58 protein-coding genes, 1 other RNA gene and 1 riboswitch (2 of these 60 cut by a window edge) are annotated in these 55,213 nt (G+C 64.3%); of the genes, 38 read left to right on the top strand and 21 right to left on the bottom strand.

Annotated features, from left to right (window positions below; translation table 11 throughout):
• Positions 1-713: the 5' portion of a molybdate ABC transporter substrate-binding protein gene (modA, locus tag BMX92_RS06860; protein WP_093013841.1), read on the bottom strand. Its footprint begins 58 nt before the window's first position; 713 of the gene's 771 nt are visible here — the first part of the coding sequence; its start codon is at positions 711-713; its stop codon lies beyond the left edge, outside the window.
• A 121-nt stretch (positions 714-834) separates the two neighbouring features.
• On the opposite strand from modA, the gene BMX92_RS06855 reads away from it, so the two are divergent.
• Positions 835-2,472, top strand: coding sequence for a molybdopterin-dependent oxidoreductase (locus BMX92_RS06855; RefSeq protein WP_093013838.1), 1,638 nt, complete (start codon positions 835-837; stop codon positions 2,470-2,472).
• On the opposite strand, the gene BMX92_RS06850 is transcribed toward BMX92_RS06855, so the two are convergent.
• The 3 genes from BMX92_RS06850 to BMX92_RS06840 form a co-directional block, all read right to left on the bottom strand.
• Positions 2,467-3,639 carry a glycosyltransferase gene (locus tag BMX92_RS06850; protein ID WP_093013835.1) on the bottom strand — a complete coding sequence of 391 codons (1,173 nt, stop codon included), beginning with the start codon at positions 3,637-3,639 and terminating at the stop codon, positions 2,467-2,469. The genes BMX92_RS06855 and BMX92_RS06850 overlap by 6 nt on opposite strands.
• Before the next feature lie 546 nt (positions 3,640-4,185).
• Entirely contained in the window at positions 4,186-5,304 is a 1,119-nt protein-coding gene (locus BMX92_RS06845) for an IS110 family transposase (RefSeq protein WP_043979582.1), read from the bottom strand.
• Between the two features lie 106 nt (positions 5,305-5,410).
• Entirely contained in the window at positions 5,411-5,974 is a 564-nt protein-coding gene (locus BMX92_RS06840) for a helix-turn-helix domain-containing protein (RefSeq protein ID WP_093013832.1), read from the bottom strand.
• Positions 5,975-6,071: 97 nt separating this feature from the next.
• On the opposite strand from BMX92_RS06840, the gene BMX92_RS06835 reads away from it, so the two are divergent.
• Positions 6,072-6,527: a DUF6456 domain-containing protein gene (locus BMX92_RS06835; RefSeq protein WP_093013829.1), complete on the top strand. Its 456-nt coding sequence runs from the start codon at positions 6,072-6,074 to the stop codon at positions 6,525-6,527.
• A 157-nt stretch (positions 6,528-6,684) separates the two neighbouring features.
• Here BMX92_RS06835 and BMX92_RS06830 read toward each other — a convergent pair whose 3' ends face one another.
• From BMX92_RS06830 to BMX92_RS06810, 5 genes are read right to left on the bottom strand one after another with little or no spacing between them, the layout of a single operon-like run.
• On the bottom strand, positions 6,685-7,227 hold the full coding sequence (locus tag BMX92_RS06830) for an NUDIX hydrolase (RefSeq protein WP_093013826.1): 543 nt from the start codon (positions 7,225-7,227) through the stop codon (positions 6,685-6,687).
• Positions 7,224-7,901 carry a TPM domain-containing protein gene (locus tag BMX92_RS06825; RefSeq protein ID WP_093013823.1) on the bottom strand — a complete coding sequence of 226 codons (678 nt, stop codon included), beginning with the start codon at positions 7,899-7,901 and terminating at the stop codon, positions 7,224-7,226. Before BMX92_RS06825 ends, BMX92_RS06830 begins: the two co-directional genes overlap by 4 nt.
• Positions 7,901-8,713, bottom strand: coding sequence for a TPM domain-containing protein (locus BMX92_RS06820; protein WP_093013820.1), 813 nt, complete (start codon positions 8,711-8,713; stop codon positions 7,901-7,903). Before BMX92_RS06820 ends, BMX92_RS06825 begins: the two co-directional genes overlap by 1 nt.
• 2 nt (positions 8,714-8,715) lie before the next feature.
• Complete coding sequence (locus tag BMX92_RS06815; RefSeq protein WP_093013817.1) at positions 8,716-9,222, bottom strand: TPM domain-containing protein; 507 nt, start codon at positions 9,220-9,222, stop codon at positions 8,716-8,718.
• A gap of 14 nt (positions 9,223-9,236) precedes the next feature.
• Entirely contained in the window at positions 9,237-9,839 is a 603-nt protein-coding gene (locus tag BMX92_RS06810; protein ID WP_093013814.1) for a LemA family protein, read from the bottom strand.
• Between the two features lie 103 nt (positions 9,840-9,942).
• Here BMX92_RS06810 and mscL point away from each other — a divergent pair, with 103 nt between their 5' ends.
• The 13 genes from mscL to BMX92_RS06745 all read left to right on the top strand — a co-directional run bounded on the left by mscL (position 9,943) and on the right by BMX92_RS06745 (position 20,310).
• Positions 9,943-10,380 carry a large conductance mechanosensitive channel protein MscL gene (gene mscL, locus BMX92_RS06805; RefSeq protein ID WP_093013812.1) on the top strand — a complete coding sequence of 146 codons (438 nt, stop codon included), beginning with the start codon at positions 9,943-9,945 and terminating at the stop codon, positions 10,378-10,380.
• Between the two features lie 145 nt (positions 10,381-10,525).
• Positions 10,526-10,795 carry a hypothetical protein gene (locus BMX92_RS06800; RefSeq protein ID WP_093013809.1) on the top strand — a complete coding sequence of 90 codons (270 nt, stop codon included), beginning with the start codon at positions 10,526-10,528 and terminating at the stop codon, positions 10,793-10,795.
• 139 nt (positions 10,796-10,934) lie between these two features.
• Entirely contained in the window at positions 10,935-13,304 is a 2,370-nt protein-coding gene (locus tag BMX92_RS06795; protein ID WP_093014037.1) for a chemotaxis protein CheA, read from the top strand.
• A gap of 12 nt (positions 13,305-13,316) precedes the next feature.
• Positions 13,317-13,754: a chemotaxis protein CheW gene (locus BMX92_RS06790; RefSeq protein ID WP_093013806.1), complete on the top strand. Its 438-nt coding sequence runs from the start codon at positions 13,317-13,319 to the stop codon at positions 13,752-13,754.
• 85 nt (positions 13,755-13,839) lie between these two features.
• Positions 13,840-14,205 (top strand): response regulator, encoded by a 366-nt coding sequence (locus tag BMX92_RS06785; protein WP_093013803.1) that lies wholly within the window; start codon positions 13,840-13,842, stop codon positions 14,203-14,205.
• A 70-nt stretch (positions 14,206-14,275) separates the two neighbouring features.
• Positions 14,276-15,352, top strand: a complete 1,077-nt coding sequence (locus tag BMX92_RS06780) for a chemotaxis protein CheB (RefSeq protein WP_093014033.1) — start codon at positions 14,276-14,278, stop codon at positions 15,350-15,352.
• On the top strand, positions 15,352-16,227 hold the full coding sequence (locus tag BMX92_RS06775; RefSeq protein ID WP_093013800.1) for a CheR family methyltransferase: 876 nt from the start codon (positions 15,352-15,354) through the stop codon (positions 16,225-16,227). Before BMX92_RS06780 ends, BMX92_RS06775 begins: the two co-directional genes overlap by 1 nt.
• Before the next feature lie 153 nt (positions 16,228-16,380).
• Positions 16,381-17,079, top strand: a complete 699-nt coding sequence (locus BMX92_RS06770) for an N-acetylmuramoyl-L-alanine amidase (protein ID WP_093013797.1) — start codon at positions 16,381-16,383, stop codon at positions 17,077-17,079.
• A 30-nt stretch (positions 17,080-17,109) separates the two neighbouring features.
• An RNA gene (gene rnpB, locus BMX92_RS06765) (RNase P RNA component class A) lies at positions 17,110-17,512 on the top strand.
• A 63-nt stretch (positions 17,513-17,575) separates the two neighbouring features.
• Positions 17,576-18,124, top strand: a complete 549-nt coding sequence (locus tag BMX92_RS06760) for a J domain-containing protein (RefSeq protein WP_093013794.1) — start codon at positions 17,576-17,578, stop codon at positions 18,122-18,124.
• The gene (locus tag BMX92_RS06755; RefSeq protein ID WP_093013791.1) at positions 18,097-18,432 is read left to right on the top strand and encodes a hypothetical protein; all 336 of its coding nucleotides are present in this window, start codon (positions 18,097-18,099) and stop codon (positions 18,430-18,432) included. The genes BMX92_RS06760 and BMX92_RS06755 overlap by 28 nt, the downstream gene beginning before the upstream one ends.
• 34 nt (positions 18,433-18,466) lie before the next feature.
• Positions 18,467-18,778: a hypothetical protein gene (locus BMX92_RS06750; protein ID WP_093013788.1), complete on the top strand. Its 312-nt coding sequence runs from the start codon at positions 18,467-18,469 to the stop codon at positions 18,776-18,778.
• A complete protein-coding gene (locus BMX92_RS06745) occupies positions 18,775-20,310 on the top strand; it encodes a methyl-accepting chemotaxis protein (protein WP_305728177.1) in 1,536 nt (511 codons plus the stop codon). The genes BMX92_RS06750 and BMX92_RS06745 overlap by 4 nt, the downstream gene beginning before the upstream one ends.
• 3 nt (positions 20,311-20,313) lie before the next feature.
• Here BMX92_RS06745 and BMX92_RS06740 read toward each other — a convergent pair whose 3' ends face one another.
• Both BMX92_RS06740 and BMX92_RS06735 read right to left on the bottom strand, forming a co-directional pair.
• Entirely contained in the window at positions 20,314-20,748 is a 435-nt protein-coding gene (locus BMX92_RS06740) for a hemerythrin domain-containing protein (RefSeq protein ID WP_093013782.1), read from the bottom strand.
• Positions 20,749-20,854: 106 nt separating this feature from the next.
• Positions 20,855-21,469: a superoxide dismutase gene (locus tag BMX92_RS06735; RefSeq protein WP_093013779.1), complete on the bottom strand. Its 615-nt coding sequence runs from the start codon at positions 21,467-21,469 to the stop codon at positions 20,855-20,857.
• A gap of 409 nt (positions 21,470-21,878) precedes the next feature.
• Between BMX92_RS06735 and rnk the strand changes: the two genes are divergently transcribed.
• On the top strand, positions 21,879-22,292 hold the full coding sequence (gene rnk / locus BMX92_RS06730) for a nucleoside diphosphate kinase regulator (RefSeq protein ID WP_093013776.1): 414 nt from the start codon (positions 21,879-21,881) through the stop codon (positions 22,290-22,292).
• Positions 22,293-22,298: 6 nt separating this feature from the next.
• Here the strand turns inward: rnk and ispZ are convergent, their stop codons facing one another.
• The 4 genes from ispZ to dapF all read right to left on the bottom strand — a co-directional run bounded on the left by ispZ (position 22,299) and on the right by dapF (position 26,036).
• The gene (gene ispZ / locus BMX92_RS06725) at positions 22,299-22,946 is read right to left on the bottom strand and encodes a septation protein IspZ (protein WP_093013773.1); all 648 of its coding nucleotides are present in this window, start codon (positions 22,944-22,946) and stop codon (positions 22,299-22,301) included.
• A gap of 105 nt (positions 22,947-23,051) precedes the next feature.
• On the bottom strand, positions 23,052-23,990 hold the full coding sequence (gene ftsY, locus BMX92_RS06720; RefSeq protein WP_093013770.1) for a signal recognition particle-docking protein FtsY: 939 nt from the start codon (positions 23,988-23,990) through the stop codon (positions 23,052-23,054).
• Positions 23,987-25,231 (bottom strand): tRNA (N(6)-L-threonylcarbamoyladenosine(37)-C(2))-methylthiotransferase MtaB, encoded by a 1,245-nt coding sequence (gene mtaB / locus BMX92_RS06715; RefSeq protein ID WP_093013767.1) that lies wholly within the window; start codon positions 25,229-25,231, stop codon positions 23,987-23,989. The genes ftsY and mtaB overlap by 4 nt, the downstream gene beginning before the upstream one ends.
• A gap of 4 nt (positions 25,232-25,235) precedes the next feature.
• Entirely contained in the window at positions 25,236-26,036 is an 801-nt protein-coding gene (dapF, locus tag BMX92_RS06710; protein WP_093013764.1) for a diaminopimelate epimerase, read from the bottom strand.
• A gap of 209 nt (positions 26,037-26,245) precedes the next feature.
• On the opposite strand from dapF, the gene BMX92_RS06705 reads away from it, so the two are divergent.
• Positions 26,246-26,542, top strand: coding sequence for a HigA family addiction module antitoxin (locus BMX92_RS06705; RefSeq protein ID WP_093013761.1), 297 nt, complete (start codon positions 26,246-26,248; stop codon positions 26,540-26,542).
• 171 nt (positions 26,543-26,713) lie between these two features.
• Here BMX92_RS06705 and BMX92_RS06700 read toward each other — a convergent pair whose 3' ends face one another.
• Entirely contained in the window at positions 26,714-27,334 is a 621-nt protein-coding gene (locus BMX92_RS06700) for a TonB family protein (RefSeq protein WP_177184953.1), read from the bottom strand.
• A gap of 10 nt (positions 27,335-27,344) precedes the next feature.
• Positions 27,345-28,739, bottom strand: coding sequence for an amino acid permease (locus BMX92_RS06695; RefSeq protein ID WP_093013755.1), 1,395 nt, complete (start codon positions 28,737-28,739; stop codon positions 27,345-27,347).
• 519 nt (positions 28,740-29,258) lie between these two features.
• Between BMX92_RS06695 and ffh the strand changes: the two genes are divergently transcribed.
• From ffh to BMX92_RS06640, 11 genes are all read left to right on the top strand, one after another.
• Positions 29,259-30,743, top strand: coding sequence for a signal recognition particle protein (gene ffh, locus BMX92_RS06690; RefSeq protein WP_177184952.1), 1,485 nt, complete (start codon positions 29,259-29,261; stop codon positions 30,741-30,743).
• A gap of 119 nt (positions 30,744-30,862) precedes the next feature.
• On the top strand, positions 30,863-31,300 hold the full coding sequence (gene rpsP / locus BMX92_RS06685) for a 30S ribosomal protein S16 (RefSeq protein WP_093013752.1): 438 nt from the start codon (positions 30,863-30,865) through the stop codon (positions 31,298-31,300).
• A gap of 5 nt (positions 31,301-31,305) precedes the next feature.
• On the top strand, positions 31,306-31,800 hold the full coding sequence (gene rimM, locus BMX92_RS06680) for a ribosome maturation factor RimM (RefSeq protein WP_093013749.1): 495 nt from the start codon (positions 31,306-31,308) through the stop codon (positions 31,798-31,800).
• A gap of 32 nt (positions 31,801-31,832) precedes the next feature.
• Complete coding sequence (locus BMX92_RS06675) at positions 31,833-32,105, top strand: AbrB/MazE/SpoVT family DNA-binding domain-containing protein (RefSeq protein WP_093013746.1); 273 nt, start codon at positions 31,833-31,835, stop codon at positions 32,103-32,105.
• Positions 32,102-32,500, top strand: coding sequence for a type II toxin-antitoxin system VapC family toxin (locus tag BMX92_RS06670; RefSeq protein ID WP_093013743.1), 399 nt, complete (start codon positions 32,102-32,104; stop codon positions 32,498-32,500). The genes BMX92_RS06675 and BMX92_RS06670 overlap by 4 nt, the downstream gene beginning before the upstream one ends.
• A complete protein-coding gene (locus tag BMX92_RS06665) occupies positions 32,497-33,999 on the top strand; it encodes a serine hydrolase domain-containing protein (RefSeq protein WP_093013740.1) in 1,503 nt (500 codons plus the stop codon). The genes BMX92_RS06670 and BMX92_RS06665 overlap by 4 nt, the downstream gene beginning before the upstream one ends.
• Before the next feature lie 95 nt (positions 34,000-34,094).
• Entirely contained in the window at positions 34,095-34,379 is a 285-nt protein-coding gene (locus BMX92_RS06660) for a hypothetical protein (RefSeq protein ID WP_093013737.1), read from the top strand.
• Positions 34,376-35,113, top strand: coding sequence for a tRNA (guanosine(37)-N1)-methyltransferase TrmD (trmD, locus tag BMX92_RS06655; RefSeq protein WP_093013734.1), 738 nt, complete (start codon positions 34,376-34,378; stop codon positions 35,111-35,113). The genes BMX92_RS06660 and trmD overlap by 4 nt, the downstream gene beginning before the upstream one ends.
• A gap of 6 nt (positions 35,114-35,119) precedes the next feature.
• Entirely contained in the window at positions 35,120-35,485 is a 366-nt protein-coding gene (gene rplS, locus BMX92_RS06650) for a 50S ribosomal protein L19 (protein ID WP_093013731.1), read from the top strand.
• A 358-nt stretch (positions 35,486-35,843) separates the two neighbouring features.
• Positions 35,844-38,519: a TonB-dependent receptor plug domain-containing protein gene (locus tag BMX92_RS06645; protein ID WP_093013728.1), complete on the top strand. Its 2,676-nt coding sequence runs from the start codon at positions 35,844-35,846 to the stop codon at positions 38,517-38,519.
• Positions 38,520-38,590: 71 nt separating this feature from the next.
• Positions 38,591-39,109 (top strand): GNAT family N-acetyltransferase, encoded by a 519-nt coding sequence (locus BMX92_RS06640; RefSeq protein ID WP_093013725.1) that lies wholly within the window; start codon positions 38,591-38,593, stop codon positions 39,107-39,109.
• A 93-nt stretch (positions 39,110-39,202) separates the two neighbouring features.
• On the opposite strand, the gene BMX92_RS06635 is transcribed toward BMX92_RS06640, so the two are convergent.
• Both BMX92_RS06635 and BMX92_RS06630 read right to left on the bottom strand, forming a co-directional pair.
• Positions 39,203-40,477: an MFS transporter gene (locus BMX92_RS06635; protein ID WP_093013722.1), complete on the bottom strand. Its 1,275-nt coding sequence runs from the start codon at positions 40,475-40,477 to the stop codon at positions 39,203-39,205.
• 115 nt (positions 40,478-40,592) lie between these two features.
• The gene (locus BMX92_RS06630) at positions 40,593-41,393 is read right to left on the bottom strand and encodes a TrmH family RNA methyltransferase (protein WP_093013719.1); all 801 of its coding nucleotides are present in this window, start codon (positions 41,391-41,393) and stop codon (positions 40,593-40,595) included.
• A gap of 130 nt (positions 41,394-41,523) precedes the next feature.
• Between BMX92_RS06630 and BMX92_RS06625 the strand changes: the two genes are divergently transcribed.
• Entirely contained in the window at positions 41,524-42,636 is a 1,113-nt protein-coding gene (locus tag BMX92_RS06625) for an AI-2E family transporter (protein ID WP_093014027.1), read from the top strand.
• On the opposite strand, the gene BMX92_RS06620 is transcribed toward BMX92_RS06625, so the two are convergent.
• The gene (locus BMX92_RS06620; protein WP_093013716.1) at positions 42,605-43,123 is read right to left on the bottom strand and encodes a molybdenum cofactor guanylyltransferase; all 519 of its coding nucleotides are present in this window, start codon (positions 43,121-43,123) and stop codon (positions 42,605-42,607) included. The genes BMX92_RS06625 and BMX92_RS06620 overlap by 32 nt on opposite strands.
• Positions 43,124-43,184: 61 nt before the next feature.
• On the opposite strand from BMX92_RS06620, the gene BMX92_RS06615 reads away from it, so the two are divergent.
• From BMX92_RS06615 to BMX92_RS06585, 7 genes are all read left to right on the top strand, one after another.
• Positions 43,185-44,087 carry a LysR family transcriptional regulator gene (locus BMX92_RS06615; protein WP_093013713.1) on the top strand — a complete coding sequence of 301 codons (903 nt, stop codon included), beginning with the start codon at positions 43,185-43,187 and terminating at the stop codon, positions 44,085-44,087.
• A gap of 110 nt (positions 44,088-44,197) precedes the next feature.
• Positions 44,198-44,650 (top strand): NAD(P)H-dependent oxidoreductase subunit E, encoded by a 453-nt coding sequence (locus tag BMX92_RS06610; protein WP_093013708.1) that lies wholly within the window; start codon positions 44,198-44,200, stop codon positions 44,648-44,650.
• On the top strand, positions 44,647-46,266 hold the full coding sequence (locus tag BMX92_RS06605) for a formate dehydrogenase beta subunit (protein ID WP_093013705.1): 1,620 nt from the start codon (positions 44,647-44,649) through the stop codon (positions 46,264-46,266). The genes BMX92_RS06610 and BMX92_RS06605 overlap by 4 nt, the downstream gene beginning before the upstream one ends.
• Positions 46,263-49,109 carry a formate dehydrogenase subunit alpha gene (fdhF, locus tag BMX92_RS06600; protein ID WP_093013702.1) on the top strand — a complete coding sequence of 949 codons (2,847 nt, stop codon included), beginning with the start codon at positions 46,263-46,265 and terminating at the stop codon, positions 49,107-49,109. Before BMX92_RS06605 ends, fdhF begins: the two co-directional genes overlap by 4 nt.
• A gap of 10 nt (positions 49,110-49,119) precedes the next feature.
• Positions 49,120-49,425, top strand: a complete 306-nt coding sequence (locus BMX92_RS06595; RefSeq protein WP_177184951.1) for a formate dehydrogenase subunit delta — start codon at positions 49,120-49,122, stop codon at positions 49,423-49,425.
• Between the two features lie 13 nt (positions 49,426-49,438).
• On the top strand, positions 49,439-50,236 hold the full coding sequence (gene fdhD / locus BMX92_RS06590) for a formate dehydrogenase accessory sulfurtransferase FdhD (RefSeq protein WP_093013699.1): 798 nt from the start codon (positions 49,439-49,441) through the stop codon (positions 50,234-50,236).
• A gap of 69 nt (positions 50,237-50,305) precedes the next feature.
• Positions 50,306-50,517, top strand: a riboswitch (cobalamin riboswitch).
• Positions 50,518-50,684: 167 nt separating this feature from the next.
• The gene (locus BMX92_RS06585; RefSeq protein ID WP_093013696.1) at positions 50,685-52,523 is read left to right on the top strand and encodes a TonB-dependent receptor plug domain-containing protein; all 1,839 of its coding nucleotides are present in this window, start codon (positions 50,685-50,687) and stop codon (positions 52,521-52,523) included.
• Positions 52,524-52,559: 36 nt separating this feature from the next.
• Here BMX92_RS06585 and BMX92_RS06580 read toward each other — a convergent pair whose 3' ends face one another.
• On the bottom strand, positions 52,560-53,369 hold the full coding sequence (locus BMX92_RS06580; protein WP_093013693.1) for an ABC transporter substrate-binding protein: 810 nt from the start codon (positions 53,367-53,369) through the stop codon (positions 52,560-52,562).
• 149 nt (positions 53,370-53,518) lie between these two features.
• Here BMX92_RS06580 and BMX92_RS06575 point away from each other — a divergent pair, with 149 nt between their 5' ends.
• Positions 53,519-54,517, top strand: coding sequence for a FecCD family ABC transporter permease (locus BMX92_RS06575; RefSeq protein ID WP_093013690.1), 999 nt, complete (start codon positions 53,519-53,521; stop codon positions 54,515-54,517).
• A protein-coding gene (locus BMX92_RS06570; RefSeq protein WP_093013687.1) for an ABC transporter ATP-binding protein crosses the window boundary here: on the top strand, positions 54,511-55,213 show its 5' portion. The gene runs 77 nt beyond the window's last position; the window shows 703 of its 780 coding nt (coding positions 1-703); the start codon lies at positions 54,511-54,513; the stop codon falls past the right edge of the window. The genes BMX92_RS06575 and BMX92_RS06570 overlap by 7 nt, the downstream gene beginning before the upstream one ends.

Genomic DNA, 55,213 nt, shown 5'->3' with positions numbered 1-55,213 from the left:
AAGCGGCGGAAGCCTTCGGCATCGGGGTTGCGGCTGGCCTTCAGTCGGGCGAGCGGATAGCGGATCGGCGCATGGCTGCCCGCTGGAAAGGCACCGACCACCTGCACGGCGTTCGATGCGCGCGCATCGGTGGCGTAGACGATGCCGAGCGGGGCCTCGCCCCGTTCCACCAGCGCAAGGGCCGCGCGGACATTGTCACCGCGCGCGATCTTGCCCGCGACCGATGGCCAGACGCCGAGCGCGGTCAGCGCTGCCTTCCCATATTTTCCTGCCGGTACGCTGTCCGGATCGGCCATGGCGAGGCGACCGTCGCCAAGCGTGCGGCCGATCGGCATGCCCCGTGCGATTTTCAGGCGGACCGGTCGCTTGGCCGGAGCAATCAGCACCAGCCGGTTGCCCGCGACATTGACCCGCGTGCCGGGCGCGACGAAACCTGCGCGTTCGACATCGGTCATCCATTCTTCGTCGGCGGACAGGAACAGGTCAGCGGGCGCGCCAGCCTTTATCTGGCGGGCGAGCGCAGAGGAGCCGGCGAAGGACAGGGTCGGGCGGGGATGGCCGCGCGCGGCCCAGCTATCGGCGGCGGCGGTCATCGCCTCCTGAAGACTGGCTGCCGCCAGCACCAGCGGGCCGCGATCATTGGAGGCAGCCTGCGTCATGGGGGAGGCGAGCAGGGCGAAGAGGGCGGCGAAGCGCAGGAGCAGGCGGGTCATGTCGCCTGCATGCGCCCTGTGTCACGGTCGCGCAACCATGGGCTTTTGTCCGTTCGTGCAATAGGCTAGGCAGCAGCGATGATGGCGCGTTTCGCCTTGTCGGCCCGGATTCCCTGTTGAGATGGCGATCGTTCGAAGCCTGTGCGGCCAGTGTGGCGCCGGGTGCGGCATTCGCGCGATCACGGAAGATGATCGCTTCCTGCGCGTCGAAGGCGATAGGATGCATCCCGCCAATGGCGGTCGGCTGTGTCCGCGCGGGCATGGATTGTCCGCGTCGGCGGCGCTGGACGGGCGCCTGCTTCATCCGATGGTTGGCGGTCGACGGGCGGGCTGGGACAAGGCGATTGCGCATGTCGCGCGTCGGCTGTCGGCGATTCTGACCCGCCATGGCCCCGGCAGCATTGCCCTGCACGTGTCCGGCGGGCTGGTGACGGAGGATTATTATGTCGCCAACAAGCTGATGAAGGGCTTTCTGGGATCGGCGCATATCCATGGCGCCTGGGGAGAGAGCGTCATAGCGGCGGTGCAAAGCCGCGCCTTTGGCGAGGATGTGATGCCCGCTGCGGTCGAGGATATCGAGCAGGCTGAAACGCTGCTGATGCTGGGCGAGGGCCTGGCGCAAACCCATCCCGTGCTGATCGATCGGGTGCAGGCGGCGCGCAGCGAACTGGGGCTGCGCCTGATCATATTGACGGAAGGGGAGGGGAGTGATGCGGTCGATGCCGACTTGCACCTGACCATCGCGCCGGGCAGCGCGGGCCGGCTGCTGACCGGCCTGTTGCTGCACTGTCATGATGTCGGCCTTGTCGATCAGGGCTTTCTGGACCGGCATGTCGCCGTGCCGTCGGATTTCTGGACTGCGGTGCGGCAGGGGCATGACATCTGGTCGGTCGCGCGGGCCTGCGGCCTGTCGCCGGTTGCCATTCGGGCTTTTTATGAAGAGATGGCGGCTGCCAATCGGCTGGTGAGCTTGTTCAGCGAGACGGCGGGGGCGGCCGCTGCCACGGCGATACTCAATCTGCATCTGGCGACCGGGCGGATCGCCCGGCCCGGTGCAGCGCCATTTGCGCTGGCCGCTGCGGCCAATGGCATGGGCGGGCGCGAGGTGGGCTGTGTCGCGGGCGATCTGGCGGCGCATCGGGATTTTTCGGCGGATGCGCGGGCGGACGTCGCGCGCTTCTGGGGGGCGCGTCTTTTGGCAGAGGCGCCCGGTCTGACAGGTGAGGCGCTGCTGGAGGCGATGTATGATGGCCGCATTCAGGCGCTATGGAGTATCGGCTCCGATGCGGAGGCGGCCCCTTGGTTGCGACAGGCGCGGTCATCGGTGCCGTTCCTGATCGCCAGCCGCGATCGGGCGGACGGTATGGAGGATGGCGATGTTCTGTTGCCTTCGCCAGGCTGGATCGAGAAGGATGGCACATTGACGGGCCCCGATCGGCTGGTCAGCCGACAGCGCCGCATCTTCTCCCTGCCGGGCGAGGCGAAGCCGGACTGGTGGGCGGTGACGAAGGTGGCGCAGGCGATGGGCTGGGGCGATGCCTTTCATTATGAACGGCCGGCCGACCTGTATCGCGAACATGTGCGCCTGACCGCCTATCGCAATGAGGGCGCGCGATTGCTCAACCTCAAGCGCCATGCCCCCATTTCCAACCCCGCCTATGACGAACTGACGCCCTGGCGCTGGGGCGAAGTGCCGTTCGACGGCGGGCATTTCCCCACCGCCGATGGTCGGGCGCGGCTGATCCCGCCGTCCTTATGAACCAGCGGCGATGCTCTGAAGATGGGCGAGCAAGGTGTCGCCATTGGCCTGCCAGGTGAAGCGCAGGGCTGATCCACGCACGGTCGCCTGAGAGGGCGGATTGTCCAATATCGCGCGAATGGCGTCGGCAATCGCTTCGGGATCGCGATCCACGATCCGCCCCGCTTCCGGCCGGTCGAGCAGTTCGCGAGCGCCGCCTACGTCGCTGATCACGATCGGCGTGCCGCAGGCCAGCGCCTCCACCCAGGCATTGGCCAGCCCTTCCGACTCGGATGGCAGGGCCATCACATCGGCGGCGGCAAAGATGCGGGGCAGCTTGTGATGGGGGACGGAGCCCAGAAAGCCGATGCGGCGTTCCACGCCCAGATCCTGCGCCAGGCTTTCCAGCACGCGCCGATATTGCCCTTGCCCCGCCAGCAGCAGGGTGACGTCGGGCAAAAGAGGCAGCGCGCGGACCAGCAGATCCTGCCCCTTGCGCGGGATCAGCGCGCCCACGCTGAGTATCACGGGGCCGTTGAAATCCAGTGCCGCCTTGGCCGTAGCGCGATCGGTCAGTTCGAATGTGTCGAGATCCACGCCGGTATAGTGGACCCGGATCTTGTCGGCATCGATGCCCATGCGCGCCATGGAGCGGCGCATCGCGTCCGACACGGCGAGCAGGCCCGCCGCGCCGTCTGCGGCCTGCCGCACCATCTTGCGCGTGCCGCTTTGGCTGCCCCAATAATGGATATCCGCGCCGCGCGCCTTGACCGAATAGGGAATGCCGAGCGCCTTCGACAGGCGCTGGGCCACCGGGCCGTCGGGGAAGAAGAAGCTGGCGTCGATGACGTCGAACGGATTTTCCGCATGCAGTCGCCTGACCAGCGGCAGGATGGCGCGGGTCATGGCGGAAACGTTGGTGCGCCCGCCGAATTTGGGAATGATGGGGAAGGTGGGGCGATAGACGGTCAGTTCGCGCCACCGTTCCTTGCGCGGCAATGCCCGCAGCGGGGCATAGCGCCCGGCGAGCGACAGCGGCCATGGCGGCAGGCCCACCGGCGCGATGACGGTGACGTCCGCCTCCGGGCGGCTGGCCAGTTCGCGCGCCTGCCGTTCCACGAACACGCCGAAATTGGGTCGGCTGATATCGGGAAACAGGGTCGACAGCATGAGGACGTTGAGTGTCATGGTCCCACTTTGGATGCACAGCTTTGACGCTTGGTTAAGCGCTGAGCGATGGAATGGCTAGTGGTCCGATTCTGACATTCGATACCGCTTGAAGTCATGTGGCGCACGAATGTCCGAATCTGTTCGGACCACTAGCAATATTTGCTCCTAGTGGATTTTATGATTTTGACATTTGCAGGCCCATCCCAGCCGCCAGGGGATGCAAATGTCAAAATCAATCCACTCTTATGTTCGTTTTCAAGAGCCTTCGGCATGATGATATCCTTTCCGCCCGAGATGACGAAATCCAATTTGTGAAGCTCATGTGCAGAGTAGGGAGCAGGGCTTTCGACGACGGTTGGCATACTCTTATGCGCGGGTTGGCTACCGCATATCCGTATGTTCGTCTGGGGCTGCCTCTGTCTAGAATCGGGCATAGACTTTTAGTCCGCCACATAGTGGGTACGAGGATTCCCCACCGGGGCCCTGCTCCCAACTTTGCACATCAAGCAGATGATGACGCTGGTTCTTGCTCCTTTCTCGTGACCGTTTACCGATGATGAGCCTTCATGCCTCAGCGGTGGGAGCCACCTCTTGCCCGATTGCCCAGAGGAAGGCGGCCATCTCCCGCGCGATTGCTGTGACCGCGACGGTCTTAAGCTTCCCGGCCTGGATCAGCTTTCGATAACGTGCGCAGAGCCTGATTTGCCCTTTCCATGCGATCTCGCGAACGGAGCGTGGTAGCCCTTCCAACCGTGCCTGGATCGTCTGGCTCACCCGGGCGGGAAAGCGGTAGGTCCATGCGCCTTCGATCAGCACGCGGCGAGCCCGCTTGTTGCCGGCCTTGGTGATGCCCCCGCGCTTCACCCGCTCGCCCGTTGAACTCTCGGATGGTACAAGCCCGAGATACGCCATCAACTGCGGCGCTGTTTCGAAGCGTCGTATATCGCCGATTTCCACGACAAAGGTGACGGCGTTGATGAACGCGATACCGCGCATCGCCTGGTAGGCTTCAACCACAGGTGCCATGGACCAGGACGCGGCTATCTCAGCGACCTGCTTGGTCAGCCTATCTTCTCGGACACCCGCATCCTCGATAGCCTGGATATATTCGACGAGCACGATGTGATGGGCGGGATGGGTGAAGCTCTGCGCTGCCAGCCAACGAAAATGCGCCCGTGTCCACGATGTGCGTCCCGGGAAAATCCGGCCATGGCGCAAGAGGAAGGACTGCAACTGCTGGCGAGCCTTCTTCAGCGCGTCATGGGCGCACTCACGAGCGCGGACAAGGTCGCGTACAGCCTCATGTGCTTCGTCCGGAACCCAGACGGCAGTCAACTCGCCGGCGCGATGAAGCCGTGCCAGGCTGACGGCATCGCGCCTATTGGTCTTCACCCGATCACCGGGGCGTTTGGGAATTAGAGAGGGCGCCACGACCTGGCACTCATGCCCCAGCGCGATGATCTGGCGATACAGATCGTACCCCGTCGGGCCAGCCTCATAGCAGAAGTGAAGCTTCGCCCCACGCTTCGCCAACTTGCCCACCATCGATGCGACCGATGTCGGCTCGGCGGAGATGTCGCCGAAAAAGCGGACTTCGCCGTTCCGTTCCTTTTCCGCGACTGCAACCGAGATCTTCGCTTTCGATGTATCGAGTCCGATGAAAAGTTCGCTATACTCGTCCATGGTTCGCCCTCGCTTAAGCTTGGGGATAGGCGCCGGTCCGTCCGGCGTAACCCCCGTTTCGTGCTTACTCCGAGGGCGGGCCAACTTCACCGCACGAACATACGGCCTAGAGACGTCGGACGAGTTGTTCGGCGACCGCTGCCCAGGGCGGGTCGGTCAGCACCAGTTGGCGCGTGCCCGCGCCCAGCGGCAGGAGTTGCAACCGGTCGCCTTCGCGCCCGATCAGCCGGCCGAAGAGGAAGCGGCCGGCCGGGCGGGGCAGCAATATGTCGCGGTTGAGCGCGCTGCCATAATCTTCCGGCAGGATGCGGCGGCACCAGATGGCGTCGCCCGCGCGATAATCGCCGATGCTGGCGCCGACATGGACGCCGACCATGCCGTCCGATGCGATCGGTGGCGGGAAGGTGAGGGCGCGGGTCGGCGCCCGTGCGCCATCCGGGCCAAGCAGCGCGGCTACGGCGATCTCGCTTTGTCCGGGCAGCGCGACCAGTTCGGCGCTGGTCACGCCCAGCGCCAGCGCGATGCGGTTCAGCCATTTGACCGATACGGTGCGCGTGCCGGTTTCCAGCCGGCCGATCGTCTGGGCCGTGGTCGGCGGATCGCACAGGGCGCCGACCTGTTCCAGCGTCAGTGCCTTCGCCTTGCGGACTTCTCTGATGCGGGTGATCATCCGGACCTCGATCGATAACCTATTTGGTTTTATCTTTCCTACAGAATATCCGCGATGGCAAGCCCTATGCGCCTGATTCCCAGATGAAGGAGGTGCAATGGCGAACCATGTCGAACAGATTATCGAGGATATGGACGGGCGGCCGCAGGCGGTGCTGGTCCATTTGGGCGAATCGCCGCTGGCCTGGTTGCGGGCGCGCGGGCATCTGAGCGAGCGTCATTATGCCGCTGGGGACATGCTGCGCGCCGATTGGGAGCGGGCGGGGCTGGGCGCGCGGGTGACGATGCGCTGGGACGCGGCGCCGCGCGAAGGCGGTCGGCGCGGACCGGGCGGGCGGCCCGATCCCACGCTGGCGCAGATGGCGGCGCGGGCGCGATTCGATGGCGCCATCGCGGCGGCGGGGCCGGGCTTGGCCGATATCCTCTGGCGCGTGGCCTGTGCCGGTGAAGGGGTGGTTGCCGCGGAAAAGGCGCTGGGCTGGCCCAGCCGGGCGGGCAAGCTGGTGCTGACGCTGGCGCTCGACCGGGTGGCGGGCTGGTATCGGGTGCCCTGAACCGGTGCTTGGAATGAGATGAGATTGGTTTGACCCACGCCGTCATTGCGAGCCGAGCGAAGCAATCCATGGTTGCGCCAGTGGATTGCTTCGCTCCGCTCGCAATGACGATTCAATATGAATTCATCCCACTTTAGAACCAGCGGGGCCGATCGCGTCAGGCTATCATCCCGGCGCCGAGCAGGAGCAGCAGTTTCACGTCCATGGCATAGCCTTGTTCGCGCCAGAGGGTGATCTGGTCGGCGATGCCCGCGATTGGCACGCGATGGACGTGGATATCCTCATCCTCCACGCCGCCGCCATCGCCGGTCTTCGCCAGACCATGGGCGCGGAACAGGGTGAAGCTTTCCGACACCATGCCGGGCGAGCTGTAGAATTGACCGAGTGATTCGAGTCGGGCGGGAAAATAGCCCGTTTCTTCCTCCAACTCGCGGGCGGCGGCCAGTGTGGCTTCCTCGCCTTCCTCCTGATCGCCAACCAGCCCGGCGGGCAGTTCGATGCAGCGGCGGCCGAGCGGCACGCGATATTGATCGACCAGCAGGACGTGCGGGCCATCCGCGTCTTCATCGATCGCCAGGATGACGGCAGCGTTGATGCCGCGCGCGCGGCCGACATATTCCCATTTGCCGCGCGTCTTGGCGGTGATGAAGCGGCCTTCCCACATGATCTGTTCGGGGGCGTGCCAGTCGGGGTCGCTCATAATTCGATCAGCCTGTCCGGGAGTTCGTTGATATCATCGTCGGCACGCGGGAAATGCGCGGCCAGCACGATGCCGACCTGCTCTATCGCCGCTGCAAGGCCTTCGCCAGCGCGGCCGGCGCGGATTGCATCGATCAGCGTGGCCATGGCGTCGCCCCATGCCTCTGGCGCGACCTTGTCGTTGATCGCGCGGTCGGCGACGATTTCGGCGCGATGTTCGTCGAGCGAGAGATAGAGGAGGACGCCGGTGCGCCCGCGCGTGCGCGCTTCGGCCGCGGTGCGGAACAGCAGGATGGCCCGCCGCCGCACTCGCCGCGCCTTGGTCGCGCGCGGGGTCATCAGCATGCGCAGCGGCATGATCGCTAGCAGATAGCGCACGACCAGAAATTTGAGGATGAGGAGGCCGAGCAGCCCCATCAGCAGCTTCCAGTCGGCCAGTTCATGCTCCCAGTCGAGCAGCAGCATGGACAGGAAGGCGCGCAGATGCGCCGGGAAGGCGGCCATCAGCGCCAGCGCGATGAACACCACTGCCGCCGCCCAGCTGAGGCCGACATCATGATAGCTGTCGGACCGGCGCGCGACGATCGTCACGATTTCACCGGAGGTGTGCGCTTCCGCCGCCGTGACGGCAGCGGATACGCGCTCATGGTCCGCCTGTGTCAGATGAAGCTGCATCACCAATCCCCCGATGCGCCGCCGCCGCCGAAGCTGCCGCCGCCCGAAAAGCCGCCGCCTCCGCTGTCGCCGCCGCCCCAACTCGATCCGCCCCAGCCACCGCCGCCGCTGCCCGATCCCCAGCCTGATCCGCCGCTACCCGGCCCCCAGATGATGACCGGCGGCACGCCGCCGCCACGCCGATAGCGCGTGCCGCCGCGCGCACGCGACATCAGCGGCAGGACCACGAAGAAGATAATGAACAGGATGATCCAGAAGGCGATGATGCCGCCGCCGCCATCATCCTTCTGGCTGCGTGTCTGCTCTTCGGCTTGGAGCGCACGCTGTTTTGCCTGATCGGGCGGTAGGGCAAGGAGGCTGGTGATTTCATCGACACCGGCGTTGATGCCGCCGACCATGTCGCCTGCCTTGAAGTGCGGGGTGATGACATTGCGGACGATCTGGGAGGAAAGAGCATCGGTAAGGATGCCCTCCAGGCCATAGCCGACCTCGATCCGCATCTTGTGCTCGGCAGGGGCGACGATCAGCAGGGCGCCATTGCTGTTCTTGTCACCGACCCCCCAGGCGCGGCCCAGCCGATAGCCATAGTCGGCGATGTCATAGCCCTGAAGATCGGGGATGGTGGCGACCATCAGGGATCGCCCGCTGGCCTTCTTCTGCGCGATCAACTTGGTGATCAGCGCCTGTTTCTGGGCAGGATCAAGCAGATTGGCGGCATCGACCACGCCGCTGTCGTCAAATTTGGGGAAAGTCTGTGCCCAGGCGGTCGGTGCGCACAGGAGCAGCGCCAGCAGCAGGAAAGCGCGTATCATCGTCATGCGGCGTCTCGCAGCGCGGGTTTTGCCTTCAGGACCGGAAGGATGGCGTCGATCCCGGCCATGATGCCGCCCGCCATGTCGCCCTTGCGAAAGCGGGGGATGATAGAGCGCTGGATGACGTCGGCGCAAAGATCGTCGGTCATCACGGACTCAAGGCCTTTCCCCACTTCGATGCGCATTTTGCGTTCGTTCGGTGCCACCAGCAGGACCAGCCCGTCATTGCGCTCCCGGCTGCCGACGCCCCAGCTATTGGCCAGTCTCAGGCTGTAGTTGTCGATGCTCTGGCCATCGAGCGAGGGGGTGGTGGCGACAACCATCTGGACGCGGGTTTCGCGTTGCAATCGCGCGAGCCGGGCGGTCAACTGGCTTTCCAGCCTGTCGTCGATCAGGTTGGCGCGATCCACCACCCGGCCGGTCAGTTCCATCGCTGGCTTTGGCGCCTCTAAGGCGCCTTCGCTATTGCCGAACATGGCAAGGCCCATCAGGACGACGGAACGGATCATGGCCGATCCGTCGCTTATTTGCCGAAATCGACCTTGGGCGCTTCTTCCGCGCTGGGCGTGGTCGCCTGGAACGGGGTCATGGGCTTGGCGCCGTGGATCAGCTTGGCGCCGATCGCGTCGGGGAAGGTTCGGATACGGACATTATAGTCCTGCACCGCTGCATTATAATCGCGAATGGCGATGGCGATACGGTTTTCCGTACCTTCCAGTTGCGACTGGAGTTGCAGGAAATTCTCGTTGCTCTTGAGGTCGGGATAGGCCTCGGTCGACGCGATCAGGCGGCCCAGACCCTGGCTCAACTGCGCCTGCGCGGCCTGGAACTGCGCGAGCTTGGCAGGGTCGGACAGGTCTTCGGCATTGAGTTGTACCGATGTCGCCTTAGCACGCGCCTCTGTCACCTTGACCAGCGTGTCCTGCTCCAACTTGCCCGCTGCCTTCACCGTTGCGACGATGTTATCGATCAGATTGGCGCGGCGCTGATATTGGGCCTGCACGTCGCCCCATTTGTTCTTGGCCGCCTCCTCCGCAGTGGGCACGCTGTTGATGCCGCACGCGGACAAAGCGAGCGCGCCGAAGACCGGCAGGAGGGAAGCGGAAAAGCGGCGCAGGCGCGTCATGGAACATCCTCGGCTATGTATCGCTCGTGGAAATAGGACGTTGCCCCGCGCGGCGCAACGGGCCATGCAGTCATTATCACAGATGGTATAAGGGGCCTGAACCATGGGGCTGATTTCGGAATTCAAGACGTTCATCAACCGCGGCAATGTGATGGACCTGGCGGTCGGTGTGATCATCGGCGGCGCCTTCGCCACGATCACCAAGTCGCTGACCGACGATCTGATCATGCCGGTGGTCGGCTTCATCTTTGGTGGCGCGGATTTCTCCGGTTATTTCGTGCGCCTCGGTGAGTTGCCGGCCGGGTTCAAGGGCAATCCGGAAAGCTATGCCGATCTGAAGGCGGCGGGCGTCGCCATGTTCGGCTGGGGCCAGTTCCTGACGGTGCTGGTCAATTTCATCATCCTGGCCTTCATCATCTTCCTGCTGGTCAAGGTGATGAACAAGCTGACCACCAAGCCCGAACCCGCGCCTGCCGCGCCCGCGCCGACGCCGGAAGACGTGCTGCTGCTGCGTGAAATCCGGGATTCGCTCAAAAAATAAGCGTTTATGCGACGAGGCGAGCCGGTTGCGGGAACCATAGGGAGCGCGACCGGTTGATGGCCGTCAGGGTCGGCTGGCTGCCTGCGGGTGGTCGGCGCCTTGTCCAAAGACGGTAGCCCATGGGGGCGCAACAGGAGAAAACGCCGTGAAAACTTTCGTCTCTATCCTTGGCCTTGCCGCTATGGTTTCGCTCGCTGCATGCGATTCCAAGCAGGAAAACAAGGTCGAGAATGCGTACGAGAATCAGGCGGACGCGCTCGATAACCAGGCCGACAATATGGAGGCGCTGGCTGACAATCTGAGCGGCAACGCCGAGAACGCGGCCGAAAATGCTGCTGACGCCCTGGAAAACAAGGCCGATGCGACGCGCGAAGCAGGCGAAAAGGCCGGCGACGCCGTTGAGAAGAAGCAATAATCAGGCAGTTTCCTGACTGAGCAAAAGGGGCGTCGCGACAGGATCGCGGCGCCCCTTTTTGCGTCTCCTCGCGCCTTTAACGGCCCTTTAACCACGCCCCGCCATGGTGCGGATGCGCGCATCGGTGGGGCCTATCGGCATGGACGAACTATTACAGGAATTCATCTCCGAAACGCAGGAGACGCTGGAGGCGCTCGCCGGTGAGGTCGTCGCCTGGGAAGCCGATCCGCTGGATCGGGACCGGCTGGACGCGATCTTCCGCTTTTTCCACACGGTGAAGGGCAGTTGCGGCTTCCTGAACCTGCCGCGTTTCGAACGGCTGAGCCATGCCGCCGAAGATGTGCTGTCCGACATTCGCATGGGCAAGCGCATGGCCGATCCGGCAACGGTCAGCGCGGTGCTGGGCATCATGGACCGTATCGGTGAACTGGCCGAGGCAGTGGCTGTTGGTGCGGCGCTGCCCAGCGAGAATGATGATTTCCTGATCGGCGCGCTGAGCGCGCTGCCCGATGACGAGGTGGTCGCCGAGCCTGAGATCAAGGCGCAGGCCCCGGCGCCGCGTCAGGGCGGCATGCAGACCGGGCCGCGCACGATCCGCCTGCCTTTGAGCCTGATCGACCAGTTGATGAACGGCGTGTCGGACATGGTGCTGGCGCGCAACGAATTGTCGCGCAAGCTGCGGGAGCGGACCGCCGACCCCGAATTGGACAATGTGTTCGAGCGTCTGTCGACCTGTGTCGCGGACATGCGCGACGTGATTTCCAAGACGCGGATGCAGCGCGTCGACCGGCTGTTCGCGGCCATCCCGCGCATGGTGCGCGATCTGGGCCGCGAACTGGGCAAGCGTATCGACCTGACGCTGGAAGGCGGCGACGTCGAAATGGACCGCGAGATGGTGGAGATGGTCGTCGACCCGCTTACCCATATCGTGCGCAACAGCATCGATCATGGTATCGAGATACCCGAGCAGAGGCGCGCCGTCGGCAAGGCGGAAGCGGGCAGCCTGCGGGTGGAGGCGCGCCAATCCGGCAACCAGATCGTCATCGCGATCGCGGACGATGGTGCTGGCATCAATACGGCGCGGCTGGTCGAGAAATGGATTGCTGCGGGTCGCCTGACCCCGGTGGCGGCTGCACGGATGACCGAGCAGGAGAAGCTCGACCTCATCTTCCAGCCGGGCCTGTCCACCGCCAGTCAGGTGACCGCCATTTCCGGCCGGGGCGTCGGCATGGACGTGGTGCGCGCCAATGTGGAGCGGATCGGCGGCGTCATCGCGCTCGACAATCATCCGGGGAAGGGGCTGTGCATCACGCTGCGCGTGCCGCTGACCCTGACGATCATTCCGGGCCTGATCGTCCGGGCGGGCGGGCAGCATTTCGCTATCCCGCGCGCGGCGGTGGTCGAAATCCTGCACGACAATAATGAGACGTTGCAGATCAGCGAAGTGGGCGGGGCCAAGATCGCGACGATCCGGTCTGTGCGCCATTCGATGATCGATCTGGAGGATGTGCTGGGCATGGAAAAGCCCGCCCAGTCGGGGCCGCGCGCTATCATGGTCGTGCGATCGGCAGCGGGCGTGCCCTTTGCCATGGGGGTGTCGACGGTCGACAATCATGAGGAACTGGTGATCCGGCCGGCGTCGCCGCTGGTGATGGCGACGGGCGTCTATGCCGGCATGACCCTGCCCGACAATGGCAAGCCGATGCTGTTGCTGGACGCGGCGGGTCTGGCCAGCGCCGCCAACCTGCCCGATATCATCGACGATCGCGCCGCGCGGCAGCAGGAAGAAGCGGCGGACGCCCAGAGCGGGGTCGAGATGGTCGCGGCGCTACGGTTCGAGGAATTGTCGGGCGAAAAGCGGTTGCTGAAACTGTCGCTGATCGAACGGGTCGAGGATGTCGATTCCCGCCTGTTCGGACGGTCGGGCAATCGCGCCTTCGTGCGGCTCGATGGTCGACTGGTGCCCGTAGCGAACGGCCTGTCGCAGTTCGACCGGGACAAGGTGTCGGCGCTGCGCCTGCGCGATGATCGGCGGGAAGCCTGTTATCCGGTCGCCGCCGTGCTGGACATCGTGCAGATGCCCGCCGTGCCGGACATGATCGCGATGCATGGCCTGCTGAGCGGCGTTGCGGTGATCGATGGCGAGCATCTGGAAGTCATCAACCCCTTCGCCCTGTTCGCATCCTTGCCCGAAGAAGGGGCGGCTGAGCGCGCGACCGGGCGTTGCCTGCTGGCCGATGCGGAGGATGGGTGGACGCGCGAGATATTGGCGCCTCTGTTGCGTCAGGCCGGGCATGATGTCGTGCTGGGCCTGCCCGGCGACAGTGCGGTCGATCCCGATGATGTCGTGCTGTGCGCCGATGCCGGTGCGGCGCAGGCGGCGGAGATCATGGGGTGCCGCGTCGTGCAATTGCGCGCGTCGCCCCGGCCGGTCGATCCGCAGGATGGCAGCATCTATCGTTATGACCAGGCCGCGCTGATGGCGGCGATCGCCGGACGGCGCGGATAAGGGGGCAGGACCATGGATCAGCTTTATCTTCTCGCCACTCTGGCCGGCACCCGAATCGCGGTAGACGCGTGTGAGGTGGAGGCGGTTGTGCGCCTGACCGAAATATCGCCCGTACCGGGCATGGGCGCGCATGTCGCAGGCCTGTCGGCGCTGCGCAGTCGGGTGCTTACCATTATCGACGTCGCCGCACTGATCCATGGTCGGCGCACGCCCGCCGAACAGCGCGGGCTGGCGATCATCGCCAATATCAGCGGGCATAGCTATGGCCTGATGGTGGATGGCGTGTCCGACATCTGCCGTGTGCCCGAAGGGGAAATGCCCTTGCGCGGGCAACTTGACGCGACATGGGCGCCCTATGCCCGTGCGATCGTGGAGCATGAAGGGCATCCCTGGCTGTTGGTATCGCTGTCCGCCTTCATCGAAGGCGGTCCGACAGCGCAGGCGGCCTAGCCGTTTTTACCGACCCGTTTACCAAATCCTTGCTTTTGTCGCCTATGGCCGATGCAATGGGCCGCAATACCTCAAGGGACGCTACATGAAAAACTGCCTGGTTGTCGACGATAGCAAGGTCATCCGCAAGGTGGCGCGACATATACTCGAATCGCTGGACCTGACGGTCAGCGAAGCGGTGGATGGGCAGGATGCGCTGACGCAGTGCGAAGCCTCCGCGCCCGACGTGGTGCTGCTGGATTGGAACATGCCCGTGATGAGCGGCATGGAGTTTCTTCAGGCGCTGTCGACCGCCCGGATGGCGGCGCGACCGAAGATCATTTTCTGCACCACCGAAAATGGCATCAGCCATATCAAGGCAGCGGTCGAAGCCGGGGCTGACGAATATGTCATGAAGCCGTTCGATCGGGAGACATTGGAAAGCAAACTGACGATCGTGGGGGTGATCTGACGCCCTTGTCTCGCCGCTGCATGAGGCCGTCCGGCCCTTTCCCTTCGTTTCCGCGCAGAAAGTCTTCATGATGACTGCCATCATGCCGATTACGACCAGTGACAGGAGCGATGCCAGCCGTGTCCGCACGCTGGTCGTCGACGATTCGGTTGTCGTCCGCACCGTGATCGAACGTATCCTCAATGCCGATCCGGCCTATCGCGTCGTCCACAAGACGAACAGCGCCGAACATGCGCTTGGCTATCTGGCGGATCATGCGGTGGATCTGGTGCTGCTGGACATCGAATTGCCGGGACAGAGCGGGCTTGCCGCCCTGCCACAAATCCTGCGCACCAATCCGTCGGTCAAGGTCGCGATCCTGTCCGGCAAGTGCGAGGAGGGCAGCGCTGCTGCGGTCGAGGCTCTGGCACTAGGCGCCAGCGATATCGTGTCGAAGCCGGGCAGCGGCAGCTTTGGCGAGCAATTTCCGCAGGCATTGATCGAGCGGCTGAACCGACTGTTCGGTGATCGCCCGGTGGCCTTTTCCCGGACGCCTACGCCTGTCGCTGCCGTGCCGGCCGACGCGCCGCTGGGGTGCCTTGGCATTGGCGCCTCGACCGGGGGCATTCATGCTCTGGGTCAGTTATTCCAGGGGCTGGCCGCGCCGCTGGGCGTGCCGGTGCTGCTGACCCAGCATCTGCCTGTCAGCTTCACCGGCTACTTCGCCCAGCAATTGTCGCGCATGACCAGCCTGCGCGTGAAGGTGGCCGAAACGGGCGACCTGCTGATGCCCGACACCGTCTATGTCGCGCCGGGGGACGCCAATCTCCAGATAAGGCGGGGCCTGCATGGGCGGGTCAACATCATCCTGAACCCGGAACGAACCCCGGCAGGCAATTTGCCCGGCGTCGATCCGATGTTCGCCAGCATGGCCGAAGTCTATGGCGCGGGGGCGGCGGGCGTCGTCCTGACCGGCATGGGCCGGGACGGCACGGCTGGCGCGCGGGATATCGTTGCGGCGGGCGGCTGGATCGTCGCGCAGGACGAAGCGAGCAGCGTGGTCTGGGGCATGCCCGGATCGGTGGCGGGTGCGGGACTGACCTGCGCGATCATGGAGCCGCAGACGATCATGACCTTCGTGGCCCGGCGCGGGCGGGTGGCCGCCTGATGGCGCCGCTTCCCGACGGCGTCGCATGGCGGGGGGCCGCGCGCATCCTGTCGGGCCTGCTGGAGGCGCGCACGGGGCAGATATTGTCGGAAGGCCGGGCCTGGCGCATGGAAACCGCGCTGCGGCCGGTCATTCGCACCCATAACCTGCGCGACATGGATGACCTGGCGGCGCAGGTGGTCGGCAAGCGCAATGCTGCGCTGGAAGAGGATGTTGTCAACGCGCTGCTCAACAATGAGAGCAGCTTTTTCCGCGACCTCCAGGTCTTCGACATGGTCCATCGCCAGATATTGCCGCATATCCAGCAGGAGCGATCCGACCGGACGTTGCGGATCTGGAGCGCGGGCTGTTCGACTGGCCAGGAAGCCTATTCGCTGGCGATCCGCATGCGCAATGACGCGGCCCGCTGGCAGGGGTGGCGGATCGAGATACTGGCGACGGACATTTCCACCGCCGCAATCGATCAGGCGCGGTCGGGTGTCTTTTCGCAGATGGACGTGCAGCGCGGGCTGTCGGTCGGCGATCTGCTGAAATGGTTCGAACCCCATGGAGAGGATTGGCGGGCCAGCGCCGAACTGCGCCGGATGATCGATTTCCGCCGCGACAATCTGTTCGATCCGCGGGCGCCTTCAGGCGAATATGATCTGCTGCTGTGCCGCAATGTCCTGCTCTACTTCACGCCGGAGCGGCGTCAGGCGGTGCTGCACCTGCTGGCGCGACATAGCCATGCGAACAGCGTGCTGTTGCTGGGGGCGGGCGAAACGGTGATTGGGCAGGGGGATGATTTCGTGCCCCATGCCGAATTTCGCGGCGGCTATGCCTGCAAGGTTTTGCAGCCCGATTGCGCCGGCGGGGCCATGCGGCGGGTCTGCTGAATTCGTTCCCTGTCGTCCATCTGTTTGTCGGTCGTTAACCCAGCTTGATTGCTGCGCTTCTCGCTGCCATTGTCGGCTCCAGACCGCCGGTAACAAGAAGGTGGGTCGGAAGGGCGCGATGACCGAACAGCTGGAAGTGACTGGCCTTTCCCGATGACCGACATCCCCATGATCGAAACGCCGTCCCCCAATTTCGACGAGCGCCGCCTGCCCATCACGATGCTGGTGCTGCATTATACCGGGATGCCTGATGCGCAGAGCGCGATCGACTGGCTGGCCAATCCGGAATCGAAGGTGTCTGCCCATTATGTCGTGACCGAAGACGGGCAGATCGTCCGCATGGTCGATGAAGGCAAGCGGGCATGGCATGCGGGGCGATCCCACTGGCGCGGCATGGACGACATCAATTCCGCCAGCATCGGCATAGAGATCGTCAATCCCGGCCATGAATGGGGCTATCGTCCCTTTCCCGAAGCGCAGATGGGGTCGCTGATCCCGCTGGTGCATGACATCATCCAGCGGCACCGGATTACACGGGGCAATATTGTCGGCCACAGCGACATCGCGCCCGCCCGCAAGCAGGATCCGGGCGAGCTTTTCCCATGGGGGCAACTGGCGCGCTTGCGGCTGGCGCTGCCGCGTCCGACCAAGAATCTGATGGACCCGCACTGGACCGATGGCGGCTTCATGCTGGCGCTGGAGCGCTTCGGCTATGACATTGCCGAGCCGCAGCCGGCCGTCGTCGCCTTTCAGCGCCGCTTCCGTCCCGAACTGATCGACGGGGTGATTGACGGCGAATGTCGCGCCATCCTGCTCGCTTTGCTGCTGCCCAAGCCCAGAGGGGATGACTAACGCGCCGAATCGGTCTAAGGGCGCGTTTCGCCAGAGGGCCGGGCGGCCGCGGCGTGGCGGGTAACTTCCACGGCGAGGAAAGTCCGGGCTCCACGAAATGACGGTGCCGGTTAACGACCGGCTGGAGTGATCCAAGGGACAGTGCAACAGAAAGCAGGTCGCCCAGGGCTTCGGCCCTAAGACTTCGGTCGGGTGAAATTGAAAGGGTGCGGTAAGAGCGCACCGCGTCTGCGGCAACGCAAGGCGGCACGGTAAACCCCACCGGGAGCAAGACCGAATAGGGGCGGCGCGCAATCGCAAGGTTGCTAGGTCTGTTTCGACTGAGATCGCCCGGGTTGGTTGCTTGAGGAACGGAGCAATCCGTTCCCTAGAGGAATGGTCGCCTATCCCTGAAAGGGGTGGACAGAACCCGGCTTACAGGCCCTCTGGCGAATTTTCCGACATGCTGCGGTGCAGTGGGGTGGCGTTTTCGCGCCCGAAACCCTATTCTGGTCGGATGGCAAGACAGAGCCGATCCAATGACTGGGGATTTCCCCGCTGGCGTGCCTATGGTGCATCGCGTGAGGCGCAGCAGGTGCGTCTGTGCGACCGCCATGGGTGCGACAAGCCGGGCGACTGCCCCGCGCCCAAATCGCCCAACAGCCGCGAACGCTGGTATTTTTGTAGCGACCATGCGGGCGAATATAACCGCAACTGGGACTATTTTCAGGGGCTGGACCGCGAAGAGCGGGAGCAGCGCGAACATGCCGAGCGACGGGACGCCGGTGGTTTCCAGTCCAGCGCTTATCATGGCTGGGGCGGTCCGGGTGACGGCAGCCGGTCCCGTGACGAAATGCATGCGCTTCAGGCCCTGGAACTGGAGGATGATGCCGATTTCGAGGCGGTGAAGAAGAGCTGGCGCCGCCTTGCCAAGGAATATCATCCCGATGTGAAGCCGGGCGATGCGGACGCAGCCGTGCGTTTCCAGACGATCCAGGCGGCCTATGAGGTGTTGCGCACGGCGGAAGAGCGGCGGACATGGAAGCCGCGAGGCGCCACAGATTGAAGGACCATGTCCGGACCAACTGGCGCAATGTGGTTCTGATATGCCGCAAATGCTCAAAGAAGCTGGATGGGGGCTTTGGTCCGGATGGCGATGAGCGGCTGGCCAAGGCGTTGCGCAAGCATCTGTCGCTCAAGAAGGGCCGCAAGGCGGACGCCGGGATCGTCGAGGTCAATTGTCTGGGCGTCTGCCCGCGCGGCGCGGTGACGGTGGTCGATGGCGCGGACAGCAAGGAATGGCTGCTGGTGCGTCCCGGTGCCGATCTGGATGAGCTGGCGCAGGCGCTGCACCTCAATCAGTTCGATCCTTAATTCTATCCTTACCAATGCTTCTTAAACGGGCGCAATGACTTATCGTGCGTCCTCCTGGCGAAGCCTGCCCCTTGTCGGACAATGTGCGCTGATCGTGTTCGGTCTGGCGTTTCTCTATGCCGCGCCGCCGACGCAGGGGCGTATTCTGCTGGTGCCGATGACGGATCAGGCGCGCGCTTCGCTCGCCCCGGTGGCGATCGCGCATGGGGCGCGGCTGGTGTCGGCCGGACCGTGGAAAGGATCATTGCTGGTGGATGGGGAGAGGGCTGCCCTCGCTCGTCCGCTGTTGCAGCGCGGCATTTTGCTGCTTTCGGCGCAGGCCGGTGGCTGTGCGGGGCTGGCATGATGAACGCGGCGAAAAGTCTGGACCGGTTGCGGTTGCAGGGACTGCAAATCCTGCTGTGCGCCAACTGGCTGTGGACGATGACATTGGGGATTGGCGGACTGTCGCTGGGCGTCGCCCATGTCGGGCGCGCCTTCATGCTGTCCGCGCTGATCAACATATTGCCGACGATACAAGTTCTCTATCATCGCCGTGATCTGGACGTGCGGCTGGCGATGGGCATGCTGGCTGCGGCCCAACCGGCGATAGGCCTCTATCTTCTGTCCGACCATCATTTGCAGATGGACGGGCATATGTTCTTCTTCGTGGCGCTGGCAGGGCTGGCGCTGCTTTATGACTGGCGACCGATCCTGTTGGGCGCCGGGCTGACGGCGCTTCACCATCTGCTGCTGAATTTCGTGGCGCCGGGCTGGGTCTTTCCGGACAGTGCGAATGTTGGGCGAGTGGCGATTCATGGCGTGGCGGTGGTCGCGGAAGCGGCTGTCCTTTGCTACCTGACTTATCAGCTACGCACGTTGCTGCTGGCGCTTGATGACCATGTCACCCAGTCGGGTCGACTGGCGGAGCAGGCCGAACAGGGGCGGACCGCAGCAGAGACGGCAATGACGGCCAGTCGGGATGCCGATGCCCGTGCGGCTCAGCTACGCCAGCAACAGGATGCCGAAAGGGCGCGCATGGCGGCGGAGCGGCAGGCCGCGACTCTGGCGCTGGCGCGCGATTTCCGCCAGTCGATGGCCGAGATCGTCGGTGCGGTCGGGGCTGCGAGCCGGGAGCTGGACGATTCCGCGCGGGAACTCAATCAACTGGCGCAGCGAGCCAGCGTCGGGACCGAGGAAACGGTCGCCATTGCCGGGCAATCATCCGCGAATGCGACCATGCTGGCGCAGCGGATCGAGCAATTGTCCGAATCCATTTCCGCTATCGCCGCCGCCGCCCATCAGCAGGCGACGCTGGGCGGAGAGGCGCAGCGCATGTCGACTACGGGCCATCAGGCGATGCGGGACATGGAAGGGCGCACGACGTCGATCACCGGCTTTGCCGATTCGATTACCCAGATCGCCGCACGGACCAACCTGCTGGCGCTCAACGCCACGATCGAGGCTGCGCGAGCAGGAGAGGTTGGACGCGGCTTTGCCGTGGTTGCGGGGGAAGTGAAGCAACTGGCGGGACAGGCGGCCAATGCGACCGGAGAAATTCAGGCTTTGGCTTCGTCAGCGCAGCAGGGGGCAGGGGTGGCGCAGAATGCGCTGTCGGACGTCGCAAGTGCTGTCCAGCAGCTTGCCGAGGCAGCCGATGCGATCCAGAGCGCGGTTGCCGATCAGCGGGATGCAACCGCGGCTATCGGTCAGTCGGCGCGGGATACGGCACGCGATGCCGCCGTCATGACGCGACAGATGGAAGATGTGGCGGATGTCGCGCGGGACAATGAGACCCTGTCCAGTCGCGTGTCCAGTGCGGCGTCGGGCCTGTCGCGCACGGCACAGGAATTGCAACGCGCCGCCGACCTGTTCGTCGCGCAACTGGAAGCGGCCTGAGAGTCAGGCGGATCGGCTGATGCGCCGGGCGTCGGGTTTGAGTTGTTCGGCAAGGGGGTAGAGCGTGTCTTCCTCCCGGTCGATCCGGTTGCGCAGGGCGCTGAGCACGCGATCCGTATCCCCGCAGAAACTGGCCCATTCGCGGGCGATGCGATCGTCGCTCCAGCTTGTCATATAGAGGGAGAAGCGCTCCGCCAGCATGCCTGTTTCCAGTTGCAATGTGGTGGTGGCGGCCCGGACGTCCGCATCGATGGCCTGAAGCAGGCCGGGATAGAGGATGCGATCCTCAAGGGCCAGATGGGTCATCAGCAGGCGCGCAAGTTGCCAGCGCACAGCGCCCACGCTTTCGGGACGATCCTGTCTGGCGGTCAGATCGGCGAGCCGTTCGGCCGTTCGCCCGATTTCCGCATGTTGCCGTCGCAGTTCGCCAATGTCCATCGCCTGGCTCTCCGTCCTGTCGGAGCGGCGATGATGCGGCGTGCGGCTTAAGAAAGTCTTTATGAGAAGGGCGGACGGGCCGGTCCTATGCCGGCCCGTCGCTCTGTCAGGCCGGCTGGTCGGCGCGGCTGGCGCCTTCGCCGTCCAGGTTCAGGGCAGCGAAGTCCCAGTTGATCGCTTCCTTCAGCAGCTTTTCGGCATAGGCCGGGCGCAGGTTGCGATAGTCGATATAGTAAGCATGTTCCCACACATCGAGGATCAGCAGCGGGGCGTGACCGTCATGCGCGACGGGGGTGTCGGCGTCATGATAGCTGGTCACTTCCAGCTTGCCGTCCTTCAGGATCAGCGCGGCCCAGCCGCTGGCGAAGTGGCCGACGGCCTCTGCCTTGAGCTTTTCGATCAGCGCGTCCACCGAACCGAAGGCTTCTTCGATCTTGGCGAGCAGTTCGCCGGTCGGGGCGGTCTTCACCGGCGACAGCGAGTTCCAGTAGAAGGTGTGGTTCCAGATCTGGCCGACCTGGTTGAACAGGCCGCCCTTGGACGACTTGATCAGTTCCACCAGCGACTTGCCCTGAAGGCTTTCGTCGGCGGCGACCAGCTCATTGGCCTTCACGACATAGGCATTGTGATGCTTGCCATGGTGGAAGTCGAAGGTTTCGACCGACAGGATGTCGCCAAAGGCGTCCTTGGCGTAGGGAAGATCGGGCAGAACAAAGGCCATGGCGGAACTCCTCGGGTTCGTTATGGGGCGGCCGTGCGCAAGGCTGGCGCGGCCGGTTGAGTCTATGGTCCATGCGGGGCGTGGACGCCTCCGTCGCTTCCCATATGCGCACCCAACGCCCAAGAAAACAGATATGTGCCTATTGCGAAACGATCGCAGAAAATCGTATCAAAAGCTAACCTAAAGCGGGATGTCGGTGGGGTTGCTTGACAGCCTCTCCTTCCTCGAACAGGATTGATGCATGCAGGATGGTGCAGCCTTTCCGCGCTTCCGTCATCACGGGGGCCAGCTTCTCGCGGGCAATTCGCCCCGGACCTGACAGGCGCTCCGCCGGCAGGGTCCGGGGCAGCTTCGTTGACGTCAGAAGGCCCGCATCATGGGCCATGCCTCTCTATCAGGAAGCCTTTCCATGACCCTGCATCACAAGTGGGCGGCCGTTCCGCCCATCCATCTCGTCGAATCAGAAGCCGATATAATTTCCGATCTGGCCTGGGCGGCGCGCGATCGCTTTCCCGATATATGCCAATTGCTGCTGGAAGAGGTCGGCCGCGCCAGCCTGTACGCGCCGGAGGCATTGCCGGATGATGTCGTCACCATTGGATCGGACGTCACCTATCGCGATACCAAGGACGGCGTCGCGCGGCGCGTGCGGCTGGTCTATCCCAGCCATGCCGATGTTGCGCTGGGCCATATTTCGATTTTGACCCCGATCGGCGCGGCATTGATCGGGATGCGGGTGGGGGCGTCGATTCTCTGGCCGGATCGCAACGGGCATCTGCGCGACATCATCATTGATGCGGTCGTGCAGGCCCCCGCGACCTGACCATTCCTAACCCTGCGGCGGGGTGGTTTCGCCCACCTCGTCGCTGTCGAGGCCATCGTCCAGCGTCAGGCCATGGCGCATCAGCATCGGGATATTGGCGCCGGCGAAGATGACGGACACGATCGTCACGCCCCAGACCTTGACCGCCAGCCAGGTGTCGAAACTCATCGACCGGCGCATCGCTTCATTGGCGATCGCCATGCCGACGAAGAAGAGCGCCCAGTTGCGTGACAATTTCATCCAGCCTTCATGGGTCAGGCCATCATAGGCCGCCTGAAGCAGATATTGCAGCAGCGGCTTGCCACGTAGCAGTCCAGCGAACAGCATCAGCGCGAAGAAGGCGTAGATGATCGTCGGCTTGATCTGGATGAAGCTCTGATCATGGAAATAGATGGTCAGGCCGCCGAAGAAGAGGATCAGCAGCGCCGAAAGCCAGAGCATCGGCGAAACGCGGCCCAGCTTCACCTTGGAGATGATGACGGCGATCACGATCGCGGCCATGAAGGCGGCGGTGCCAAAGGTCATGGCGGTGATCGGATTGCCCGATCCCCAGATCCAGCCAGCGCCTTTATAGGTCAGGAAGAAAATCAGCAGCGGCCCGAAATCGAGCGCCAGGCTGAGCGTGCCGTTATGGGAATTTTTCTTTTCAGCCATTTGCTTCTTCCGTTCGTCCTGAGCTTGTCGAAGGACGCGAGTAGGTCAAGCGGTGCGCGCGTGCTTCGACAGGCTCAGCACGAACGGGTGTGGAATGTTCAGCGATCACCGCGCATAAGCTGTCCCCGCGATGGCGCGGGCCATGTCGCCCGGATCGAAGGGGCGCAGATCCTCGATCTTCTCGCCCACGCCGATGGCATGGATGGGCAGGCGGAACTTTTCCGCCGCCGCAACCAGCACGCCGCCGCGCGCCGTACCGTCCAGCTTGGTCATGACGAGGCCCGTGACCTGCGCGGTTTCCTTGAAGACTTCGATCTGGTTCAATGCATTCTGTCCCGTGGTGGCATCCAGAACCAGCACAACGTCATGCGGGGCGGCCGGGTTCAATCGGCCCAGCACCCGGCGCACCTTGGCCAGTTCGTCCATCAGTTCGGTCTTGTTCTGGAGGCGGCCGGCGGTGTCGACGATCAGCACGTCGATGCCGGTTTGCGTCGCCTGTTTGACCGCGTCGAACACGATGCCGGCCGCGTCGCCGCCTTCCTTGCCCGCGACGATGGGGATGCCCAGCCGTTCGGCCCAGACCTTGAGCTGGCCGATGGCCGCCGCGCGGAACGTGTCGCCCGCCGCCAGCATCACGCCATAATCCTGTTCCAGGAAATTATTGGCCAGCTTGGCGATGGTGGTGGTCTTGCCGGAGCCGTTGACGCCGATCACCAGGATCACCTGCGGGCGCGGGAAGGCTTCGATCTCCAGCGGGCGGGCCACCGGGGCCAGCGTCTTCTCGATCTCCTCCGCGATGATCTCGCGCAGATAGTCCTCGGTCAGTTCCTTGTTGAAACGCCCCTCGGCCAGCCGATCGCGCACGCGCGCGGCCATGGCGGGGCCAAGGTCGGACATGATCAGCGCTTCCTCAATCTCGTCGAGGGTCTGTGCGTCGAGCGCGGCCTTGGTGAAAAGGCCGGTGAGATTGTCGCCGAGCTTGTCGGACGTGCGCTTCAATCCGCCGAAGAGGCGGTCGCGCCAGCTGGTGCCGGTATCAGTCATTGCGGAGCCTCTTGCGCGATAAGGGCGCCATTCTCAAGCGCCGTGATGGTGGCGCGGACGATGGAGGAGGGGGCTTGTGCCGATGCGAAGCGCACCGGGGCGAAATTTTCGGCGTGGCCGGTCATGCCGCTGCGTTCGACCAGCACGGATTGGCTGGTGCCGATCAGACTGCGCAGCCAGCCGTCGCGGCGGATGGCGCAGGCGTCACGCAGGCGGGCGGCGCGGGCCTTGACCGTGGCGCGATCGACTTGTGGCATGCGCGCGGCGGGCGTGCCGGTGCGCGGCGAATAAGGGAAGATATGGCCGTGGACGATGTCGCATTCGTCGATCAGGGCGAGGCTGCCCGCAAACATGGCGTCGTCTTCGGTCGGGAAGCCGGCGATGATGTCGGCGCCGATGCTGATGTCGGGGCGGGCGGCCTTCACGCGCTGCACGATGGCAATGGCGTCGGCGCGGCCATGGCGGCGCTTCATGCGCTTGAGGATCATGTCGTCGCCCGCCTGCAACGACAGGTGCAGATGCGGCATCATGCGTGGTTCGTGGGCGATCAGGTCGAACAGGCGCTCATCGATTTCCACGCTGTCGATGGAGGACAGGCGCAGCCGGGGGAGGTCGGGCACGCCCTTCAGGATGCGTTCGATCAGCAGGCCGAGCGACGGGCTGCCGGGGAGGTCGGGACCGTAGCTGGTGACGTCCACGCCGGTCAGCACGATTTCCTTATAGCCCGCGTCGACCAGTTCTTTCGCCTTGTCGATCACGGCACCCGCCGGAACGGAGCGGCTGTTCCCCCGGCCATAGGGGATGATGCAGAAGGTGCAGCGATGATCGCAGCCATTTTGCACCTCCAGGAAGGCGCGGGCATGGTCGGCGAAGGCGGAGGCCATGTGCGGCGCGGTGTCGCGCACGGCCATGATGTCGGAGACACGGACCTTCTCCGCCACGGGTGCGAAGGCGCTCGCCTCCATCTTCTCCCGATTGCCGATCACGCCGTCCACCTCCGCCATGGCGGCGAAGGTCTGGGGTTCGGTCTGGGCGGCGCAGCCGGTGACGAAGATGCGGGCGTCGGGTCGTTCCCGCCTGACGCGGCGGATCGCCTGACGGGTCTGGCGCACGGCTTCGGCGGTCACGGCGCAGCTATTGACGACGATCAGGTCGTCCTGCCCCGCCGCCATGTCGCGGATCGCCTCGCTCTCGGCGATATTCAGGCGACAGCCCATGGTGATGATGTCGGGGCCGGCCATAGGCTCAGAAACGCGACCAGTCGGCCTCGCCGTCGAAGACATGGGTGGCGGGGCCGGTCATCTGGATGGTGGCGCCGGGCGCCCATGCGATGACGAGGTCGCCGCCGGGCAGGCTGACGGTGACGGGGCCGGTCATCAGCTTGCGGCGGATGGCGGCGACGGCGGTGGCGCAGGCGCCCGTGCCGCAGGCGCGGGTGAGGCCAGCGCCGCGTTCCCAGACCACAAGGCGGATATGATTGTCGCCAACGACCTGCGCGAAGTTCACGTTCACGCGGGCAGGGAAGAGCGGATCATGCTCGATCAGCGGGCCGAGATGGTCGAAGTTCACACCGTCCAGATCGTCCACGAAGAAGATCACATGCGGGTTGCCGACATTGACGGCGGCGGGGGCAGGCAGGTCTTCCCAACTGGCGCCCATGGTCAGCGTGTCCATGGGGTAGGCCAGCGGGATCGCGTCCCAGTCGAAGCGGGGCGCGCCCATGTCGACGCTGGCGCCGCCATCGACGGACTTGGCGTCAAGCAGGCCCGCCTTGGTGCGGATCAGCACGTCGCGGCCGACGAACAGGGGGACGCAGCGGGTCGCGTTGCCGCAGGCTTCCACTTCGCTGCCGTCGGCATTGAAGATCTGCATCGATACGTCCGCGTCGTCGCTTTGCCCGATCAGGATCAACTGGTCGCAGCCGATCCCGGCATGGCGATCGGCAATGGCGCGGGCGCGCGCCTCCGTCATGTCGATCGCGCTTTCCCGCGCGTCGATCACGACGAAGTCGTTGCCCAGACCATGCATCTTCGAAAAACGTCCCATCGGCGGCCATGTAATGGGGGTGGAGGGAAAAGGCCAGTGGTGGCGCGTTCCCTTATATCCCGTTCGGCCTGAGCTTGTCGAAGGCCTGCCTTTCTGCTTTCCTCGCTCTATGCGGTTCTGGACCTATATGCTTCTCAGCCTGCTTGTCCGGAACAAGGAAAAGGGCAGGGCTTCGACAGGCTCAGCCCGAACGGATTAAGGAATGGATCATGGCGCTTAAGATGCACGCATCGCTGGCGGTTCATCCGGGCGACTGGCTGAGGACGGAGATTGTCGAGGCGCATGGTCTGAAACTGGGCGATCTGGCCGATCATCTGGGCGTTACCCGGCAGACGGTAAGCCGTCTGTTCAATCAGCGACAGGACCTGACGGCGGAGATGGCGATCCGTTTCGAAAAGCTGTTCGGCATCGATGCCGAAACATTGATGCGGATGCAGACGCGCCATGATCTGGCTATGGCGCGTCTGCATGCGGATGAACTGGCGGTCAAACCGCTGGCTGCCTGACCTATTTTGCCGCTGTTCGGAAAACGACAGTCCAGCTTCTCAAAGCCGTAACCGGCTTTCCATGCTCGTCCAGCGCGGGATCGGCAACGAGCGCCTTGGCCTGAGTGCAGGCAACCGCTTCGAATTTTGCGGAGGCGGGGTCGGGAGGGGAGGGAAAACGCAAGTCTTGGGTTATTGCGATGCCCTGAACGTCACGCGCAAGCTGCGCACCATCGTTACAGGCATGCCTGCGGCATCCATGGGAACAGTGTCATATGCGGCTTTGGCCTGCGCACAGGCGACCTCCACCAATTTGACGGAGGACTGGCTCTTTTGAGGCGGCTCGCAGATCAGGATATGTCCGGCTGGATCAATCTTCACAGCTATCGAGACGGTTTCTTCTTTGATTCCACCGGGCAGCTTCATGACATCGACGTTAATGTCGGCGGGCCAAGCCGGATAGCTGCGACGCGAGCCGCTTTGGCCGCCAGGAAGAATCCAGGTCATTCGACCGACATATAGCCCCTGAACCGGCGCGCCGGTTTCATCTCTGGCAGGCCTTAACCGTGGCCGGGCGACCATAATGGTGCAGGCTTGTGTGTCGAGTTCAGGAACGCCGCTGCTTTGTACGACGGAACATTTGTCAATTTTCCCCTGTGCCGAAACAAACAGCGCAAAGGTGACGGTCCCGTCTTCGCGCCGTTGCTGCGGGCCTTTGGGATAGTCGGAATCGCTAAACCATGTTGCAGGCAAGTTGGTGGGCGTCGCCAGCGTGAGCGCTTGCGCCAGAATGGTGCCGAGAATTGCGTTCATATATCCCCCTTCAGGCGACGCTCGCCCGTCTCTGCCCATAGAGGAAGTACACGGCCAGCCCAATCGCATTCCAGATGGCGCAGGCGATGATGGTCTTCATCGGCAGGCTGAGGAAGAGATAGGCGCAGCCGGCGACCGCGCCGATGCCCACGACCCATGCGGCGGGCGTGCGGAAGGGGCGTTTCAGGTCCGGCGCGCGCTTGCGCAGGACGAGGAGGCAGAGGCCGACGGCGGTGAAGGCGATCAGCGTGCCGGCATTGGCCAGTGCGGCGATTTCGTCGATCGGCAGGACGCCGGCGATGATCGATACCAGTATCGCCGTGACGACAGTGATGCGGGCGGGGGTGCCGCGCTTCGAGATTTTGGCGAGGCTCTGCGGCAGGAAGCCGTCGCGCGCCATCACCAGAAAGATGCGGCTCTGGCCGTAGAGGAAGCCGAGCAGCACGGTCGGCAGGGCGATCACGGCGGCGATGGCGACGATGCGGGCGATGCTGCCCTGACCCATTTCCCGCAGGATCAGCGCCAGCGGCTCCGGACTATCGGCAAAGCGGGTGAAGGGCAAGGCGCCGATCGCGGCGGCGGCGACGAGGACGTAGATGATCGTGCAGACGATCAGCGATCCGACGATGCCGATGGCCAGGTCGCGATCCGGGTTCTTGGCTTCTTCTGCGGCCGTTGAAATGGCGTCGAAGCCGTAAAAGGCGAAGAAGATGATCGCGGCGGCGGCCATCACACCGCGTTCCACCCCGTCCGGCCCCATATGTTTGGCAAAGCCGAAGGGCATGAAGGGTTCGAGATTCTGCGCGTCGAAGGCGGGCAGGGCGTAGGCGACGAACAGGCTGAGCGTCACGATCTTGATGAGGACGAGGATGGTGTTGAGGCGGGCGCTTTCGCGCGTGCCGAACATCAGCAGGCCCGCGACCACCGCGATGATGAAGATGGCGGGCAGGTTGATGAAACCGCCCAGTTCCGGCCCTTGGGTCAGGGCGCTTGGAAAGCCCAAAGGTGTCAGTAGCGGCGCGGCATAGCCCGACCAGCCGACCGCCACGGTCGATACGACCAGACTATATTCCAGGATCAGCGACCATCCCACGATCCAGGCGATGCCTTCGCCCAGCACGACATAGGAGTAGCTGTAGGCGCTGCCCGCCGCCGGCATCATGGTGGAGAGTTCGGCATAGGCGAGTGCGGCGCAGGCGCAGATGGCGCCGGCAATGGCGAAGGAGAGCAGGACGGCGGGGCCGGCCCGGTCGGCGCCGACGCCGATCAGCGTCAGGATGCCGGTGCCCACGATCGCGCCGACGCCCAGCGCCAGCAGGTGCGGCCATGACAGGGTGCGCGCCATCTGATGGCCCGCGTCCTTCGGCGTCATCGCCTCCATCGGCTTGCGGCGTGTCCAACTCATGATTGTAGGCTCCCCTCTGTCTTTGCCTTAGCTTCGCATATTTCCCGCAAAAAGCGAAATAAAGTTACACTGCGTTGATCCTATCGGAAAGTGAAAGGAGGTGGCTGGTCCATGCCTTTCGGGGGGAGAGCAGCCTGCTTCAGATATCGTCCGTTCGCCCTGAGCCTGTCGAAGGATGTTGTGCGCGTCGTTGACCTTCGGTCGCCTGCGGCCCGACAGGCTCGGGACGAACGGAGGTTGGTAACGTGCAATGCTGTAGCAGGGAGTGGTGATGTAGGAGAGGGAGGCTTCAGTTGCCCGGTCATTATGGCCCGTCCATGCGCCCGCTTGCACTTCCTGCCTCTTTCCCGTAAAGGCGCGCCTGCAATCGGTCGGTCTCCGTCCGATACCCTGACGACTCCAGGATGCCCAAGAGGGGTATCGGATGGACGCTGGCCGGCGAGGTTTCGCCCGCCGGCGATTTTGTCGTTTGATGGGTAGGCAAGATTTTCCGGGCCTTTCGGCCCAAATGAGGTGGTGATGTTCGATTCGCTAAGCGATCGTCTCGGTGGGGTATTCGACAAGCTGCGTGGGCGCGGTGCGCTTACGGAGGACGATGTCCGCGCCGCGATGCGCGAGGTGCGAATCGCACTTCTCGAAGCCGACGTGGCGCTGCCGGTCGTGCGCCAGTTCGTGGATCAGGCCACCGAGAAGGCCGTGGGCAGTGATGTGCTGCGCTCGGTCACGCCCGGCCAGATGGTCGTCAAGATCGTTTCCGACACGCTGACCGAGACGCTGGGCTCCGAAACCAGCGACCTGATGATCGACGTCACCCCGCCCGCCGTCATCATGATGGTCGGTCTTCAGGGGTCGGGCAAGACGACCAGCACCGCGAAGATCGCCAAGCGGCTGAAGGAAAAAGAGCGCAAGAAGGTGCTGATGGCGTCGCTCGACGTCCAGCGCCCGGCCGCGCAGGAACAGCTGGCGGTGCTGGGTACGCAGACCGATGTCGCGACCCTGCCGATCATCGCGGGCCAGCAGCCGGTCGACATCGCCAAGCGCGCGTTGCAGGCGGCGAAGCTTCAGGGCTTCGACGTGGTGATGCTCGACACCGCCGGTCGTCTGCACGTCGATCAGGCGCTGATGGACGAGATGAAGGCGGTCGCCGACGTCGCAAATCCGGCGGAAATCCTGCTGGTGGTCGACTCGCTGACCGGCCAGGACGCCGTGAATGTGGCGACCAGCTTCACGGCGCAGGTGCCGCTGACCGGCGTCGTGCTGACCCGTATGGACGGCGATGCGCGCGGTGGTGCGGCGCTGTCGATGCGCGCCGTCACGGGCCGTCCGATCAAATTTGCGGGCACTGGCGAAAAGCTGGACGCGATCGAGCCTTTCCATCCGGCGCGTGTGGCGCAGCGCATTTTGGGCATGGGCGACGTCGTGTCGCTGGTCGAGCGTGCCGCCGAGACGATCGACGCGGAAGAGGCCGACAAGCTGGCCAAGAAGATGGCCAAGGGTCAGTTCGATATGAACGACCTGCGCAGCCAGTTGAACCAGATGCGGCGCATGGGTGGTCTGGGCGCGCTGGCGGGCATGCTGCCGGGCCTGAAGAAAGCGCAGGCGGCGATGGCCAATAGCGGCGCGAACGACAAGACGCTGCTCCATCTGGACGCGATGATCGGATCGATGACGCCCAAGGAGCGGGAAAAGCCCGCTTTGATCAACGCCAAGCGCAAGATCCGCATCGCCAAGGGCGCCGGCCGCACCGTGCAGGACGTCAACCGTCTCCTGAAAATGCATCAGGAAATGGAAACGGCGATGAAGAAGATCCGCAAGATGGGCGGCCTGAAAGGGCTGGCCAAGATGTTCACCGGTGGCGGTGGAATGGGCGGTCTGGGTGGCCTTGGCGGTCCTGACGGTGGCGCGGGTGGTCCGCCCGACCTGTCGGGGCTGGGCGGCCTTGGCGGACTGGGCGGCAATATGCCCAAGCTGCCGCCCGGCTTTCAGAATTTCATGAAGAAGTGAAGTAACCCGTCATCCCAGCGAAAGCTGGGGCTTCGCTTCCCGCCAAAGGGAAGAGAGGCGCCAGCTATCGCTGGGATGACGACCCCAAACAAAGCAGTTAGTTAGAAAGGTCTATTTCCATGGCAACCTCCATCCGTCTGTCGCGCGGCGGCTCCAAGAAGCGCCCCTATTACCGCATCGTCGTGGCCGATAGCCGCGCCCCGCGTGACGGCAAGTTCATCGAACGCATCGGCAGCTACAACCCCGTCCTGCCCAAGGGCGACGAAAAGCGCGTCGTGCTCGACACCGAGCGTGCGAAGCACTGGGTCGAAGCCGGCGCGCAGCCGACCGACCGCGTTGCCCGCTTCCTGGACGCCGCCGGCGTGAAGGAGCGCAAGGTGCGCAACAACCCGAACAAGGCTGAGCCGGGCCAGAAGGCCAAGGATCGCGCCGAAGATCGCGCTGCCAAGGCTGCCGAAGCCGCTGAAGCTGCCGAAGCCGCCAAGGCTGCTGCCGCCGAGGCCGCCGCTGCCCCGGCCGCTGAAGAAGCGCCTGCTGAAGAATCGGCTGAAGGCTGAGCATCTTGACCGACAAGCCCGTCACTCTCGCCGTCATCATCGGCGCGCATGGCGTGGCGGGCGAAGTCCGTCTGAAGCTCTTTGGCGAAGGGGTGGAAAGCCTCAAAAGCTACAAGGGCTTCGATGTGGCGGGGCGCATGCTGACGTTGAAGTCGCTGCGCCCCGGCTCCAATGGCGCGGTCGCCCGTTTCGCCGAGATTGGCGACCGGAGCGCGGCCGAGGCCATGCGCGGCACGGAACTGACCGTGCCCCGTTCCGCCCTGCCCGAACTGGGCGAGGGCGAATATTATCATGCCGACCTGATCGGCCTGTCCTGCACCTCCAGCACCGGCGAAGCGCTGGGTGAGATCGTCGCGGTCGAGAATTTCGGCGCGGGCGATATTATCGAGGTTCAGCGGCCCTCCGTAGGCGACAAGCCCGGCAAGCGCTTCATGGCGCCCATGCATGTCGTGACGCTGAGCGAGGACGGGGCCGTGATTGACGCGGCGTTCGCGGAATAGTATATACGCTCCGTATATACGGAGTCTGCGCCATGGGCGAAGAATATAAAGCCAAGGTCTTCAAGTCGGGCAACAGTCTGGCTTTGCGCCTGCCGCGTACATTGGGCCTGTCCGATGGGGAAGAGGTCATGGTCGTCCCGCATGATGACGGCAGTTTCTCCTTCTGGAAGCAAGATCGTTCGCGCGATATATTGATGGGGCTTTATGGCAGCATGTCTGCCGGCTTCATGGCCGATGGCCGGGGCGACATCAGCCAGGAGGGGCGTGACTGGAGCGACAATGGCGGTGCGACGGAGGCCGCATGACCGCGCCTGCCTATCTGCTCGATACCAATGTCTGCATCGACTTTCTGCTGGGACGCAGTGCGGTTCTGGCCGATCGCATGGCCGGGTCATTCGGTGCATTGACCGTTTCTGCCGTGACGGCCGGCGAATTGCGGGTGGGCAACCGATCGTCGAGCGAGCCGGGTGCAGACGGGCGACGGATCGACAGTTTCCTGTCCCTGCTGCGTGTCGCGCCTTTCGATGATGCGGCTACGCGCGTTTACGCCGAGGTTGTGCGGCAGGCAGGCGTTCGCCGAAACAGTTTCGATCGTCTGATCGGCGCCCATGCGCTTGCGCTGGCCATGGTGCTGGTGACGCGCAATCCAAAGGACTTTGTCGATATCCCCGGTTTGAAAATGGAGGACTGGACACGGTGACGCGACGCTTCTTTGCCTTGCTGCTGCTTCTGGCCGTTCTTCCCGCGACGGCCAAAGCGGCCGATGAAAAGAAGATCGCCGCCGCCATCCCCGAGATCGACAAGCTGTTTGCTGATTATCGGGTCGACAGTCATGCGCCGGGGCTGGTCTATGGCATCGTCGCCAATGGCCGCCTGATCCACGCCAAGGGGTTTGGCGTGCAGGATCTGGCGAAGAAGCGGCCGGTGACGGCTGACAGCCTGTTCCGCATCGCTTCCATGACCAAGGCGTTCACGGCGTTGTCGATCCTGAAACTGCGCGATGAAGGCAAATTGTCGCTCGACGATCTGGCTGAAACCTATGTGCCGGAAATGCGGGGATGGACCTATCCGACCAAGGATAGTCCGCATATTCGCATCCGTGATCTGCTGACCCATAGTGCGGGCTTTGTCGACGATAATCCCTGGGGCGACCGGCAGACGCCCTTGCCGCAGGAGGATTTCACGAAGATGCTGGCCGCTGGCGTGCCGTTCAGCACCGCGCCGGGCAGCCGCTATGAATATAGCAATTTCGGTTATGCGCTGCTGGGGCGGATCATCGCCAATGTTAGCGGCGCGCCCTATCGCCATTATGTGGAGTGCAGTCTGCTGGCGCCGCTGGGCATGACGTCGAGCGGTTATGCGGTCGGCGAGTGGCCGCTGGAGCGCAGGGCGCTGGGCTATCGCTGGGAAGAGGGGCGGTGGACGCCCGAACCGGACATGGCTGATGGCGCCTTTGGGGCGATGGGGGGATTGCAGACCAGCGCCAATGACTATGCGCGCTGGGTCGCCTTCCTGCTGTCGGCCTGGCCAGCGCGCGACGATGCGGATGGCGGGCCGGTGTCGCGGTCGGCGGTGCGGATGCTGGCGGAGGGGAGCAATTTCCTGACGGTCGCGGCGCGCAATGGCAAGAGCGGGGCGACGGCGTGCAAGCAGGCGGCGGCCTATGGCTTTGCGATGCGGATCGCGCAGGATTGCGATCTGGGCCTCACGCTGGCGCATGGCGGGGGCTATCCGGGCTATGGCAGCCATGTGATGCTGATGCCGGATTATGGCGTGGGCATCTTCGTCTTCACCAACCGCACCTATAATGGCGGCGCAGGGGCGGCCTGGGACGCGGCGGTGGCGTTGAAGCAGGCGGGCGCGCTGATCGCCCGGACCGTGCCGGTCACGCCGCTGCTGGCCGATGGCTATGCGGCGGCCGGGCGCATCTATGCGGCAGGCACGGTCGGCGTGGCGCGGGATCATCTGGCGATGAACTTCCTGATGGACGGCGATGTGGACAGTTGGGCGAAGAAGCTGGCGACGCTGAAGGGGGAGGTTGGTGCGTGTAAGACTGACGCGCCCGTCACGGCGACAGGCAATCTGTCCGGCAGCTTCACCTGGTCGTGCGAGAAGGGGCGGGTGGCCGGCACCATCCTGCTGGCGCCCACCACGACGGCGCAGATTCAGGAATTCAAGATCGCGATCAAGGCGCCCTGATCTGGACGCTGCGGCCCGTATCAATGATCTTTGATTTCCGCGATTTCTGATCGTCAGATGTTCCATCTGGCTGGAAATCGCTCTAAGCGCCGGTCATGCCCATCATTCCGCAAATCATGCTTGGCGCCTATCTGCTGTTCCTTGTCGCGGCAGGCTGGCGCCTGTGGACCGTGACATGGTCCATGCGGATCAAGGCTGTGACCGCGCTGGCGCTGGTCCTGCCTATGCCGTTGCTGTTCATCCTGCCGGCGATGCAGCATCGGGGCGATCCCTGGTCCGATCTGTTGCTGCAACTGGGGCTGACCCTGCTGGTTTGCGGCATCATCTGCGTGGCGGGTGGCTTTTCGGCGGCGCGACTGCGCGCGCGGCGGCGCAAATGAGCTTCACGGCGCAAATCCTGACCCTCTATCCGGAGATGTTCCCGGGGCCGCTGGGCGTGTCGCTGGCCGGGCGGGCGCTGGCAGATGGCAAATGGACCTGCGACCCGATCCATATTCGCGATTTCGCGGCTGACCGGCATCGCACCGTGGACGATACGCCCGCGGGCGGCGGCGCGGGCATGGTGCTGCGCGCGGACATATTGGCGCAGGCAGTCGACCATGCGCTGGACAAGCGGCCCGATCTGCCGGTGCTGGCGATGACGCCGCGCGGCAAGCCGATCACGCAAGGCCGCGTGCGCGAACTGGCGATGGGGCCGGGCGCGACCATCTTGTGCGGCCGGTTCGAGGGGTTTGACGAGCGAATCTTCGACGCGCGCCCGATCGAGCAGGTCAGCATGGGCGACATCATATTGTCGGGCGGGGAAATGGCGGCTTTGCTGCTGCTCGATGCTTGTGTTCGCCTGCTTCCCGGTGTAATGGGCGCGGCTTCCAGCGGAGTCGAAGAGTCCTTTGAAACGGGGCTGCTCGAATATCCGCATTATACCCGCCCGGTGGAATGGGAGGGTCGTGCGATCCCGCAAGTGTTGCGATCGGGGGATCATGCGAAGATCGCCGCCTGGCGGAAACACCAGGCGGAGGCAGATACACGGCTAAGGCGGCCGGACCTTTGGGAACGTCATATCGGCGTTCGGGACCGTTCGCCCTCTGGTGCGCAGCAAAAGACCAAGGACTGACGTTACATGAACATCATCCAGCAGATCGAGGCGGAAAGCATTGCCGCCCTCGCCAAGGATATCCCCGATTTTCGTCCCGGCGACACCCTGCGCGTCGGCGTGAAGGTCATCGAAGGCGAGCGCAGCCGCGTTCAGAACTATGAAGGCGTGTGCATCGCCCGTTCGAACAAGGGCATGGGTTCCAACTTCACCGTGCGCAAGATTTCGTTCGGCGAAGGCGTGGAGCGTGTGTTTCCGCTCTATTCGCCCAACCTCGATTCGATCACTGTCGTCCGTCGTGGCGTCGTGCGTCGTGCGAAGCTCTACTATCTGCGCGGCCGCACCGGCAAGCGCGCCCGTATTGCCGAGCGCCGCGACAACCGCGAGGGCTGATAGCAAGGGGGTTAACTGCACAAAGGTGAGCGGTTAACGACGCTTCTTGACAGTTGTAAAAAAGATACAGGCGGCGACCTCCAGGGTCGCCGCCTTTTTCGTTATGTTACAAGGATTTGACAAAGTTTGACGGTTGTCCGGCTTTGCCCCGTGCGAAAGATTTTGCGCTGCGGCAAAAAGGGCCATTTTGTTGATGGTGGATTTATGTCAGCCTTCCGTTTCCAATTGTTACAGATTGTAGTTGCGCTGAAACTTTCAGTTTCGGCTGGGGGATTTTGCAGCTCGAACAATTTAATAATAAAATAGGATGGGGATGACGAAAAAGGCCTCTGTAAAAGAGCAAAAAGGGGGCTTTTTGATGAAGTATAAGGGTCTGATTTCGCGCAGCGCCATTGCTGTTTCTCTTCTCTATACTGCACCTGTTCTTGCGCAGGATGCGCCGCCGCAGGCCGCAGCCGCCGAACCGGGCCAGACCATCATCGTGACCGGCACGCGCCGTACCGATCGCACCGTGGCGGAATCGCCCACGCCGATCGACGTCTATTCGGGCGTTGAACTGCAAAAGCAGGGCACGGCCGACATGAACCAGGTGATCCAGAACCTCGTTCCTTCCTTCTCGGTCGCGCGCTACGCCATAGGCGACGGCTCGTCCTTCGTCCGTCCCCCCAACCTGCGCGGCCTGGCGCCTGACCAGACGCTGGTCCTGATAAACGGCAAGCGGATGCACCGTTCCGCCCTGGTGCAGATCGGCGCCAACGCCCAATCGGCTGGCGCCCATTCCGCCGATCTGGCGCAGGTGCCCGCGATTGCGGTCCGTGCGGTTGAAGTGCTGCGCGACGGCGCTTCGGCGCAATATGGGTCGGACGCGATCGCCGGGGTCATCAACATGACCTTGCGCGATGATACGGACGGCATTTCGGGCTATGCCCGCTATGGCCAATATTATCGGGGCGATGGCGAAGATTATCAGCTCGCCCTGAACGGCGGCTTCAAACTGGGCGACAGCGGCTTCATCAACATCAGCGGCGAATATGTGAATGCGGGCAAGACCAGCCGTGGCGTGACGCGCGCGGGCGCCCATCTGCTGGCGCAGGAGCAGCCGACCATCGGCGTGCCCAAGCTGGCGCAGCGCTACGGCAATCCGAAGATGGAATCCTACCGCTTCTTCGTCAATGGCGGGTTCGATCTGGGTGACGACAGCAGCATCTACTTCTTCGGCAATTATGGTCACAGCTTCCAGGAGGAAAGTTTCAACTATCGCCAGTCGGTCGACACCTCCGGTGTCGATATCGAAGGCAACAGCTTCGGCAAGAACGGCATTTTCAACGATTATTTCACCGATTTCGACAATACGCGGCCGGGCATCCAGACAGGCGCTGCGGGCGGTAACGTCTATGCGCCCAACGATTATGAAGTCACGACGCGCGACTATACCAAGGTTGCGACCTGTTCCGACCCGCTGGTCCAGAACTGGAGCTGCGTCTATCCCGGCGGTTTCACGCCGATCTTTTTCGGCAAGATCGACGATATTTCCGGCACGGTCGGTTACAAGGGCAAATTGGGTTTCGGCCTGAACTACGACATTTCGGGCAGCTATGGCCAATCGACGCTGCGTTACACGATGAACGGCACGATGAACCCGTCGCTGGGTATCACGTCCCCCACCGAATTCTATCTGGGCAAGCTGGAACAGCGCGAAACGCTGGTCAACGCGGACTTCAGCTATCCTTGGGAAGTCGGTTTTGCCAGTCCCGTCACCATCGCCTTTGGCGGGCAGTATTTCCGCGAATCCTATGAACTGGGCCTGGGCGACGCGGCTTCCTATGCGATCGGACAATATACCGGCAACCTTGTCTTCCATCAGGACGGCACGCCCGTATTGAATGCGGACGGGTCGCAACTTTCGGTCACCTTGCCGGTCGGCGCCAACGGGTTCCCCGGTTACGGACCTGCCATTGCCGGCGAAAGCAGCCGCAATTCAAAGGGGCTGTATATCGACATCGAAGGGGACGTCACCGAACAGCTCTCCTTCGGTATCGCTGGCCGTTATGAGCATCTGTCCGACTTCGGCAATTCCACCACCGGTAAATTCTCGGCCCGCTATGCCGTCGTTCCCGATATCGTCGCCCTGCGCGGCACGGTGGCGACGGGCTTCCGCGCGCCGACACCGGGCCAGGTCAACAGCAGCAGCATCGCGACCGGCTTCAACCCCGGCAATCCCAACGCGATCGAATCCATGACTTTGCCGGTCACCAGCCCGGTCGCGGCTTTCCTGGGCGCGACGCCATTGAAGCCCGAAGAATCGGTCAGCTTCTCGCTCGGCACCGTGTTCACGCCAGCACCCGGTTTTACGCTGTCGATCGACTATTATAACATCAAGGTGAAGGACCGGATCGGCACGTCCGGCACCTTTGAAATCACCGACGCGCAGCGGCCCACGCTCCAGTCGCTGGGGCTGGCCAACTATGCCACCGTCAACGAAGTGCAGTTCCTGACCAATGCCTTCGACACGCGGACGCAGGGTGTCGATGTCGTCGGCAGCTATCGCTTTGCGACGGACACGATGGGCAGTTTCAACACGACGCTGGCGTTCAATTATAACAAGACCAAGGTCATCGCCCGCGATCCCGACATCGTGTCCGATGTCCGCGTCGCTCAGCTGGAAAAGACCCTGCCCAAGACCCGTGTCATCCTGACCGAGAATTGGAACAGCGGCCCCTTCTCGGTGCTCGCGCGCATGAATTGGTATGGCAAATATACCCAGACCGATGACGGCCCGGTGTCGCAGACCTTCGGCAGCGAGTTCGTGTTCGACTTTGAAACCAGCTATGAGGTGAACGACAATTTCACGTTGAGCGTGGGCGTGCAGAACCTCTTCAGCAATTATCCCGACAAATATTCCAACACCAAGGGAACGTTGGGTCCGGTCTATGGGTCCACCGGCGGTCGCTTCACGGGCGATATCTATCCCGACGTGTCGCCCTTCGGCTTCAACGGCGGCTTCTGGTATGGGAAGGTCGGCTTCAAGTTCTGATCTTTTCCTAACAAAAACACTGACGGCCGGTCCCTTGCAGGATCGGCCGTTTTCGTTGCAGGACAAATTTTATGACCCTGACCCATCGTCTTGCCACCCTGTCTGACGAAGCGGCCCTGTCCGCCGTCATGACGCTCGCCATCGACCGGCTGCAATCCAGCTATCTGAGCGACGAACAGGTGAAGGCCAGCCATGCCTTCATGGGGCTGGACAGCCGTCTGATTGCCGATGGCACCTATTTCGTCATTCAGGATGGCGATGCGATCGCCGGATGTGGCGGCTGGAGCCGGCGGGCTACGGCCTATGGCGGCAATCACAGCGCCGGGCGGGACGACCGGCTGCTCGATCCGGCGAGCGAGCCGGCGCGGGTGCGGGCGATGTATACCCATCCCGACCATGTCCGGAAGGGCGTGGGCACGCTGATCCTCTCGCTCTGCGAAGCGGCGGCGAGGGCGGAAGGCTTTGCCGCGCTCGAACTGTCGGGCACGATGGCGGGGGTGCCGCTCTACCGCAGCTTCGGGTTCGAAGGCGTGCGCGACTTTGAGGATCAGGGCGTGCCGATGCTGCTGATGCGCAAGATCATCGGATAGCGCCGCAGGCTCACAGAAATCTCGGCGTCCTCTGCGCCTCTGCGCGCAAATCCGGTTCGCGCAGAGGCGCAGAGGATGCCGAGAAGAAAAGCTTCAGGCCTTGCGGCTGGTCCACCACAGGCCGGCGAGGCTGATAAGCGCGGCGGCCGACATATAGAGGCCGACGAGGCCCACGCCCTGTACGCCGATCAGCCAGGTGGCGACGATCGGCGCCAGCGCGCCGCCCACGATCCCGCCCAGATTGAAGGCGAAGGACGCGCCGGTATAGCGCAACTGGATCGGGAAGAGCGCAGGCAGATAGGCGCCGAGCGGCCCGTAGATGAAGCCCATGACGAACAAGGCGAGACTGAGCGCGACGAAGATCGGCAGCAGCGCCGCCGTGCCGATCAGCGGGCCGAAGACGAGGCCCATCAGCACGGTGCCGACGCAGCCCCATGCCAGCGCATTGGTGGGCGTGGTCCGATCCGACCACCAGCCGGCCAGGACGATGCTGAGCGCCATGAACAGGATCGCGCCAAGCTGGATGGCGAGGAAGATTTCGCGGTCGATCTTGAGCGCGGTGGTGCCATAGCCGAGCGCAAAGGCGGTCGCGATATAATAGACGGCGAAACAGGCGGCGCAGGCGAAGGTGCCCGCGATCGCCGCGCCCAGATGCGAGGACAGGAGCGTCGCCAGCGGCACGGCGGGTGGCGGCGTTTCCTTCTGCGCGGCGGCGAATTCGGGCGTTTCGGTGAGTTTCAGGCGGACCCACAGGCCCAGGATTACCAGCACCGCGCTGCCAATGAAGGGCAGGCGCCAGCCCCATTCGAAAAAGGCTTCGTCGGTCAGGAAGGCGCCCAGGATCAGGAACAGGCCGTTGGCGGCGATGAAGCCGACCGGCGCGCCAAGCTGCGGGAACATGCCGAAGCGCGCGCGCCAGCCGGGCGGGGCGTTCTCCACCGCCAGCAGCGCCGCGCCGCCCCATTCGCCGCCAAGGCCGAAGCCCTGACCGAAACGCAGCAGGCACAGGATGGCCGGCGCCCAATAGCCGATCATCTGATAGGTGGGCAGGAAGCCGATCAGCAGCGTGCAGCCGCCCATCAGCATCAGCGAGGCGACCAGCGTCGCTTTGCGCCCGATGCGGTCGCCATAATGGCCGAACACCGCCGCGCCGACCGGGCGCGCGAAGAAGGCGAGGGCGAGGCTGCCATAGGAAGCCATCAACTGCGCCGTGGGCGAGGAGGCGGGGAAGAAGAGGAAGGGGAAGATCAGGCTGGCGGCGGTGGCATAGATATAGAAGTCGTAAAATTCGACCGCCGTGCCGATCAGGCTGGCCGCGAGCACGCGCTTGTGCCGCCACATTTCGCCCATGCCGCTGGTTTGTGTCATCTCGCCTTGCCCCCGTCTTTCCCGCATTCTGTTCCGCCGACTGGTTCCCCGGCGGAGGCCGGGGTCCAGATCGAAGCGTGGAACTGGACCCCGGCCTTCGCCGGGGAACGCAATCTTATCCGCGCCGCCGCTTCTGATTCAGCAATTCATAGGCCATGACGGCGGTCGCCACCGCGGCGTTCAGGCTGTCGGCCTTGCCCAGCATCGGCATCTTCACCAGCTGGTCGCATTCGGCTTCATAGGATTCGGGCAGGCCCTGCGCTTCATTGCCGACCAGCAGGAAGCTGGGGCTGGCATAGCGCGGTTCCTGATAATCCTGTGTCGCTTTCAGGCTGGTGCCGATCAGTTCGCCCGGCCCTTCGCGCAGCCAGTGCATGAATTCGCCCCAGCGCGCCTGCGTGATCGACTGGGTGAAGAGCGCGCCCATGGAGGCGCGCACCGATTCGACCGAGAAGGGGTCGACGCAATCGTCGATCAGGATCAGGCCGCCCGCGCCCACGGCATCGCCGGTGCGCAGGATCGTGCCGAGATTGCCGGGATCGCGCAGCGATTGCGCTACGATCCAGATATCGGCCTTGCTGCGGTCGAGCTTGGCCAGCGGGGTCAGCCGGTCGCGATAGACGCCGACGACCGCCTGCGCATTATCCTTGCCGCTGATCTTGCTCAGGATGTCGGGGGTGGTTTCGATCACGTCGCCGCCATCGGCCTCGATCGCGTCGATCAGGTCCAGCGCCAGCGGATGCGTCGACCCGGCGTGGAACAGCATTTCGGGCAGGACGCCCTCTTCGCGCGCTTCGGTGAGGATGCGCAGCCCTTCGGCGAGAAACAGCCCTTCGGCCTTGCGATATTTCTTTTCCCGCAGCGATCGGACGCGCTTCACCAGCGGGTTGGAAAATCCGGTGATTTCGCGTGCCACTATGTCTGCTGGTCCCAAAGAGCGCAAGGAAGCGGCCTCTCTACCGGGCGAATCGGGAAAAGGACAGGGGAAAGCCGTTGAGGATCGTTCGGCGATGGATTTGGATCCTAAATTTTGCGAAGACATGGATATGGACACCCCACCGCCCCCGCTGAATGTCTCGCCCAAAATCGAGGATGGCTTCTTTCTTGGCGTCGTGCTGGTCGTATCGATCGCCTTCGCCATGGTCATCGAGCCGTTCTTCGCGGCCGTGCTGTGGGGTGTGATCGCGGCGATCGTGTTCGCGCCGCTCAACCGGCAGATATTGTCGGCGATGCCCCGACACCGGAACGGCGCGGCGCTGATCACTCTGTTCCTGATATTGGCGGTGGTGATCGTCCCGGCCTTCGTGCTGGGTGGCGCGCTGTTGCAGGAAGCGGCCTATTTCTATGGCAAGATCCAGTCGGGGGAGATCAACTTCGTCCGGTTGTTTTCCGAAACGGTCGCCAGCATGCCGGACTGGCTGCGCCCCTATCTGCGGCGACTGGGCTTAGGCAATTTCTATGCGGCGCAGGAACTGGTGACGAAGGGCGTGACCAGCAGTTTCCGCACGCTGGCGGCGCAGGCTTTCCAGATCGGGCAGAGCGCTTTCAGCTTCATGGTGGGGCTGGGCGTGATGCTCTACCTCACCTATTTCCTGCTGCGCGATGGCGAGGCGCTGTCGCAGCGTATCGCCGCCGCCGCGCCGCTTCGGCCGGGCCAGCGGCAGGCGCTGATCGAGCAATTCGTCATCGTCATCCGCGCGACGATCAAGGGCAGCATCGTCGTCGCCATCGTGCAGGGGCTGATCGGCGGTCTGGTCTTCTGGGGGCTGGGCATTCAGGGCGCCTTGCTGTGGGGCGTGCTGATGGGCGCTTTCTCCCTGCTGCCGGCGGTGGGGACGGGCCTGATCTGGGTGCCGGTCGCCATCTATCTGTTCGCGACCGGGGCGATCTGGAAAGCGATCATATTGGTGGCGTGCGGCGTGCTGGTGATCGGCATGGTCGACAATGTGCTGCGCCCGATACTGGTCGGCCGCGACACGCGCATCCCCGACTATGTGGTGCTGATCTCCACGCTGGGCGGAATCGAGCTGTTCGGTTTCAACGGCATCATCATCGGCCCGGTGATCGCGGCTTTGTTCATCGCGACCTGGAATATCTTCACCAAAATGCGGCGCGCAGATGTGGGTGTCACAGACGCGCCAGATCTTCCGGCCGGTTGATATTGGGCAGGATCAGGCCGGGCATGTCCACCGTCCGCGCGCCGATCCGGTCCAGCCAGCCATAGATGGACCGGCTATTTTCTTCATTCAGGTGCGCGTCCAGTTCGAACGCCAGAGTTGCAGGCCACCAGCCGAGCAGTTGCTGGCCTTTCAGAATTGCGGGTCGATCGCCGATCAGGGCGGCGGGCAGCATGTCGGGATAGAGCGGCATGTCGCAGCCGGTGGTCAGCACGCCGACAAAGCCATGGCTGAGCGCATGGTGCAGCGCTGCATTGAGGCCGCCCAATGGTCCCATGTCGGGATAAGGCCGGTCGGCAAGGCCATCCGCCCGGCCGCAGATCACCAGTTCGGCGACATGGGGGGCGAGGCTGGCGCTGGCATGATCGAGCAAAGTTTTGCCGTTCAGCAGGGCCATCGCCTTGTCGCTGCCAAAGCGGCTGGAGCGTCCACCCGCGAGCACCGCGCCCAATATCGGTCCGTTGCGCATCTGTGCCTCCTTGATAGCTCTCCTCTATAAAGAGGATGCCAACTGCCTTATAGCAGATGTCATGCAGACCCGCCTTGTCGAATATTTTCTGGCGCTGGAGCGCGAAGGCCATTTTGCGCGCGCCGCCGCGCATTGCAATGTGTCGCAACCGACGCTGTCGGCTGGCATCGCCACGCTGGAGGCGCAGCTGGGCAAAAGGCTGATCCGGCGCGACCGCAAATATGCCGGGCTGACGGCGGAGGGGGAGGCGATCCTGCCCTGGGCGCGGCAACTGGTAGCGGCGGCCGAAGCGCTGGGGCAGGCGGCGGAAACGGCGCGGGGGCCGTTGAAGGGAGAATTGCGGCTGGGGGCTATTCCGGCGGCGATGCCCGCGATCGGCTGTCTGGCCGAAGCGATGCTGGCGCGCTATCCGGGGCTGAATATCTCGGTACGGGCGCTGACATCGCGGCAGATCGAGCGGGAGCTGGCGGCGTTCGAACTGGATGCGGGGCTGACCTATCTGGATTTCGAGCCGCCTGCCCATGCGCTGTCGGTGCCGCTCTATGTCGAGCGGACGATGCTGGTCAGTGCGTTGGGGGGCGTGGCGGTTCCCGATGTGATCGACTGGGCCGTTCTGGCGCGGCTGCCGCTGTGCCTGCTGCATCAGGGGATGCAGAACCGGCGGATTCTCGACGCGCGACTGGCCGAACGCGGGCTGGTGCTGCGGCCGCTGGTGACGGCGGATAGCTATGTCGCGCTGCTGGGACTGGTGCAGCAGGGGCGGCTCTGTTCGATCATCCCGGATAGCCATGCGACCTTGCTCGATGGGCTGAACTGGGCGCGGATACACGCCATGCCGGACACGGAGGAAGGCAGCCGCGTGGGGGTGATCGTGTCGGACAGCGCGCCGATGGGGCCGTTGGCGCAGGCAGTGCTGGCGGTGGCGCGATCGCTGCGCCTGCCGCCGGGCTTTCGGACCTCTTGATAGAGTTTTCCTATCAGCCATTACGGGCTTCGATTTGACGCTGATCCGGCGCGCGCGCAGGATCATGCGCAAAATCAGCCGCAAAAGGCAGGCCAGAAGGCAGGGTAGAGATGGAAGATTTTGTCACGGAGTGGACCGCGCGCCATGGCGCGACGCGCGACCGGCTGTTGCCGTTGCTCCACGCGATGCTGGAAGAGGCAGGCTATATCGACGATGCGCTGGTCCCGGCGATCGCGCGGGCGCTGAACCTCAGCCGGGCCGATGTGCATGGCGTCATCACCTTCTACCATGATTTCAGGCGCACCGCGCCGGGGCGTCATGTGGTGAAGCTGTGCCGTGCGGAAAGTTGTCAGGCGCGGGGCGGCGCGGCGATCGAGGCGGCGGCGGCCAAGCGGCTGGGCGTGGCGATGGGCGAGGTGCGGGCCGACGGGCAGGTGGCGCTGGAGCCGGTCTATTGTCTGGGCCTGTGTGCGATCGGCCCCAATGCGCTGGTCGACGGGCGGCCGGTGGGGCGGATCGACGCGGCGGTGCTGGAGCGGATCGCGCTGGAGGTGGCGGCATGAGCCGGGTCTTTGTCAGCCGCGACATGGCATCGGTGGCGCTGGGCGCGGACGATGTGGCGCGCGCCTTTGCCGCGGCCGGGTGCCAGGTGGTGCGCACCGGATCGCGCGGGCTGTTCAACATCGAGCCTCTGGTCGAGGTGGAGACGGAGGAAGGGCGGATCGGCTTCGGGCCGGTCGGGCCGGCTGATGTGGCGGCGGTGCTGGATGGCAGCCATGCGAACCGGCTGGGCCGGATCGAGGATCTGCCCTTCTTTGCGGGGCAGCAGCGGTTCACCTTTGCCCGTTGCGGCATCATCGATCCGGTCGACCTGAATGATTATGCGGCGCATGGCGGCTGGCTGGGGCTGGAAAAGGCGCGGGCGCTGGCACCGCAACAGGTGGTCGATGCGGTCAAGGCATCGGGCCTGCGCGGGCGCGGCGGGGCGGGCTTTCCCACCGGGATCAAATGGCAGACCGTGCTGGATGCGCCCGCTGGCGACAAGTTCATCGTCTGCAACGCCGACGAGGGCGACAGTGGCACCTTTGCCGACCGAATGCTGATGGAGGGCGATCCCTATTGCCTGATCGAAGGCATGGCGATCGCCGCCCATGCGGTCGGCGCGGGCCATGGCTATATCTATATCCGGTCCGAATATCCCTTCTGCGTCGCGACGATGCGCGCGGCGATCGAGGCGTCGGCGCATCTGGTCGCGCCGTTCGTGCTGGAGGTGCGCGAGGGCGCGGGCGCCTATGTCTGCGGCGAGGAGACGGCGCTGCTCGATTCGATCGAGGGCAAGCGCGGGCAAGTGCGGGCCAAGCCGCCTTTGCCGGCCTTGCAGGGGCTGTTCGGCCGGCCGACCGTCATCAACAATGTGCTGTCGCTGGCGGCCGTGCCATTCATTTTGAGCGAAGGCGCGGAGGCTTATGCGGCGGTGGGCTTCGGCCGGTCGCGCGGGACGATGCCGGTGCAACTGGCGGGCAATGTGCGGCATGGCGGGCTGTACGAGATCGGTTTCGGCATCACGCTGGGCGAACTGGTGAACGAGATTGGCGGCGGTACGGCGAGCGGGCGACCGGTGCGCGCGGTGCAGGTGGGCGGGCCGCTGGGCGCCTATTTCCCGCCGAGCATGTTCCATCTGCCGTTCGACTATGAGGCGTTCGCGCAGGCGGGCGGGCTGATTGGTCATGCCGGGATTACCGTGTTCGACGACAGTGTCGACATGGCGCATATGGCGCGCTTCGCGATGGAATTCTGTGCGGCGGAAAGTTGCGGCAAATGCACGCCGTGCCGGATCGGATCGACGCGCGGGGTGGAGATCATGGATCGGATTATAGCGGAGAGGGACATTACAGCACCCGTTCGCCCTGAGCCTGTCGAAGGGCGCGCGCGTGCTTCGACAAGCTCAGCACGAACGGAGGGGGGATATTTAGGTAAGGCCCTCTATTCCCGCGCGCCGGATCGGATCGATGTTTCGATCGAAGCGCAGACCAATCTGCTGCGCGATCTGGCCGATACGATGAAATATGGCTCGCTCTGTGCGCTGGGGGGCTTCACGCCCTATCCGGTGCTGAGCGCGCTCGACCATTTTCCCGAGGATTTCGGCGCATCTGCGCCCGTAAAGGAGGCCGCGGAATGAGCTTTTCCCGCGAAACCGACCATGGCACGCCGCCCGTGCTGGCGACCGGCAAGAGCGTCACCCTGACCATCGATGGGCAGAGCGTGACCTTGCCCGAAGGCACCAGCATCATGCGCGCGGCGTCTCTGCTGGGCGGCTCCATCCCCAAATTATGCGCAACCGACAATGTCGAGAGTTTCGGTTCCTGTCGTCTTTGTCTGGTCGAGGTGGAGGGGCGCAACGGCTATCCCGCGTCCTGCACGACGCCCGTTGCCGAGGGCATGGTGGTGCGCACCCAGACCGACCGGCTGAAGCAGTTGCGGCGCGGGGTGATGGAACTCTATATTTCCGATCATCCACTCGATTGCCTGACCTGCGGCGCCAATGGCGACTGCGAATTGCAGGATCAGGCGGGCGCGGTGGGCCTGCGCGATGTGCGCTATGGCTATGATGGCGCGACCAATATGGGGCAGGCGAAGGACCAGTCGAACCCCTATTTCGATTTCGATCCCAGCAAGTGCATCGTCTGTTCGCGCTGCGTGCGGGCGTGCGAGGAAGTGCAGGGCACGTTCGCGCTGACGATCGAGAATAAGGGGTTTGAATCCAAGGTTTCGCCGTCGCAGGGCGAGGATTTTCTGGGGTCCGAATGCGTGTCCTGCGGGGCGTGCGTGCAGGCCTGCCCGACCGCGTCCCTCATCGAGAAGAAGGTGGTGGAAAGCGGCACGCCGGACCGGGCCGTCGTCACCACCTGCGCCTATTGCGGGGTCGGCTGCACCTTCCGCGCGGAAATGCGGGGGGAGGAACTGGTGCGGATGGTGCCGTGGAAGGACGGCAAGGCCAATCGCGGCCATAGCTGCGTCAAGGGCCGCTTCGCCTGGGGCTATGCCCAGCATCAGGACCGGATCCTGAACCCCATGATCCGCGCATCGGTGGACCAGCCCTGGCGCGAAGTGTCGTGGGAGGAGGCGATCGCCCATACCGCCAGCGAGTTCCGGCGGATACAGGCGAAATATGGCACCCGCTCGATCGGTGGCATTACCTCCAGCCGCTGCACCAATGAGGAAACCTTCCTCGTCCAGAAGCTGATCCGGCAGGGGTTCGGCAATAATAATGTCGATACCTGCGCGCGCGTCTGCCACTCGCCGACCGGCTATGGCCTGAGCCAGACTTTCGGCACGTCGGCGGGGACGCAGGATTTCGACAGCGTGATGCAGGCGGACGTCATCCTCGTCATCGGCGCCAATCCGACCGATGGGCATCCGGTGTTCGCCAGTCGCATGAAGAAACGGCTGCGGCAGGGGGCGAAGCTGATCGTCATCGATCCGCGCCGCACCGATCTGGTGCAATCGCCGCACATCGCGGCGGAACATCATCTCCCCTTACGGCCCGGCACCAATGTCGCGATGCTGACCGCGATCGCCCATGTGGTCGTGACCGAGAAGCTGTATGACGAAGCCTTCATCCGCGAACGGTGCGACTGGGACGAGTTCATGGACTGGGCGGAGTTCGTATCGGAAGCGGCGCGTTCGCCCGAGGCGATCGCGCCGCTGACGGGCGTGAAGGCGGATGATGTGCGGGCGGCCGCGCGGCTCTATGCCACCGGGGGCAATGGCGCGATCTATTATGGGCTGGGCGTCACCGAACATTCGCAAGGGTCATCGACCGTCATGTCGATCGCCAATCTTGCCATGGCGACGGGCAATGTCGGGCGCGAGGGCGTAGGCGTGAACCCGCTGCGGGGGCAGAATAATGTGCAGGGCGCCTGCGACATGGGCAGCTTCCCGCATGAGTTTAGCGGTTATCGCCATGTGTCGGATGATGCCACGCGCAGCCTGTTCGAACGGACATGGGGCGTTGCGCTGGATGCCGAGCCGGGCCTGCGCATCCCCAATATGCTGGACGCCGCGACCGACGGCACGTTCAAGGGGCTGTTCGTGCAGGGTGAGGATATCCTCCAGTCCGACCCCAATACCCATCATGTCGCGGCGGGGCTGGCGGCGATGGAATGCGTGGTGGTGCAGGATCTGTTCCTCAATGAAACCGCCAATTATGCCCATATCTTCCTGCCCGGATCGACCTTCCTGGAGAAGGACGGCACCTTCACCAATGCCGAACGGCGCATCCAGCGGGTGCGCAAGGTGATGGCGCCGCTCAACGGTTATGCCGACTGGGAGATCGTGCAACTGGTGGCGAACGCCATGGGGCTGGCCTGGACCTACGATCACCCCTCGCAGATCATGGACGAGATTGCGGCGCTGACCCCGACCTTTGCGGGCGTCAGCTATGATCGGCTGGAGGCGGAAGGATCGCTGCAATGGCCGGCCAATGACGCTGCGCCGGACGGCACGCCGACGATGCACCGGGACGGCTTCGTGCGGGGGAAGGGCAAGTTCGTCGTCACCGACTATGTGCCGACCGATGAGAAGACCGGGCCGCGCTTCCCGCTGCTGCTGACCACCGGGCGCATTTTGAGCCACTATAATGTTGGCGCGCAGACGCGGCGGACGGCCAACACCGCCTGGCATCCGGAGGACCGGCTGGAGATGCATCCCAGCGATGCGGACAATCGCGGCCTGAAGGATGGCGACTGGGTGACGCTGCGCAGCCGGGCAGGGGAGACGACGTTGCGCGCGCTGATCACGGAACGGGTGGCGCCCGGCGTGGTCTATACGACCTTCCATCACCCGGAGACGCAGGCCAATGTCATCACCACCGACTATTCGGACTGGGCCACCAATTGCCCGGAATATAAGGTGACTGCGGTGCAGGTGATGGCCAGCAACGGGCCGAGCGACTGGCAGCAGGATTATGCCGAGCAGGCTCGCAACAGCCGCCGCATTGCGCCACTGGAAGCGGCGGAATAGGATCGGCCCCATGAGCGATGACACCCATGTCATGTCCACGACCGATCGGCTGGTCTATATGGCGCACCAGATCGCCCGCAACATGGCGATGATGGGCGAGGCGAAGGCAACGGAAGCGCTCGCCGAACATCTGACCCGCTTCTGGGACCCGCGGATGAAGGCGCAGATCATCGCCATCGCGCAGGATCAGCCCGAACGGCTCTCGCCGGTGGTGACCGCTGCCGTGGCCCGGATGGCGCAGGGGCGGCCAGCGCCGCAGGTCGATGCAGCGCAGTTCAATCGCGTAGACGAGGCTGGCCATTGCGACGCCGGATGAGTGCTTGCCGCTGATGGACGGGGAGAGCCTGAGCAGCCTGTCCTTCGACCGGCTGACGCCCGATGGCGGGACGGAAGCGATCACCCGGGCGCTGGCGGAGGAAGTGCCGGTCGCGATCGAATATAATGGCGCGGGCTATGCCGTGCTGATGGCGACGCCGACCGATATCGAGGATCTGGTGCAGGGGTTCAGCCTGGCCGAACGGCTGGTGACGCGCGCGGATGCATTGCTGGACGTCGATGTGCATCGGACCGACAGCGGCGTCATCGCGCGCGCGACATTGCCGCCGCACCGGACCGAGGGCCTTCTGGACCGGGTGCGGCATCGGGCGTCGGACAGCAGTTGTGGCCTGTGCGGCATCGAAAATCTGGAGCAGGCGATCCGGCCGCTGCCGCAAGTCACGACGACATCGCTGGCGGACCGCGCGGCGATCTTCCGCGCGCTGGAGGCTTTGCGCGATCATCAGCCGTTGAACGCGGCCACCGGCGCCGCCCATGCCGCTGCGCTGGTCGGCGCGGACGGCGCGATCCGGCTGGTGCGCGAGGATGTCGGGCGGCACAACGCCTTCGACAAGCTGATCGGCGCGATGGCGCGGCAGGGCATGGATTGGGATGGCGGCTTCGCGCTGCTGTCCTCACGCTGTTCCTATGAACTGGTGGAGAAGGCGACGCTGGCAGATTGCCCGCTGCTCGTCACCATTTCCGCGCCGACCCGGCTGGCGACGGAACGGGCGGCGGCGGCGGGATTGCCGCTGGTCGCGCTCGCCCGATCGGACGCGCTGTTGCTGCGGGGCAACGCTGTGGCGCTTTAATCGCGGCCTGCTTGGATTCGCCCCGGCTTTCCCTTACAGGGCCGCGCGTGGGGAGGGGCTGTTCTTTCCCTGCAAACAGATCGCGCCGGTGCCCGAAAGGGCTGAAAACGGGAATGCGGTGCGGGTGCGTGAGCGCCCAATTCCGTGGCTGTCCCTGCAACTGTAAGCGGATAGCGCGATGCATGGGGTCGAAAGACCGGCCACTGGAGTTATCCGGGAAGGCTGATGCATCGTGCAACGACCCGCGAGCCAGGAGACCTGCCGGCGCTTGGTCGCTCTGCTTTGGTCCAGGGGATGGCCGGGGCACGGTGGGTTTTCCGTCGAGCGACGCCGTGCGGCCGGGGCCGCATCGGGTTGCGGCGGGGCATGGCGTCATCCCTCCAACATCCGACCGCATGTGCGGACGCCCCGACCCTGACAGTCGCCATGCGACGCCATAGGGGCTTATATGTTGAAAATGGGAATATCGCTCGCGGCCTTGCTGGCGGCGACACCGGCATGGGCGCAGGAGGACGAGATCATCGTCACCGCCACCGGCATCGAACAGTCGCGCGACGACGTGGGGCAGGCGATCACCGTCATCGACGCGAAGACGATCGAACAGCGGCAGGCGACCGACATCGTCGACCTGCTGGCGACGACGCCGGGCGTGCGCTTCAACCGCAACGGATCGACCGGCGGCGTGACCAGCGTGTCGCTGCGCGGGGCGGAAACGACGCAGACGCTGGTGCTGATCGACGGGGTGAAGGTGAATGATCCCAGCGGCATCGGTGACGGCTATGATTTCGGCCATTTGCTGACCGCCAATATCCGCCGGGTCGAAGTGCTGCGCGGCTCCAACTCGGTGGTCTATGGCAGCCAGGCGATCGGCGGTGTCGTCAACCTGATGACCGGCACGCCGGCCGAAGGCTTCGCCGGTAACGCCTCGATCGATTATGGCTATGCCGATACGCTCAATGCCAAGGCGGACGTGTCCGGCACCGCCGGTATCGCGTCCGGCGGGATCGGCGCGGCCTATTACCGCACCGACGGCATTTCGTCGGCCGCGGGCGGCACCGAACGGGACGGCTATGAAAATATCGCCGCCAACGCCCGGCTGAAGCTGGCCTTCACCGACACCCTCAGCCTCGACCTGCGTGGCTATTATATCCATGCCGATCTGGACTATGACAGCTTCTTCGGCGCGCCCGCCGACAGCAGCGACGTGTCGAAGCTCGACCAATATGTCGGCTATGCTGGCGTCAATCTGGCGCTGCTGGACGGCAAGCTGACCAACCGCGCGGCCGTCACCTGGATGCGCAACGATCGCGACTATTATTTCGTGCGCGGCACCGACCCGGATTTTGGCTATTCGGGCACCAATCTGCGCTTCGAATATGAAGGCGTCTATGCCCCGGTCGATCAGGCCAAGCTGGTCTTCGGCTATGAGCATGAACGGCCCGATTATGATTATTTCGGCTTTGGCGACACGGCGAGCGCGAAGATCAATATCGACAGCGTCTATGGTCTGGCGATCGTGAAGCCCTTCACGGGTCTGGCCGTCACCGGCGGCCTGCGCCACGACGATCATAGCCAGTTCGGCGGTGCGACCACCTTTGGCGCGAACGCCAACTACACGCCCAATGGCGGCGCAACCAATATTCGCCTGAGCTATGGCGAAGGGTTCAAGGCGCCCTCGCTTTATCAGTTGTACGACACATGGAGCGGCAACCGCGCGCTGACGCCCGAACGGTCGAAAAGCTATGATATCGGCTTCGACCAGAGCCTGGATGGCGGCCGCGCGACCCTGTCGCTGACGGCGTTCCAGCGCGATACCCGCAACCAGATCAATTATGATTATGCCACCTTCACCTATGGCAATCTGGATCGCACCCGGGCTAAGGGCGTGGAAGCATCGGTTGCGCTGAAGCCGGTCGATGCGCTGACGGTGACGGGCAGCTACAGCTATGTCGATGCGCGCGATCGTTCGGCTGGCGCGGCGATCTATGGCAATCGCCTTGCCCGCCGCGCGGCCAATGCTGTCAGCCTATCGGCGGATTATGACTGGTTCTTCGGCCTGTCGACGGGCGCGACCGTCACCATGGTCGGCGACAGTTTCGACGATGCGGCGAATACGCGGCGGCTGGACGGCTATGCGCTGGTCGGGCTGCGGGCGTCCCTGCCGGTCGGCGATCATCTGGAGGTCTATGGCCGCATCGACAATCTGTTCGATGAAGGATACGCCACGGCCTATGGCTATAATACCTTCGGCCGCGCCGCTTATGGCGGGGTGCGTGTCCGTTTCTGATCGTTACAGGGAAGGGCGGGCGTGATGCCCGCCTTTTCAGCGTGGCGCGTTCAGGCGCGCCGTGATGGCGCGCGCGGCCTGCACATAGGCGGGGCCGCCGCACACGGTCCAGCTTTGTGGCAGGCTGATGCGCGGGATGCGGGCGAGGGCGGGATGGTGCAGCATCTCCGTACCCTGATCGACCACATGATCGGTGGCGCTTTCCACGATCAGCCAGTCGGGCCGGGCGGCGACCATTTCCTCCAGAGATACCTGCGCCAGCGCGGGCTTGCCGAGTTTCGCGGCGAGATTGGTGAGGCCCACCCGGTGCATCAGATCGTCGATCAAGGTGCCGGTGCCGGTCATATAGCCGCGCCGCTGATAATAGGCGGCCACGCCGCTGCGCCGGGCCTTTGGCAGGGCGGCAAGGTCGCGGTTCATGTGCGCGATCAGCTTTTCGCCCCGTTCGACATGGTCGACGGCGCGGGCGACCTGCCTGATCTGGTCGAGGATTGCGCCATAGCTGTCGGCGCTGGCGACGCCCAGCGTGCGCCACTGGCCCGGCGGCGCGCCGGCGACGGCGCCCGGACCCAGCGGGAAGCCGACCAGCAGGTCGGGCCGGATCGCCAGCACTTCTTCCGACGGACGGCGCAGCGTCCGATAACCGCGCGCTTTGTCTGCCGCCGCCGAAAGCTCGGGATCGCGGGCATTGCTGCTGAGCGCCGCAATCTGGCCGGGATCGGCGAGCGCCAGCAGATATTGATCGGCGCAGACATTGAGCGACACGATCCTGCGCGGGGGCAGGGGCGTGGTTGCGCCGGTCAGCAGGCAAAGGGCGGTCGCCGCGAGGGTCAGGGGCCGGATCATGGAAATGCTATCAATCCAATGGCACAGCGTGTTCCTGCGAAGGCAGGAACCCAGTTGAGAGGGTGGAACTGGTTGCGAGGAGTCACGTGCCTCCTCGCAACTGCCTTCGCAGGAACACGCTGCTTTGCCAATCGACAAGGCGCGTGTCCATGACCGCACGCCGCCATCATCCGCTGCTAATTCCCGGCTTGTTGCTGCTGGTTATTCTCGCGGCGTTCGGATCGATCCTGCTCGGCGCGGTGTCGCTCAGTCCGGCGCGGATCGCGGCAGTGTTGACCGGCGGCGGCGATGAGGTCGCGCGCGCCATCATCCTCGACCTGCGCCTGCCGCGCATGGCGCTGGGGCTGATCGTCGGCGCGATGCTGGGCGTGTCGGGCGCGGCCTTGCAGGGCTATTTGCGCAATCCGCTTGCCGAACCGTCCGTGCTGGGCGCGTCCAATGCGGCGGCGCTGGGGGCAGTGTGCGCGCTCTATTTCGGGCTGGCGCAACTGCATCCGCTGGCGCTGCCCGTGCTGGCGATCACTTCCGCGCTGATTGCGATCGGTGCGCTGTTCCTGCTGTCGGGATCAGCGGAAAGCCCGCTGACGCTGATCCTGGCCGGTATCGCGGTGGCGACGCTGGCGGGCGCGGGGATCAGCCTGTCGCTGAATCTGTCGCCCAACCCCTTTGCCGCGATGGAGATTATGAGCTGGCTGATGGGGAGCCTGGAAAATCGCAGCTATGACCATGTCTGGATCGCTTTGCCCTGTGTCGCGATCGGCGCGGCGCTGCTGATCGCCGACGGGCGGACGCTGGACGCGCTGACCTTGGGGGAAGAAGGCGCGCAGGCGCTGGGCGTCAACCTGTCGGCCGCGCGGTTGCGGATGATGCTGGGGGTGGCGATCGGCGTGGGCGGCGCGGTGGCGGTGTCGGGGGCGATCGGCTTTGTCGGGCTGATCGTGCCGCATCTGGTGCGGCCGCTGACCGATCGCTCGCCCTCGGCGGTGCTGCTGCCTTCGCTGCTGGGTGGCGCGGCGCTGCTGACGCTGGCGGATATCGGCGTGCGGCTGATCCCGACCAGCAGCGAACTCAAGCTGGGCGTGGTGACGGCGCTGCTGGGCGTGCCGGTCTTCCTGATCCACCTGATGCGGGAGAAGCGGCTATGGTGACGTTGCGCGCGGAAAATCTGTCCGTTCGCCTTGGTCGCCATGCGGCGGTGCGGGATGTGGATGTGACGCTGGAACCGGGCGCGCTGGTCGGCATCATCGGCCCCAATGGCGCGGGCAAATCGACACTGATCCGCGCGCTGCTGGGGCTGACCAAAGCGCAGGCGGGGCAGGTGACGATCGACGGTCAGGATGTGGCGCGGCTGGACCGGCAGGCGATTGCGCGGTCGGTTGCCTATTTGCCGCAGGGCCAGACTTTGCACTGGCCGCTGAGTGTCGAGCGGCTGGTGGCGCTGGGGCGGCTGCCGCATCTGGGGCCGCTGTCTCGCCTGACGGCTGCGGATGATGCCGCGATCGAAGCGGCGATGGCGCGGGCCGATGTGCTGCACCTGAAGGGCCGGATCGCGACCGAATTGTCGGGCGGGGAGCGTGCGCGGGTGTTGCTGGCGCGGGCGCTGGCGGTGGGGGCACGGGCGCTGATCGCCGATGAGCCGCTGGCCGCGCTCGATCCGGGGCATCAGATCGACGTGATGGATCTGTTGCGGGAGGAAGCGCGCGGCGGGGCGCTGGTGGTGACGGTGCTGCATGATCTCAGCATGGCGGCGCGCTATTGCGGCCGGCTGCTGCTGATGGAGGGCGGCGCGCTGGTGGCCGATGCCGCGCCGATGGATGTGCTGACGCCGGAAGCGCTGGCGCGGG

Origin of the sequence: Sphingobium sp. YR768 (assembly GCF_900111125.1) — a bacterium.
In the GTDB taxonomy this organism is placed as follows: Bacteria; Pseudomonadota; Alphaproteobacteria; order Sphingomonadales; family Sphingomonadaceae; genus Sphingobium.
The sequence above is the reverse complement of the archived record's forward strand: the minus strand, read 5'-3'. Positions and strand labels throughout refer to the sequence as shown.

Bases quoted from the DNA above. Each gene is read 5' to 3' on its own strand.
- fdhF (WP_093013702.1), top strand. From the start codon at position 46,263: ATGAGCTTTTCCCGCGAAACCGACCATGGCACGCCGCCCGTGCTGGCG.
- ftsY (WP_093013770.1), bottom strand. From the start codon at position 23,990: ATGACTGATACCGGCACCAGCTGGCGCGACCGCCTCTTCGGCGGATTG.
- BMX92_RS06780 (WP_093014033.1), top strand. From the start codon at position 14,276: ATGACTGCCATCATGCCGATTACGACCAGTGACAGGAGCGATGCCAGC.
- BMX92_RS06670 (WP_093013743.1), top strand. From the start codon at position 32,102: ATGACCGCGCCTGCCTATCTGCTCGATACCAATGTCTGCATCGACTTT.
- BMX92_RS06620 (WP_093013716.1), bottom strand. From the start codon at position 43,123: ATGCGCAACGGACCGATATTGGGCGCGGTGCTCGCGGGTGGACGCTCC.
- BMX92_RS06785 (WP_093013803.1), top strand. From the start codon at position 13,840: ATGAAAAACTGCCTGGTTGTCGACGATAGCAAGGTCATCCGCAAGGTG.
- BMX92_RS06840 (WP_093013832.1), bottom strand. From the start codon at position 5,974: ATGATCACCCGCATCAGAGAAGTCCGCAAGGCGAAGGCACTGACGCTG.
- BMX92_RS06745 (WP_305728177.1), top strand. From the start codon at position 18,775: ATGATGAACGCGGCGAAAAGTCTGGACCGGTTGCGGTTGCAGGGACTG.
- BMX92_RS06830 (WP_093013826.1), bottom strand. From the start codon at position 7,227: ATGAGCGACCCCGACTGGCACGCCCCCGAACAGATCATGTGGGAAGGC.
- ispZ (WP_093013773.1), bottom strand. From the start codon at position 22,946: ATGGCTGAAAAGAAAAATTCCCATAACGGCACGCTCAGCCTGGCGCTC.
- rpsP (WP_093013752.1), top strand. From the start codon at position 30,863: ATGGCAACCTCCATCCGTCTGTCGCGCGGCGGCTCCAAGAAGCGCCCC.
- BMX92_RS06790 (WP_093013806.1), top strand. From the start codon at position 13,317: ATGGATCAGCTTTATCTTCTCGCCACTCTGGCCGGCACCCGAATCGCG.
- BMX92_RS06770 (WP_093013797.1), top strand. From the start codon at position 16,381: ATGACCGACATCCCCATGATCGAAACGCCGTCCCCCAATTTCGACGAG.
- BMX92_RS06825 (WP_093013823.1), bottom strand. From the start codon at position 7,901: ATGCAGCTTCATCTGACACAGGCGGACCATGAGCGCGTATCCGCTGCC.
- BMX92_RS06585 (WP_093013696.1), top strand. From the start codon at position 50,685: ATGTTGAAAATGGGAATATCGCTCGCGGCCTTGCTGGCGGCGACACCG.
- BMX92_RS06695 (WP_093013755.1), bottom strand. From the start codon at position 28,739: ATGAGTTGGACACGCCGCAAGCCGATGGAGGCGATGACGCCGAAGGAC.
- rnk (WP_093013776.1), top strand. From the start codon at position 21,879: ATGACCCTGCATCACAAGTGGGCGGCCGTTCCGCCCATCCATCTCGTC.
- BMX92_RS06755 (WP_093013791.1), top strand. From the start codon at position 18,097: ATGGAAGCCGCGAGGCGCCACAGATTGAAGGACCATGTCCGGACCAAC.
- mtaB (WP_093013767.1), bottom strand. From the start codon at position 25,231: ATGGCCGGCCCCGACATCATCACCATGGGCTGTCGCCTGAATATCGCC.
- BMX92_RS06605 (WP_093013705.1), top strand. From the start codon at position 44,647: ATGAGCCGGGTCTTTGTCAGCCGCGACATGGCATCGGTGGCGCTGGGC.
- BMX92_RS06855 (WP_093013838.1), top strand. From the start codon at position 835: ATGGCGATCGTTCGAAGCCTGTGCGGCCAGTGTGGCGCCGGGTGCGGC.
- BMX92_RS06615 (WP_093013713.1), top strand. From the start codon at position 43,185: ATGCAGACCCGCCTTGTCGAATATTTTCTGGCGCTGGAGCGCGAAGGC.
- BMX92_RS06795 (WP_093014037.1), top strand. From the start codon at position 10,935: ATGGACGAACTATTACAGGAATTCATCTCCGAAACGCAGGAGACGCTG.
- rplS (WP_093013731.1), top strand. From the start codon at position 35,120: ATGAACATCATCCAGCAGATCGAGGCGGAAAGCATTGCCGCCCTCGCC.
- BMX92_RS06735 (WP_093013779.1), bottom strand. From the start codon at position 21,469: ATGGCCTTTGTTCTGCCCGATCTTCCCTACGCCAAGGACGCCTTTGGC.
- BMX92_RS06740 (WP_093013782.1), bottom strand. From the start codon at position 20,748: ATGGACATTGGCGAACTGCGACGGCAACATGCGGAAATCGGGCGAACG.
- BMX92_RS06580 (WP_093013693.1), bottom strand. From the start codon at position 53,369: ATGATCCGGCCCCTGACCCTCGCGGCGACCGCCCTTTGCCTGCTGACC.
- trmD (WP_093013734.1), top strand. From the start codon at position 34,376: ATGAGCTTCACGGCGCAAATCCTGACCCTCTATCCGGAGATGTTCCCG.
- BMX92_RS06645 (WP_093013728.1), top strand. From the start codon at position 35,844: ATGAAGTATAAGGGTCTGATTTCGCGCAGCGCCATTGCTGTTTCTCTT.
- ffh (WP_177184952.1), top strand. From the start codon at position 29,259: ATGTTCGATTCGCTAAGCGATCGTCTCGGTGGGGTATTCGACAAGCTG.
- BMX92_RS06640 (WP_093013725.1), top strand. From the start codon at position 38,591: ATGACCCTGACCCATCGTCTTGCCACCCTGTCTGACGAAGCGGCCCTG.
- BMX92_RS06625 (WP_093014027.1), top strand. From the start codon at position 41,524: ATGGACACCCCACCGCCCCCGCTGAATGTCTCGCCCAAAATCGAGGAT.
- fdhD (WP_093013699.1), top strand. From the start codon at position 49,439: ATGGACGGGGAGAGCCTGAGCAGCCTGTCCTTCGACCGGCTGACGCCC.
- BMX92_RS06835 (WP_093013829.1), top strand. From the start codon at position 6,072: ATGGCGAACCATGTCGAACAGATTATCGAGGATATGGACGGGCGGCCG.
- BMX92_RS06700 (WP_177184953.1), bottom strand. From the start codon at position 27,334: ATGAACGCAATTCTCGGCACCATTCTGGCGCAAGCGCTCACGCTGGCG.
- mscL (WP_093013812.1), top strand. From the start codon at position 9,943: ATGGGGCTGATTTCGGAATTCAAGACGTTCATCAACCGCGGCAATGTG.
- BMX92_RS06760 (WP_093013794.1), top strand. From the start codon at position 17,576: ATGGCAAGACAGAGCCGATCCAATGACTGGGGATTTCCCCGCTGGCGT.
- BMX92_RS06705 (WP_093013761.1), top strand. From the start codon at position 26,246: ATGGCGCTTAAGATGCACGCATCGCTGGCGGTTCATCCGGGCGACTGG.
- BMX92_RS06775 (WP_093013800.1), top strand. From the start codon at position 15,352: ATGGCGCCGCTTCCCGACGGCGTCGCATGGCGGGGGGCCGCGCGCATC.
- BMX92_RS06845 (WP_043979582.1), bottom strand. From the start codon at position 5,304: ATGGACGAGTATAGCGAACTTTTCATCGGACTCGATACATCGAAAGCG.
- BMX92_RS06575 (WP_093013690.1), top strand. From the start codon at position 53,519: ATGACCGCACGCCGCCATCATCCGCTGCTAATTCCCGGCTTGTTGCTG.
- BMX92_RS06850 (WP_093013835.1), bottom strand. From the start codon at position 3,639: ATGACACTCAACGTCCTCATGCTGTCGACCCTGTTTCCCGATATCAGC.
- BMX92_RS06610 (WP_093013708.1), top strand. From the start codon at position 44,198: ATGGAAGATTTTGTCACGGAGTGGACCGCGCGCCATGGCGCGACGCGC.
- BMX92_RS06675 (WP_093013746.1), top strand. From the start codon at position 31,833: ATGGGCGAAGAATATAAAGCCAAGGTCTTCAAGTCGGGCAACAGTCTG.
- BMX92_RS06635 (WP_093013722.1), bottom strand. From the start codon at position 40,477: ATGACACAAACCAGCGGCATGGGCGAAATGTGGCGGCACAAGCGCGTG.
- BMX92_RS06660 (WP_093013737.1), top strand. From the start codon at position 34,095: ATGCCCATCATTCCGCAAATCATGCTTGGCGCCTATCTGCTGTTCCTT.
- BMX92_RS06820 (WP_093013820.1), bottom strand. From the start codon at position 8,713: ATGATACGCGCTTTCCTGCTGCTGGCGCTGCTCCTGTGCGCACCGACC.
- BMX92_RS06810 (WP_093013814.1), bottom strand. From the start codon at position 9,839: ATGACGCGCCTGCGCCGCTTTTCCGCTTCCCTCCTGCCGGTCTTCGGC.
- dapF (WP_093013764.1), bottom strand. From the start codon at position 26,036: ATGGGACGTTTTTCGAAGATGCATGGTCTGGGCAACGACTTCGTCGTG.
- BMX92_RS06815 (WP_093013817.1), bottom strand. From the start codon at position 9,222: ATGATCCGTTCCGTCGTCCTGATGGGCCTTGCCATGTTCGGCAATAGC.
- BMX92_RS06595 (WP_177184951.1), top strand. From the start codon at position 49,120: ATGAGCGATGACACCCATGTCATGTCCACGACCGATCGGCTGGTCTAT.
- BMX92_RS06750 (WP_093013788.1), top strand. From the start codon at position 18,467: ATGACTTATCGTGCGTCCTCCTGGCGAAGCCTGCCCCTTGTCGGACAA.